Raw genomic sequence first — 56302 nt, forward strand, 5'->3', positions numbered from 1 at the left:
CTCCACAGGCGACTGCTCACCCACCAACTGCTCAGCCACGTCCGACTCATCGGCCGACAGCTCACTGGTCGAGCGCTGGGGGCGCGTCGGCGCGGCGGTCAGCCGCTGCGCAGGCGCCGACGCGGCGGTCAGCCGCTGCGCCGGCGCCGGCTCGACACGCGGCTGCCCACCGGTCGACTGCCCGACACCCGGCCGCCCACCGGGCAACTGCTCGGCAGGCCTCAGATGGACTGTCCGACCCGCCAGGTCCTCCGGCGCCTCCTCCAAGACCACGTGCGCGTTCGTGCCGCTGATTCCGAACGCGCTCACCCCGGCCCGTCGCACCCGGGCGTCGGCGCGCGGCCACGCCTGGGGACCGCTGTGCACGCGCAGCCCGCCGTCCGCCCAGCCGACGTGCTCGGTCGGCCTCTCGGCGTGCAGCGATGCCGGGAGCAGGTCGTGGCCGAGGGCGAGGACTGTCTTGATGACGCCGCCGATGCCCGCCGCGGCCTGGGTGTGGCCGATATTGGACTTGAGGGAGCCGATGCGGAGCGGCCGGTCGGCCGGGCGCCCCGGCCCGAAGACGGCGGCGAGCGCCCGCCCCTCGATCGGGTCGCCGAGCCGCGTACCGGTGCCGTGGGCCTCGACATAGTCAAGGTCGTCCGGCCGAAGTCCCGCGGCGTCGAGGGCAGCGCGCAGCACCCGTTCCTGTGCGGGGCCGTTCGGGGCGCTCAGGCCCTGGCTGCGGCCGTCCTGGTTGATCGCGGACCCCTTGAGGACCGCGAGGACCCGATCGCCGTCCCGCCGTGCGTCCGCGAGCCGCTTGAGCAGCACCAGCCCGCAGCCCTCGGCCCACACCACACCGTCCGCGTCGGCCGAGAAGGGGCTGCACCGCCCCGAGGGCGACAACCCGCGCAGCCTGCTGAACTCGACGTGTCCGCGCGGCGTCACCAGGAGCGTCGCGCCGCCCGCCAGCGCCAGGTCGCACTCCCCGCTCGCCAGCGCCCGCGCCGCCAGGTGCAGGGCGACGAGGGAGGAGGAGCAGGCGGTGTCGACGGTGACGGCCGGGCCCTGTAGGCCGAGGGTGTAGGCGATGCGCCCGGAGGCCACGCTGGAGGCCGAGCCGGTACCGACGTGCCCGTCGAGTTGGCCCAGCGCGGCCGACGCCAGGTATCCGCTGTCGTACAGGCCGATGTAGACGCCCGTGGAGCTCCCGTTCAGCGTCTCGGGGACGATGCCGGCCCGCTCGATCGTCTCCCAGGTGGTCTGGAGCAGCAGGCGCTGCTGGGGGTCCATGGCCGCGGCCTCGCGCGGTGAGATCCCGAAGAAGTGCGCGTCGAAGCGGTCGATGCCGTCCAGGAAGCCGCCGCGCAGGGTGTACGCCTTGCCGGTGGCCTCCGGGTCGGGGTCGTAGAGCCCCTGGGTGTCCCAACGGCCCGCGGGCACTTCGGTGATGGCGTCCTCGCCCGCGGCCAGCAGCCGCCACAGCGCCTCGGGGTCGTCCGCGTCGCCGGGGAAGCGGCAGGCCATGGAGATGATCGCGATGTCGTCGTCCGCCCGTACGGGTGCGTCCGCCGGCGCCGGGTCCGCCGCCATCGCCGCGGCGGGCCTTTCGTCGAAGACCGCCTCGGCGAGCGCCGCGATCGTGGGGTGGTCGAAGACGAGGGACGGCTCCAGGGACCGGCCGATCCGCTCGGAGAGGCCCGCGGCCAGAGCCACCAACTGGCGTGATCCTAGACCGAATTCGGCGATCGGGCGGTCCGGGTCGACGGTCAGCGGGTCGAGCCCGGCCGCCTCGGCGACGGCCGACGTCAGCCAGCCTCGCACGCCCGCGGCGGTCGTGACGGGCAACTCGGTGAACAGTTTCTCGGGCTCGTTCGCAGGCATCTGGGCAGGTGTCCTCGTGAACTCGGGGCTCAGGCGGTTTCTGCACGGCGGCCGAAATGACCGGTGCCACTGGCGCGACTGGAGTGTGCGGTGTACGGGTGTTACGGCCGTCGGAGGGCGCATTCGGATGCCGTACGACCGAGGAAACCGGCGCACGGCCTGGAAGGACCGTCGGGCCGCCGACGCGGGCTCGCGCCGACGGCCTGCGACGTCATCTCGTGGCGGGCCCGCCGACCGTCGAGAGGGTGCCCGTGAGATAGGCGTCCCGGCAGGCGCGGCGCTGGATCTTCCCGCTGGACGTCTTGGGGATGGTGCCGGGGTGGACCAGCACGACGTCGCGCATCGACAGACCGTGGGCCTCGCCGATCGCGCTGCGGATCAGGTCGATGATCTTCTCGGACTCGCCCGTCGCCTCCGAGGCGGTCTCGGCGACGACGACGGGCTGCTCGCCCTCCACTCCGGTGTCCACGGAGAACGCGGCGGTGCAGCCGGGCCGCAGCGCCCAGTGGGACATCTCGGCGGACAGCTCCAGGTCCTGCGGGTAGTGGTTGCGTCCGTCGATGACCATCAGGTCCTTGAGGCGGCCGGTGACGAACAGTTCGCCGTCGCGCAGGAATCCGAGGTCGCCGGTGCGCAGGAAGCGGCCCTCACGGTCTTTCAGCGTGGCCCGGAAGGTCTCGCGGGTGGCGAGGGCGTTGCGCCAGTAGCCCTTGGCGACGCTCGCCCCGCCGACCCAGATCTCCCCGACCTCACCCTCGGGCAGCTCCTCCTGCCGCTCGGGATCGGCGATCACCACCGTTGTGCCGGGGCCGGGCCGCCCGGAGCCGACCGTCGCCGCGTCCGCCGCGCCGGCGTGCGGCCCTGCCTCGGCGGCCTCGACCAGGGTGGGCGGGGCCTGGACCGAGCTGCCGGTGACCATCAGGGTGGCCTCGGCCAGGCCGTAGCACGGGTACAGGGCCTCGCGGCGGAAGCCGGCCGCCCCGAACGTCTCGGTGAACCGCCGCAGGGTGGCGGCCCGCACCGGTTCCGCGCCGTTGAAGGCGACCTTCCACGAGCTCAGGTCGAGGCCGTCGAGGAGGTCGGGTGTGGCGTGTTTCAGGCACAGTTCGTACGCGAAGTTGGGACCGCCGCTGGTGTGCGGGCGGTAGCGACTGATGGCGGTCAGCCAGCGCCGGGGCTGCTGCAGGAAGTGCAGCGGCGAGAAGAGCGTGGCGGTCACGCCGAGGTAGACCGTGTTCAGGACGGGGCCGATGAGGCCCATGTCGTGGTACACGGGCAGCCAGCTGACGAACAGTTCGTGGTCGTGCTCCGCGATGGTGTCCGGCGTGTGGCCCATCCGCTCCGTGATCACCCGTTCGTTGTCGAGCAGGTTCCCGTGGGTCACCATCACGCCGCGCGGGGCGGAGGTGGATCCGGAGGTGTACTGGAGGAAGGCGACCGAGTCGGCGGTGAGGTCGGGTTGGCGCCAGGAGTGGGCCGCGTCGTCGGGTATGTCCTCGGTCGCGACGCAGGTGATGTCGGCGAGTTCGGGCAGGTGTTCCGCCATGGCGCCCAGGGCGGCGATCACCTCACGGCCGCCCAGGATCACCTTCACGTCCGCGTCGGCGATCAGGCGCTTCATCCGGATCAGGGCGCGGTGGTTCTGCGACCTGCCCTGCGGAGGCACCCCCGGCACGGCTACGACGCCTGCCGAGAGGCAGCCCAGGTAGCCGCAGATGAACTCGAGGCCGGGCGGATACAGCAGCATGGCGCGGGAACCGGCCAGGCCGCGCTCCTGCAGCCAGGCGGCGACGGCCCGGGACCGGCCGGCCAGACGCCCGTACGAGATGTCCTGGATCCCTTCGTCACAGTCGCCTGTGACGAGATAGCGGTAGGCGGTCCGGTCGGGCTGTTGCGAGGCATGCACGGTCAGCAAATCGACCAGGGAACGAGCCATATGACGAGTCTCACCTGTTCGGGTAAATGGGCGAGGAACTGGAATGCGAAGGCCGCGTGACGCGTACGCGGTGAAGTCGCGGCCCGCCTGGCCCCCTTGCCAGACCGTCCGTCTCGACCAACCCGCCCAAGGAGCGGCAGCGATGTGTACGCCGGCTCCTCGTGACCCCCCATGCAGTTACTACCAACGAGTAGCACGATAGCAAGTCTTTTCGGTCCCGCCGGTGTAACCCCGGGTATTCCATGGGGAATTGGAGAAACTGACGCACCATCAACGCAAACCAGACGTACGTCCGCGCATGTCTGGACGGCATCCGTTCCACGGCTCGCCGGCACGGTGGCCGAAGGGTCAGCCGTACGAGCCGGTCCCGCTCCGCACCCACACCCGCACCGACCACCCGTTTCTACGGGATTCGGCCGCCAGGGCGTCGTAGAGCACGGGCCGGATCATGGCAGACGGAACTGACAATGCGGCCAACTCGGTGGACTCTCATGTCTGTTCATGTGATCCGGTGTCCACCTACCAGTGGCCCGGAGGCGGTCCACGCGCGGCCTCAGCTGGTGCGGAGCCGTCGGCCGGTGTTTCCGGGCGCGGATCCACGGTGTTCGCGCCGCGATCGCCTCAGGGTGTTCGAGAGGTGTCCACGCTGGAATCGGGCGCCTGCCCGGATGAGGGCGACAAGGTGCGCTGCGTTCACGGCCCGCCACCGCTGCTGGGCGGACTCGACGAGCCTGCGGACCCTCGCAAGGGCGGTGGCGCGGGAGCCGGCGCCGCAGGCGGGGCGTCCAAAGCGGCGCGGAGGTTCCGGAAGCCGCAGCGGACCCGGCCGGGCGAATCGGCCGGGTGCCGCGGGCCGCCCTCTTGGGCGGCGGTGCACCGGCTACGGCTTCCAGGCCTGCGCCAACGCCGCGCGGAGTCCCGCTCGGCCGGGTGTGGAGCAGGCGTCGGCCGCGCAGGCCGTGAGCCACTCGTCGAAATCGGCGTCGTAGCGGGTGGCGATGTCGGAGTCGTAGACGGCGTATCCGCCCGCGTAGTCGCCGACGCGGAAACGGGCGAGCATGCGCTGGATGTCCGCCGGGTGCTTCTCGAACATATAGCGGACCGCGAGGTAGCCCCACGGGTAGGTGCGGGTCACGTCGCTGTTGGCGTAGGTGTTCTGGAACAGCGTGCTCAGGCGGTAGGTGTGCCGGCCCGCCTCCGCGACCGCCTGCTCATCGGTGATCCCTCGGTAGCCGTAGGAGACGTATTCGGCCAGGCCCTCGATCCACCAGACGTCCGGCACCGACGTCTCCTGGGTGAAGTCGCCCTTCATGTCGTAGCGGGCGTCGAGGAAGTGCGTGTACTCGTGGTTGAGGTTCCAGATCCGGGCCGTGAAGCCGTCATCGGCGTTCTTCTGGTACATGAGCGCCAGCGGTTGGTTGGCGGGGTCGGACGGGTCTCCCGTCAGGGTGATGCCGCCGTTGTTCGTGCTGACCCCGAAGATCGCCCCGGCATAGGTCTGGTAGTCCGCGCGGCTGGCGAAGACGACGAGTTGGAGGGTCGACACGTACTGACCGGGTATGGGGCCGTCGTCCTTGACGAGGTTGTCGAAGTACGGGTCCTGGCCCAGCAGGTTGGCGCATACGGCGTCGAGCTCGGTGGACGTGAGCGCCTGGGCCCGGATGGTGTGGGTCGCGTCGCAGGTGTGGGTGATCGGCAGGGCCGCCCTGGTCAGCCGGCCGGTCAGATCGCAGACGTCGTAGTACGAGCAGTTGGGGCGGTCGTAGTAGTCGGCCTGCGTCGCCACCGCGATCCACAGTCCAGCCGTGGGACCGGTGATCTCCGACGCGTTCAACAGGTCCTTGGCCAGGGGCCGGACCGTCGTCTGCAACTCCGGGTGTTCGACGTAGCGGGCGAGGTTCATCCCGGCGTTGGAGTCCAGGAAGGCGCGGTCGGTCCCGAGCAGCTCCACGTGCTTGAGCGCGAAGGTGTGGAGGGTCCGCACGACGCCCGGGTCGGCGATGACCGCGTTGACGTAGTCCGTGTTCCAATTGCCGCGCCACAGCGGGGTGTAGACGTCGTTGACGGCCGCGACCATGCTGTCGATGCCGTCGTACGAGCTGTCGTATCCGTTGAGCACCCGCCGGTAGACATTCAGATAGCGGGCCTGCTGGTCGGCGCTGTCCGTGAGGATGACGACCTCTCCCAGCACGTCGCCGTTCGCCGCGGTGACATCCCTGGAGTGCCGGTTCGCGAAGAAGGCGTCCAGGCCGCGTGTGGTGGCCCCGGCCAAGGTCGCGCCGTAGGGGCCGACATCGGCCGGGTTGTTGGACTGCACGTAGTAGCCGGCACGCAGGAACAGGACGAGCTGCCACACCTGGGAGGAGTTGTCGCCTCGATAGCGTTGCGCCTCCCGCGTGAAGGCCTTCGCCATGGTGACCATCTGGGACTGGCGGAAGATGTCGCGGGCGTCGGTACCGGTGACAGCGAACAGCGTGTTGACGCAGGCCGTGGTCGAGGCTTCGACGAACGCGACGAGTGCGGGTCCGGTCCTGCCGGCGAAGTCGGCCGGACTGCAGGAGGTCGCCTTCGGTGTGGCTTGCCTGCCGGTTCCCGCGCTCGGACGGGCCGGGGAGGGCGTCGGCGCCAAGGGAGGCAGTTGGGGTGCGGTGAGCGGTCGGCCCTGCACGGCGGGACGGTCGGCGACACCGAGGGTCGAGCCGGTCGGCGGCGGGGGTGCCGTCGCCCTCCGGGACGCGGTCACCGGGGTGGTGCCGTCGTGCGCCGGGGGTGCCGCGAGCGCCGGCGTCGTCAGCAGGCCGGCGAAGGTGACGCAGACTGCGAGAGCACCGGCCGTGCGTCTCGGCAGCGCGAAGCGGTAGCGCATCTGGACTCCTCCACGGATGGATGCGCCTCGATACGGGTGTTGAGGCGTGTGTGGCACCTTCTCAACACCGACCCGCCCCAACAATGGCGTGTGACATAGCACATTGCACCGGAGAGCCATAACACGCGGAACCGCTCTACGACCCGGTCACGCTCCAGGTGCGCGCGGCCCACGTCCTCAAATGCGGTGACTGGCCGATGAGTTCGCGATACGCGGAGGTGGCGGAGTGGAACAGCGTCTCCGCCACCTCCCCGGCAACCGCGTCGCGCCGCCAGGCCAGCACGTAACGGCACCACAGCGGTGTACCGATCAGCGGCTTGATCACCACATCCGGGATCGGCCGCAGCGTCGCCTGTACGACGGACACACCGAGGCCGTCACCGATCATGCTCTGCAACTGCAGCTGGTCGCCCAGGAATTCATGCACGGCGACCGGCGAGAAACCGGCCGCTTCACAAGCGGTGTAGAAGACGCGCGGCCAGCCGGCTCCGTCGTCCGGTGTCAAAAACCACGCGTCCCCGGCCAGATCGGCGAGCGAGATCTGAGCGCGGTGTCCGAGGCGATGGCGGGACGGCAGTGCCACGAACGTGGGCTCGGTGACGATGCCGCGGTGCGTCACCGCGTCCGAGTGTTTCAGCTCCATACCGGGGTAGTCCGCGGCTACGGCCGCGTCCACCGCCCCCTGCTCCAGGAGTTCGACGATCCGCGAGGAGGCGTACACACTGCTCACCGCGAGCGGGACATCCGGCAGCCGGGCCCGGACCCGGGAGACCATGCCCGACAGCACCGGGGAGTTGGTCGCCGCCACGCGCAAGGTCCGACGGGTTGTCGTGGCTTCGGCGGCCGGACGGCACCCGATCGCGGCGGCACGGGCCAGGACATCCCGCGCCTGAGCGACGACCTCGATGCCGTACGTTGTCAGCCGCACCCCCGCCGCCCCTCGATCGAACAGCGACTCGCCGAAGTAACGCTCGATCCGCCGGAGTTGGGTGCTCATGGCCGGCTGCGAGTAACCCAGGTCCGACGCGGCCCGGCCCACGCTCCCCGCATCGGCGATCGCGCACAGTACGCGCAGGTGTCGAAGCTCCAACTCCATCCGTCCGCTCCCCCATCCGTCCACCCGGCCGGCGCCACGACGTCATCGCCACCGTGAGCCCCTGCCGAGCCGATGCCGTTCCGTGGTCGCGGCCGGCGGACAGGAAGCGTTCCATCGCGTCGTCGCAGACACAAGACACATGTCCGCCACCGTCCGGCGCGGCGCGCCCCCGCGGCCGCCGCAACGCCAAGGCCGAGTAAGCGGTGATCGCGGCCGTGACCGCGCCCGACGTCATGGTCACCGGCATCGCGCCGTGGCGGCCCTCTCCTCAGCCAATCGTCGTCTCGCGGTCCGAGTCCCCGGTACGCGGCCCTCGTCCGACCGGAGCGTTCGACCGGGACGGCACCAACGGCGCAGTCGTAGGCAGATGCGCGCCGAAGGTGCCGCAGCCCCAGCCGTGGCGACGATGCCGTCGCGTCGTCCCTGGATGCTTCAGTCGACAAGACCGACACGGAAGCTGTCACCGCGAGTTTCCGGCGACGGCCGGAGCGTTCCGTAGCAGCCGAGGCACCGATCATCGAATCGACGGCGCCCGCCGTGCGCCCCCGCCGATTGCCGGCAGATTGCACCTGCGGCCCGGCGAATGGCCTTGCCCCGCCCCGGCGCTCCTCCTAGCCTGATTTTGTGCCGCTAATAAACAAATCCCGAATACGCAACGCCGTGCCGGGCAACGGCAACGACCTCACCCACCTCCGCATCGCCCTCACCGTCTTCTTCGCCCTCGACGGCTTCGTCTTCGCCGGCTGGGTCGTCCGCATCCCCGCCATCAAAGACCAGACCCACGCCTCCGCCAGCGCCCTCGGCCTCGCCCTCCTCGGCGTCTCCGCCGGCGCCGTCCTCACCATGACGCTGACCGGACGGCTCTGCCGCCGCTACGGCAGCCACCAGGTCACCGTGGTCTGCGCCGTACTGCTCTGCCTCAGCGTCGCCCTGCCCCCACTCACTCACTCGGCACTCGCCCTCGGCGCCGTGCTGTTCGTGTTCGGCGCGTCGTACGGCGGGATCAACGTCGCGTTCAACAGCGCCGCCGTCGATCTGGTGGCCACGCTGCGCCGCCCCCTCATGCCCAGCTTCCACGCGGCCTTCAGCTTGGGCGGCATGATCGGCGCGGGGCTCGGCGGACTCGTCGCGGGATCCCTCTCGCCCACGCGCCATCTCCTCGGTCTGACGCTGATCGGCCTGCTCGTCACCGCCGTCGCGGGCCGCACGCTGCTGCGGCAGGATCCCCCCGGTGCGCCGCCGGATCGTCCGCGGGAGGACGTACGCGCCCCGCGGCGTCCGGACGCCCGCACCCGTCGACTGGTCGGCGTGTTCGGTCTGATCGCCCTCTGCACGGCGTACGGCGAGGGAGCCCTGGCCGACTGGGGCGCGCTGCACCTTGAACAGGACCTCAAGGCTCATCCGGGCATCGCGGCGGCGGGCTACTCGTGCTTCGCGCTCGCCATGACGATCGGCCGGGCCGGCGGGACGACCCTGCTGGAGCGGCTCGGGCGTACGCCGACGCTGGTGGTGGGCGGCAGCACGGCCGCCGCCGGCATGCTGCTCGGGTCACTCGCCCCGTCCGTGTGGGCCGCCCTGGTCGGCTTCGCCGTCACGGGGCTCGGACTCGCCAACATCTTCCCGGTCGCCGTCGAACGCGCCGGCGCCCTGGCCGGGCCCAGCGGCGTCGCGATCGCCTCCACACTCGGCTACGGCGGCATGCTGCTGGGGCCGCCCGCGATCGGCTTCATGGCGGACTGGTTCTCCCTGCCCACGGCCCTCACCAGCGTGGCTGCGCTGGCAGCGGTGGCCGCGCTGATCGCGCTCACGACCCGGCGCTCGGCAGCCGACTGACGGCCTGCGAGGGCGCTACAGGCTGGTGAGCAATTGGGGTGCCAGCTCCTTGATCAGGGTGTGGGTCCAGCGGATCTGTCGGAGCGTCCGCGGATGGCAGAACGTGGTCAGTTCGAGGAGGCGCTCGTCCCGGGTCGCCTGGGCGGCTTGGGCGGCTTGGGCGAGCATCTCCCAGCACAGCGAGTTGCGTGTGGCGGCCAGATGCAGATCACGCAGGTCGTGCAGGAGGAGCAGGCCCGGCTCCGGGCGGCGGCCGAGCGCTTCGGCGGCTTTCTCCCTCAGGGCGGCGAGGGCGCCCAGTGAGGGGTCGTCCGGGGGTCCGGAGAGGTCGAGGTCGTAGTGGCGGCCCAGCTCGGCGAGCCGGGTGCTGTGCTCGCGCGACCAGCGGGCAAGGTCGGTCGCGACATGGTGGATCTCATGGTCGGCGCGATGGCGCTCGGCGGCGGCCACCAGGTCCTGCTCCAGGCCGCGTTCACCGTCGTGCAGGGCGCGGAGGGTGAGGGCGATGCCGCTCATGTCCTGCTCCCGGCCCGCTCGCTCCCGGCGTGTTCGCAGCGCGGGGCGGCGTCGCGACGGGCAACGAGGGTGACACGGGCCGCGCCCGCCTTGAACAGGGGTTGTTTGGAGACAGGGTCCCAGTCGGTGACCGTGGACTCGTTGGCGGCCCGCCCGGCGCCGTCGTCCGGCGGACGATGACCGGCGGGCGTGTCCCAGTAGCCGTAGTGGAAGGGCAGGAAGACCATGCCGTCACGGACGGCGGTGGTCCGCAGCCTGGCGCGCACCGCTCCGCGAGGAGTGCTGACCTGCACCAGATCGCCGTCGGACAGACCCTGTGCGGCGGCCTCGGCGGGGGAGATCTCGGCCCACACGTCGGGTGCGGCGGCGTTCAGTTCGGGGGCGCGCCCGGTCTTCGTACGGGTGTGGAAGTGGTAGACGGTGCGGCCGGTGATCAACTGGAGGGGGAAGTCGGGTGAGGTGTCCTCATGGGGCGGCAGGTACTCCGCGGCCTTGATGACCGCCTTGCCGTCGGGATTGAGTGACCGGTACTCGACCGCCTCGACGGATGCTCCCGTGACCAGATCCTTGCCGTAGCTCTCGCACATGTCGGGGTCCGCGAAGGTGATGCCGTCGGTGTAGAGGCGGGCCGTGCCTTCGGGGGCCTCTTCGTTGCACGGCCACTGGATGCCGCTGCCCGACCGGAGCCGGTCGTAGCTCAGGCCGGTGTAGTCGCAGGGGCGCCCGGCGCTGCACCGCTGCCACGCCGCGAACGCCGTCTGCGGGTCGTGCCAGTCGATGAGCGGGCCGCCGTCCTTGTCGCGGAAGTCCATACGGGCGGCGTAGTCGAGGAAGATGTCGAGGTCCGCCCGGGCCTCGCCCGGTGGTTCGACGGCTTTCTCCGACAGGTGCACGGTGCGATCGGCGTTGGTCAGGGTGCCGGTCTTCTCCCCCCAGGTCGCCGCGGGCAGCACGACGTCCGCCAGCTGCGCGGTCTCGGTCCTGAACAGGTCCTGGACGACCACGAACAGCCGTTCCTGGGCGAGGACGGAGCGGATCCGGGACAGTTCCGGCAGGGAGACGGCCGGATTGGTGCCGGTGATCCACAGCATCCGGATCGAGCCCTGTTCGGCGTAGCGGAGCATCTGCATCGCGTGGGTGGGCGGCGCGTAGTGCGGAATGGTCCGCAAAGTCACGTTCCACACCTCGGCCAGGTCGGCGACGTGCTGGTCGTTCTGCCAGTTCCGGAAGCCGGGCAGGTCGCCGTCCGCGCCGCACTCCCGGGTGTTCTGGGCGCTGGGCTGCCCGTTCATCTGGAGCACACCGCGGCCCGGGCGGCCGAGCATGCCCCGGATCAGGTGCAGGTTGTTGACCTGGAGGGCGGCCGCGGTGGCCTGGTGGGACTGGTAGACGCCCTGGAGGACGGTGGACGTCAGCCGTTCGGCGCCGCCGAGGATCTCCGCCGCCCGTTCGATCTGCGCGGCCGGCACATCGCAGATCCGGGCGGCCCAGCGCGGGGTGCACGCTTCGACGCGCGCCGCCAGTTCGTCGAAGCCGACGGTGTGTGCCTCGATGTAGTCCCGGTCGATCCGGCCCGTACGGATGACCTCGTGCAGCAGCGCGTTGAGCAGCGCGACGTTCGTTCCCGCCCGTGGAGCGAGGTGAACCTCGGCGCGCCGGGCCACCGGCGTGAACCTCGGGTCCACGCAGACCAGCCGGGGCGGGTGGCCGCCCGCGAGACGGTCCAGGACCCGCATCCACAGCACCGTCTGCGTCTCGGCCATGTTGTGCCCGAACAGGGCCAAGACGTCGGCGTGGTCGATGTCGTCGTACGTTCCGGGCTGCCCGTCGCAGCCGAACGTCTCCTTCAGCGCCTCGGCGGCGGTGGCCGTGCACAGGCGGGTGTTGCCGTCGAGGTGGTGGGTGCCGATGCCCGCGCGGGCGAGCACGGCCAGCGTGTAGTACTCCTCCAGGAACAGCTGCCCGGTGGTGTAGAAGCCGATCGCACCCGGCCCTCGCCGGTCAAGAAGGTCGGTGGAGCGGGTGACGATCCGGTCCATCGCCGTGTCCCAGTCGCACTCCACGAGGCGTCCGCCGTCGCGCACGAGCGGCCGGGTCAGCCGGTCCGGGGAGCCGTTCGCCTGCCATCCGTACAGGTCCTTCGGGCCCAGCCGGCCGCGGTTCACCCGGTCGCTGGTCCGGCCGCGTACGCCCACGATCCGCCCTCCTCGTACGGCGATGTCCATCGCGTCGCCGTTGGAGTGCAGCAGCGAGGCGGACTGCACCCAGGACTCCACGTCGGCCTCGGTCAGCCCGGCCTCCAGGTGGCCGTCGGCGCGGGCCGGCCACGGGGTGCCGGAGTCGTAGGGGGTGCGCGTGCCCCATGGATTCTCGATGCGGTCCGGGTGAGTCCCCACGATCACACCTCCATCAGTAGAACCGAATTCTTCACGTGAGTACCCCTCCGTCGTCGTCGAAGGCGGGAGGTCATGAACCGAGCCCGTGCCGCGCGTCGCCCGGGGCGCCGGGCGAGGCCGGGTCGAGCGGCTCGTCGACGAGGCCGCCGATGAGGCCCACGTCCTGCGACGGGTCGAGCCCGATCTCGCCCGCGACCGCCGTCAGCGCGCGCAGGGCGGCCACGAGTGCCGTACGTTCCCCGTCGGGCAGCCGCTCCACAAGACCGCGGATCTCCCGGCGCCGGTGCGCGAGGACCCTGCCCACCAGTTCGTGTCCAGGGGATGTGAGACTCAGGACGACCTCGCGCCGGTTGGCGGGATTGGTCCTGCGGTCGACGAGGTGGAGGGCTTCGAGGCGCTCGACCATCCGCAGCGCCGTCGAAGGATTGACGTCGAGTGTGGCGGCCAGCGCGGCGAGCTTGACCGGGCCTTGCGTGTCCAGCACCACCAGCGCCCGTAGCTGCGGCAGCGTGAGGGCACTCGCGGTCGCGTCCAGGGCGCGCGCGGAGATCGCCACGAACAGCCGTGAGGCGGCCAGCACGGCGGCGGTCACCTCCTCGGCCTCACGGTCGAGCTCCTGGTGCGCTCTCTCCCTCCCGGAGGGGGCGTCGGACGGATCGGTGCCACGCTGTGGCATGGAGTCCCCCTTCCGTGTCACCGCCCTGTCGAGCGGGGGATGTGCTCTGCCCGGAGGGGGCTGTCCGCGCGTCGCGCGGGCCGTCGAGCTGGTGCCTCAGTTCGCTGCGCAGATCGGCCGGGAGGTGACCGGAAACCGCCCATTCGACGACGAGGTCGGCGACCTGGCGTTCCTTGATGCGGGTGCGGGCGGACATCGCGCGGAGCACGGCGCGGGCCCGCTCACGTGTCGTTCCGCCCACGACGGCGACGATGTCGGTCGCCTCGTCGAGGCGGGTGCGGGCGGCCCGCCGACGCGGACGCTGCCGGGGTCTGTCCTCGGGCGTCCTTCGCGGGTCTGAGGCGTATCTGGTCATGCACGTCCTCCTTACGAGGTCCCTGCGTGGCCGCGCCGGCGCAGCGCGGCCTTCGCCGTGGCGGCGACACCGACCGCGAGGGCGGAGGCGGCAGCCGCGGGGTGACGGGCGACGGCTGCTTCCCAGGAGCGGCCGTGCGCCGAGTCGTCGAAGATTCCGTGCGCGCCGTGGTCGCTGCCTTCCGGCTGATCGACGGGCTGGAACAGGTTGCTCCGGCCGGTCGGGGGCCTGCGGTCGGTCTGCTGGGAGTCAAAAGCCGTGCGGGCCAGATAGCGGTCGAGCAGGGCGGGCGCGAGGCGGTTGGCCCAGATGGTCGCCACAGTGGTGGCGCCGATGTAGTACTGCTTGCGGCGGGGGTGGTCGGCGGCGTGCAGGACGCCCCGGGCGGCGACCTCGGGCTGGTAGATCGGCGGGACGGGGCTGGGGTGCCGGGGCAGGCGGGAGAGCACCCAGGAGAACTGTGGTGTGTTGACGGCGGGCATCTGGGCGACGGTGACACGCACGTTGCTGCCGCGGTGGAGCAGTTCGGTACGCAGCGACGAGGTGAAGCCGTTGATGGCGTGTTTGGCTCCGCAGTACGCCGACTGCAGGGGGATGGCCCGCTCTCCCAGGGCGGAGCCCACCTGCACGATGGTGCCGCGGTCGCGGGGCAGCATCCGCTCGAGCGCGGCCCGGGTGCCGTTGACGAAGCCGAGGTAGGTCACGTCGGTCACCCGCTGATACTCCTCGGCTGTGATCTCGTCGAAGGGCGCGAAGACGCTGGTGAACGCGGAGTTGATCCATACGTCGATGGCGCCGAAGGCCTGCTCCGCGGCCTCGGCGGCCGCCTCGACCTGCCGCGCGTCGGCGGTGTCGGCGATCTGTACGAGGGCCCGGCCGCCGAGGAACTCGACCTCCTTCGCGGCGGCGTCGAGCCCCGCACGGCCGCGGGCGATGAGGACGACGTCGGCGCCGCGCCGGGCGTAGAGGCGGGCGGTGGCACGGCCGATGCCGGCACTGGCGCCGGTGATGACGACGGTCGGGGGCACGGTCAGCTCCATTCTCCGCGGCGCGAGCCGCGCGGGTCCGGGTCCTGGGTGAGGCGGGCGGCGGTCTCCAGCAGCAGGGCGTGAACGAACGCCTGGGGGAGGTTGCCGCGCAGTTGCCGCTGGGCGATGTCGAACTCCTCCGCGCACAGGCCCGACGCCCCGCAGGCACCGCGGTTGCGTTCGAACCAGCGGTGCGCGCCGACCAGTTGGCCCTGCTGGTGTTCGGCCAGTGCCATGACGAATCCGCAGAGCAGGAACGCGCCCTCGGCCTCCTCCAGAGGCCGGTCGTCATGGCGGAAGCGGTAGATGAAGTGGTCCTGGGTGAGGTGGTCCCGGCAGGCGGCGAGGGTGGCGCGAGTGCGGAGGTCGTCGGCGGGCAGTGCGCCACGTACGCCGGGCAGCAGCAGCGCGGCGTCGACCGCCGGGTCCTGAGGCGTGCGCTGCCAGTGTCCGTCCGCGTGCACACAGGTCGCCGAGGTGGCGGCGAGGACGGTGTCGGCGAGCCGGGTGCAGGCGTCGGCGAGCGGATGGCGTGGGGCCGCGGCGGCCACGGCGCGCAGCCCGGCGACGCAGATCAGTCGGCTGTGGGTCCACATGTGGGGGGCCAGCTCCCAGATGCCGGCGTCGGGTTCTCGCCAGCGCTCGGCGACGGCGCGCACCGCGATGTCGACGGCCTTCCAGGAGTCGGCGTCCAGCCGGTGCCGGCGTTCGGCCACGGCGAACAGCAGCAGGGCCTCGCCGAAGCAGTCGAGCTGGAACTGCTCCCCCACGCGATTGCCGACGCGGCTGAAGCCGCCGGGGTAGCCGGGCAGGTCCAGCTCCCGCTGGCCGGGGACGGCCGTGCCGTGCACGGTGTAGGCGGGGGCGAGGTGCGGGCCGTCGGATTGCAGCCGTTCGCCGACGAATCGCACGGCGGCGTCGAGGAGTTCCGGGTTGTCGGCGGCGGCAGCGGCCTGACCGGCGTAGCTCTGGTCGCGGATCCACACATAGCGGTAGTCGTAGTTGCGGCCCGCCTCGGCGCGTTCGGGCAGCCCTGTGGTGGCCGCCGCTACCATGCCGCCGCCGTGGGTGGTCAGGCCGCGCAGTACGGCGAAGGCGCGCCGGGCGTCTCCCTTGGCGATCGTCCGGTCCAGCGCGGGCACCGTCTGCCGCCACGCCTCCTCGGTCGCGGTCCACGCCTGTTCGGCGTTCGGGAGCGCGCGGGGCAGCGGGGAGGAGGAGCACTCCAGGACGAAGTCGTGGCACTCGCCCGGATTCAGGAGGAGGTCGGCGATCAGGCCCTGTTCGCGGGCGACGGCGGACGGCGCACCCTGCCAACGCAGACGGTGGGGGCCCGTGTTGAGGTGCCAGACGCCATCTTCACCGCGGTGTGCGGAGGCGACGGCGGCCCGGCCGTAGTCGCCGTGCGGATCGAGGACGGTCCGCACGTGGGCCGGTCCGTCGACGGCGCGCAGCTGCCGCAGCAGGACGAGGCGGCCCGGCTCGCCCGGAAAGGCGAGGGCCTCGCGGCACTCGATCACGCCCTCGGTGGTGACCCAGCGGCTGCGCCAGACGAGGGTGCCTTCCTCGTAGTAGCCGCCGAAGACGTACCGGGCCCGCGGGGTGACGGCGTAGACGCCCCGCCCGCCGATGAGGGAGGCGAAGACGGCGTCGTCGTGCCAGCTGGGTGCGCACAGCCAGCTGATGTCGCCGTCCGGTCCGATCAGGGCGCCGCGTTCCCCGTCGGCCAGCAGCGCGTAGTCGTGCAGCGCGTGCGGTGGAAAGGATGTGCTCATGGTGCTGTCTCCTGGCTCAGCCCACCCGGTACGGCAGCGCCCGTTCGGCGTTCAGAGTGAGTCCCAGACCGGGTGCGCCGTCGCGGCCCGGGTGGACGGTGCCGCCGCCGGGGTCGAGGGCGCCGTCGAAGAGGACGCGTTCGATGCGGACGTGGTCGTGGAACCACTCCAGGTGGCGCAGGTTGGGCACCGCGGCGGCGGCGTGGGCGTGGGCGTGCGGGGCGCAGTGCCCGGACAGGTCGATGCCGCGGCTCTGCGCGAGGGCGGCGGCGCGCAGCCAGACCGTGATGCCGCCGCACCGGGTGACGTCGGCCTGCAGGCAGTCCACCGCACCGGCGGCCAGCATGTGTTCGAAGTACGGCAGGGTGTAGCCGTACTCGCCGGCCGCCACGTCCGGGCTCACCTGTGCGCGGATCGCGGCCAGCGTGGTCAAGTGGTCGGAGGAGACCGGTTCCTCGAACCACGTCACGCCCTCGTCGGCGAGCGCGCCCGCGACCCGGCGGGCCTGTTTGGCGCTGTAGCCACCGTTGGCGTCCACGTACAGGTCGGCCGCGTCTCCGATACTGGCGCGGGCCAGGGCGACCCGTCGCCGGTCCCGCTCCTCGCACCGCCCCCACGACTCCCCGATCTTGATCTTGACGCGGGGGATGCCCTCCTCCTCGACCCAGCCGCGCAGTTGCCGGTCCTGCCGTTCGGCGTCGTACGTGGTGAAGCCGCCGCTGCCGTAGACCGGCACGTCGTCGCGGGCGGCGCCCAGCAGGCCGACCAGCGGCAGGCCGAGCAGGCGGGCCTTGGCGTCCCACAGGGCAATGTCGACGGCGGCGACGGCCTGCGCGGCGACGCCAGGCAGGCCCGCGTTGCGCACGGCGCGGTGCATGGCCTCGCTGATGCGCGGTATGTCGAGGACCGCGGAGCCGGTGACCACGTCGGCGAGCAGGTCGTCGACGATGCGTGCGGTGGCCGCGGGCGCGTAGGTGTAGCCGAGGCCGGTGATGTCGCCGCAGTCGACGGTGGCGAGGACGAGGGTGGTGCTGTCCCAGCTGAGGGTGCCGTCCGCCTCGGGCCCGTCGGTGGGCACGGTGTAGACGGCGCTGTCCACCCGCCGCACCACCGACGGGCCGGTCACCGCTCGTCCTCCGTGCCGGGCCGGTCCTGGCGGTGGCGGTGGCCGGGCAGGAACTCCTGGACCTTGGCCTTGAACCCCTGGCGGACCATGGCCGTGCGGTCGCTGTCGCCCTTGAGGACGGAGGCCGCCGCGGCCTCGATCTGGTCGAGGGTGGCGTGCGGCGGGATGGGCGGGACGGCCGGGTCGGTGCGGAAGTCCAGTACGCAGGGCCGGTCGGCGGCGAGGGCGGCCTCCCAGGCGCCCCGTACGTCCTGCGGCTTCTCGATCCGCCTCCCGTCCAGGCCGATGGAGCGGGCGAAGTCGGCGTAGGCGACGTCCGGGATGGACTGGGAGGGCAGGAACTGCGGGGCCCCGGCCATCGCCCGCATCTCCCAGGTGACCTGGTTGAGGTCCTGGTTGTTGAAGACGGCCACCACGAGGCGGGGATCGGCCCACTGCTGCCAGTACTTGGCGATCGTGATCAGCTCGGCCAGGCCGTTCATCTGCATCGCGCCGTCGCCGACGAGGGCGATGGCCGGCCGGTTGCCGTGCGCGAACTTCGCGCCGATGACGTACGGCACGCCGGGCCCCATGGTGGCGAGCGTGCCGGAGAGCGAGCCGCGCATGGCGCCGCGCAGCCGCAGATGGCGGGCGTACCAGTTGGCGGCTGAGCCGGAGTCCGCCGCGATGATCACGTTGTGCGGGAGCAGGTCGTCCAGGGCGTGGGCGACGTACTCCGGGTTGATGGGGTCGGCGTCGACGGCGGCGCGCCGTTGCATGACCTCCCACCAGCGGGCAGTGTCCTGCTCGATCTTCCTGCGCCAGTCGTGCTTCTCGACCGTCTCCAGGAGTGGCAGCAGCCGGCTCAGCGTCTCGCGGGCGTCGCCGACCAGGTTCACCTCGAACGGGTAGCGCAGTCCGACCATGTGCGGGTCGATGTCGATCTGCACGGCCCGCGCCTGCCCGAACTCCGGCAGGAACTGCGTGTAGGGGAAACTGGAGCCGATCACCAGCAGGGTGTCGCAGTCCCGCATCAGTTCGTACGACGGCCGGGTGCCCAGCAGTCCGATCGACCCGGTGACGTAGGGCAGGTCGTCGTCGAGGGCGTCCTTGCCCAGGAGCGCCTTGGCCACGCCCGCGCCCAGCCGGTCGGCGACCGCCATGACCTCCTGCCGGGCCCCACGGGCTCCCTGACCGATGAGGACGGCGACCTTCTCGCCCGCGTTCAGTACCTCGGCGGCGCGGGTGAGGTCCTCGTCGGAGGGCACCGGCGCGTAATGGGGCATGCCCAGGCTGGAGGGCACCATCTTGAAGGCGTGCTCGGGCGGGGAGTAGTCGAGTTCCTGCACGTCGGCGGGGATGATGACGGCCGTCACCGAGCGGCGGGCCATCGCGGTGCGCAGCGCCCGGTCGAGCACGTTGGGCAGTTGCTCGGGGACGGTGACCATCTCGCAGAAGTCGGAGGCGACGTCCTTGTAGAGGGTCAGGAGGTCGACCTCCTGCTGGTAGGAGCCGCCCATGGCGCTCCGGTTGGTCTGCCCGACGATCGCGACGACGGGCACGTGGTCGAGTTTGGCGTCGTACAGGCCGTTGAGCAGGTGGATGGCGCCGGGCCCCGAGGTGGCGGCGCACACGCCGACCTTGCCGGAGAACTTGGCGTAGCCGACGGCCTCGAAGGCGGCCATCTCCTCGTGGCGGGCCTGGATGAACTGAGGATGGTTGTCGGCGCGGCCCCAGGCCGCGAGCAGACCGTTGATGCCGTCGCCGGGGTAGGCGAAGACATACTCCACCTCCCATGCGCGCAGGCGCTCGAGGACGTGGTCGGAGACCTTCATCGACATGTTCTGGACCTTCCGGTGGGGCGGAGAAGGGAGGACTTCCGGTGCGCCCGCTAGGGGCGCGGGCGCAGGTGTCGCGCGGCGGCGCGGCCGGCCGCCGCCGCGGTCGTCGCCGTGAGGACGGCGACACCGGCGGTGGTCGCCCAGGAGGCAACGCGTGAGGGCGGGGAGGGACGTTCGGCCAGGCGTTCGGGCCGCTCGCTCGGCAGGTTGGTGTCGAGGGCGAGGGCGAGTGCCTCGGCCAGGTGCAGGGCCCTGCGGCCGGTGTCGCCCTGCTCGATCTGGGTGCGGCAGCTGAAGCCGTCCGCGAGCAGCAGCCGGTCGGGGGCGGCGGCGCGGACGGCGGGCAGCACGCCCAGTTCCGCGACGGCCATGGAGACCTCGTGGTGGCCGCGTTCGAAGCCGAAGTTGCCGGCCAGACCGCAGCAGCCCTCGTCGAGGACATCGGCGTCGATGTGGGCACGCCGCATCAGTTCGCGGTCGGCGTCGAACTTCATGATCGCGTGCTGGTGGCAGTGGGTCTGCACGGTCGCCTGGCGGGCGAGCCGGGGTGGCTGCCAGTGGTCGGGCGCGTGGTGGACGAGGTGTTCCGCGAAGGTGCGGACCTGCCCGGCCAGCCGCTGCACGTCCTGGTCGGCGGGCATCAGTTCGGGCGCGTCGGCGCGGAACACCGCGGTGCAGGAGGGCTCCAGGGCGATTATCGGAGTGCCCGCTTCGAGGTAGGGCCGCAGCACGTCGAGTGTGCGCCGCAGGACCTTTTCCGCGACGGTCAGCTGCCCGGTGGAGATCCACGTCAGGCCGCAGCACACCGGTTCGGTGGGTACGGCGACGCGGAAACCGGCGTCTTCGAGCACCCGCACCGCCGAGGCCGCGATCGAGGGGTGGAAGTAGGTGCTGAAGGTGTCGGGCCACAGCACCACGGTCCGCGGGTCGGAGGGATCCGGCTCGGCCGAGCCACGTGCCCCCCACCACTGCAGGAACGACTCCCGGGCGAACACCGGGGCCTGCCGGGCGCCGTCCACACCGGCCAGCCGCTTGCCCGCCCGGGCGAGACCGGGCGCCTGGAGCAGCCCGTTGACCAGGGACGGGGCGATACGGGACAGCCGGGCCCACACCGGGAGCCAGCCCATGGAGTAATGGGCGGCGGGACGCACCCGGCCCTCGTAGTGGTGGGCGAGGAACTCCGCCTTGTACGTGGCCATGTCGACGCCCGTCGGGCAGTCCGACTTGCAGCCCTTGCACGCCAGGCACAGGTCGAGCGCGTCCCGGACCTCGGTCGAGCGCCAGCCGTCGCTGACCGCGGAGTCCGCGTGACCGTCGAGCATCTCGAACAACAGCCGGGCGCGGCCTCGTGTGGAGTGCTCTTCCTCCTTGGTGGCCCGGTAGGAGGGGCACATCACTCCGCCGTGGTGGCTGCGGCAGTTGCCGATGCCGACACAGCGCAGCACCGCTTGGGCGAAGGAGTGATCGTCCTCCGGATAACCGAAGCGCGTCTCGTAGGTGGCCGGCCGCCAGGCGGGGCCCAGGCGCAGTTGCCCGTCGACCGGGTTCGGATCGACGACCTTGCCTGGGTTCATCCGGTTGCCGGGGTCGAACAGCGCCTTCAGCTCGCCGAAGGCGGTCACGAGCCGCTCCCCGAACATCCGGGTCAGCAGCTCGCCCCGGGACTGACCGTCCCCGTGCTCGCCCGACAGGGACCCGCCGTAGGAGGCCACGAGGTCGGCCGCGCGCTCCACGAAGCGCCGGAAGTCTGCCACGCCATCGGCGGTCTTCAGCCCGAAGGGAATCCGCGTATGAACACAGCCCTGCCCGAAATGCCCGTACAGCGAGGGGTGGTCGTAGCCGAACTCCTCGAACAGCTGCTTGAGGTCGCGCAGGTAGTCGCCGAGCCGGTCGGGCGGGACGGCGGAGTCCTCCCAGCCCTCCCAGGTCTCCCGGTCGTCCGGCGGGCGCGCGGTGACCCCGAGCCCGGCCTCGCGTGCCTTGAGCATCTTCTGCTCGCGTTCGGGGTCGTCGGAGAAGGTGACGGTGGCCTCCTTCTCGCTGCGGCCGACCGTACGCAGCAGCGCGTGCGCCTGCTCGTCGACATCGTCCTGGCTGTCGCCGCTGAACTGCGCCAGCAGCCAGCTGTCACCCTCGGGAAGGGCGTTGAGGGAGTCGAGATAGGCGTGCTCCTCACGCATCAGCTGCGCCATCCGCCCGTCGAGCGCCTCGAGTTGGCTGGGTGAGCAGTGCTCCAGCAGGTTCGGTACGTCGTCGGCGGCGCGGCAGATGTCGTCGTAGCCGAGTACCAGCAGCGACTGGTACGGCGGCACGGGCACCAGATCGAGTTCGGCCCGCAGTACGGTCACCAGAGTGCCCTCGCTGCCCACCAGGGCCTTGGCCACGTCGAAGCCGTTCTCCGGCAGCAGTGAGTCGAGGTTGTAGCCGGAGACCCGGCGGGGGATCTTGGGGTAGCCGCGGCGGATGTCCGCCAGGTACTCACTGGCGATGCGGTCGAGGCCGGAGTAGATCTCGGCCCGCCGTCCGCCCTCCTCGGCGATCCGGGCACGCTCGGCCCCGGACGTCGGCCCCACCCACATACGCAGACCGTCGTAGGTGAGCACCTCCAGCCGGCGCACGCTGTCGACGGTCTTGCCGTAGGCCTGCGCCGACGCCCCGCACGAGTTGTTGCCGATCATGCCGCCCAGCGCGCAGTGGCTGTGGGTGGACGGTTTCGGCCCGAACTGCAGGCCGTGGTCGGACAGCTGCCGGTTGAGCTCGTCGAGGACCAGTCCCGGTTCCACCACACAGGTGCGCGCGTCGGGACCCACCGAGACCAGGGCGTGGCAGTACTTGGTCCAGTCGATCACCACGGCGGTGTTCGTCGACTGGCCCGCGAGGCTGGTGCCCCCGCCGCGCGACAGGACGGGCGCGTCGAAACGGGCGCAGACCTCCACCGCGTGCGCCCCGGCCTCCACGCTGCGCGGGACGACGACGCCGATGGGCACCTGCCGGTAATTGGAGCCGTCCGTGGCGTACGCGCCCCTGCTGCCCGCGTCGAACCGGACCTCGGCGTCCACCGCCTCGCGCAGCGCCGCCTCGAGCTCGGAGGTGTCGCGGGGGGAAGTGTGAGTCATGAGGGGGAAACCGCCTTCCTGAACCGTGCGTGACGCGTTTCCAGGACTGAGCCGGTCAGTCCCTGAGGGGCCGGCCGAGGTCCACCCGCCCGAGGCGCGGGACGCGGGCTCCGTCACCGCCGCAGGACCGGCGTCGACGCCCCGACCAGGGCGTGGGGGCGCGGTGACCCTGAGTGCGGTAATCACACTGCCGGTGACCGTCCGGACAGACCGCGTGCCAGACCCCGTACGGCCCCTCCCAGGCATCTCCACAGCTCAGACGCGCAAACGAATACGCCTCATGAACCACTTCGTCGGCCATCCCTGGTCACTCCCTCAAGATCGGGAACTGAGCCCTCGCGAGGGCCACTGGCCACGAGTACCCGCTCTTGCAGTGTGCAATGGTGCTTTTTCGGGTCAGAGGGAGATGTCGGCTTGTCGGCACGGGGCGGGCGGCCTTGTCGGCACGCGGGTCTGCGGGCATGCGGGCTTGGTGGCGCGCGGGCGCGCCGACTTGGGGCCGCGCGGGCGTGTGGGCTTGGGGACTTGGACCCGCGCGGGCGCCGTACGCCCTCACGCCCCTCACGCCCCTCACGCCCCGCGCACCGCACGGCTTGCCCCAGACCGCACTTCATCCGGCACACTCTCCGCATGGAGATTGCGGAGTACCTGGAAACCTTGGGCAGGGAGGGCCAGTTGCTGGCCGCGGCTGCCACGGAGGCGGGAACGGACGCCAAGGTCGCGACCTGCCCCGGCTGGCAGATGCGGGACCTGGTCCGGCACACCGGCATGGTGCACCGGTGGGCCACCGCGTTCGTCGCCGAGGGACACACCTCGTACCACCCCGACGGCGGTCTTCCGGATCTGGACGGCGACGAACTCCTCGCCTGGTTCCGCGAGGGCCATCGCCGGCTCGTCGACACGCTGAGCGGCGCCTCGCCCGACGTACAGTGCTGGAGTTTTCTGCCGGCCCCCTCACCCCTCGCCTTCTGGGCACGGCGGCAGGCCCACGAGACGACCGTGCACCGGGTCGACGCCGAGTCGGCGCTCAGCGGGGAGCCGACCGCTGTCGCCACGCACTTCGCGGTGGATGGAATCGACGAGTTGCTGAGCGGGTTCCACGTCCGGGAGACGAGCCGGGTACGCACGGAGGAACCGCGCGTCCTGCGGGTGCGGGCCACCGATGAGCCGGACGCCGTGTGGACCGTACGACTGTCGGCGCGGCCACCGGTCAGCGACCGGGACCAGCGAGGAGACGCGGACTGTGAACTGGCGGGACCGGCCGCGGGGCTCTACCTGGCGCTGTGGAACCGTCTGCCGTTCCCGAGCGTGACGGGTGACGCCTCCGTCGCCGCGCTGTGGCGGGAGAAGTCCGGGGTCACCTGGAGCTGAACGAACCGGGTCCGGTCAGTCGCAGGGGGTGCCCGGACCGCCCGCCAGCATCCGGGTCAGCACCGCCCGCTGCAGCGGCAGCACCTCGTCGTGCAGGTCGCGGCCCTTCGGCGTGAGGCAGACACGCACGCCCCGCCGGTCCTCCGCGCACATCCCGCGCGTCACGAGACCGTCCTTCTCCAGGCGGCCGATCAGCCGGGACAAAGCGCTCTGGCTCAGGTGGACGCGCTCGGAGATCTCCTGGATCCGGAAGGAGGCGCCGCCGTCCGACGCGGCGGTCTCAGCGAGTACGTCGAGTACCTCGAAGTCGCTGGCGCCGAGGCCGTGCCGATGCAGTGCGCGGTCGAGTTCGCAGAGGGTGCGCGCATGCACCGCGAGGATGTCACGCCACTGGTTCACGAGCCCTTGCTCGGCCTTCTTCGCCGCCATGGGCGCACGGTAGCAAAAAATCGGGTTTGTTGCATCGGAATTAAATGCGTTTGCATTGGATGCATGCGCATGTAGTGTCTTCGGTATGACCTCTCCGCTCACCCACTCCGCGTCGCAGGGGCGCTGGACTCCTCGGCTGTGGGGCACCCTGCTGGTGCTGTGCGCCGCGATGTTCCTGGACGCGTTGGACGTGTCGATGGTCGGCGTCGCCCTGCCGTCCATCGGCTCCGAACTCGATCTCTCCACCTCGACGCTCCAATGGATCGTCAGCGGATACATCCTGGGCTACGGCGGACTGCTTCTCCTCGGCGGACGCACGGCCGACCTGCTGGGCCGCCGTCAGGTCTTCCTGGTGGCCCTGGGAGTCTTCGCCGTCGCCTCGCTGCTCGGCGGACTCGTCGACTCGGGCCCGCTGCTGATCGCCAGTCGTTTCATCAAGGGCCTGAGCGCGGCGTTCACCGCCCCGGCGGGCCTGTCGATCATCACCACGACCTTCGCCGAGGGCCCGCTGCGCAACCGCGCGCTCTCGATCTACACCACCTGCGCGGCCACCGGCTTCTCCATGGGCCTCGTCCTGTCCGGCCTGCTCACCGAGGCGAGCTGGCGCCTGACCATGCTGCTGCCCGCGCCCATCGCGGTCATCGCCCTGGTCGCCGGTCTGAAGCTGCTGCCGCGCAGCGAACGCGAGAAGGACCACAACGGCTACGACATTCCGGGTGCCATCATCGGTACGGCGTCGATGCTGCTGCTCGTCTTCACCGTCGTCCAGGCCCCCGAGGTCGGCTGGGCTTCCGCCCGTACGCTGCTCTCCTTCCTCGCCGTCGCCGTGCTGCTCACTGTCTTCGTGCGGGTCGAGCGGCGCTCGGCGGGGCCGCTGATCCGGCTCGGGGTGCTGCGGTCGGGCAACCAGATCAGGGCACAGCTCGGCGCCATGGCCTTCTTCGGCTCGTACGTCGGTTTCCAGTTCCTGGTCACGCTGTACATGCAGTCACTGCTCGGCTGGTCGGCGCTGCACACCGCGCTCGCCTTCCTGCCCGCCGGCGCGCTGGTGGCGCTGTCGTCCACGAAGGTGGGGGCGATCGTTGACCGCTTCGGCACCCCGCGGCTGATCGCGGCGGGCTTCGTGCTCATGGTGGTCGGTTACGCGCTGTTCCTGCGCATCAGCCTCGATCCCGGATACGCGACAGTCATCCTGCCGACGATGCTGCTGATCGGCGCGGCCTGTGCGCTGATCTTCCCCTCGCTCAACATCCAGGCCACCAACGGTGTGGACGACCATGAACAGGGCATGGTCTCCGGTCTGCTGAACACCTCGGTGCAGGTGGGAGGCGCACTCTTCCTGGCCGTCGTGACGGCGGTGGTGACCGCGAACTCCTCCGAGGGTTCCTCACCCCAGGCCGTCCTGGACAGCTACCGCCCCGGCCTGATCGTGGTGACCGGCATCGCCCTCGCCGGCCTACTGATCACCCTGCCCGCACTACGGACACGGCGCACGCAGCAGTCCATCGTCGTCGCCAAGTCCCTCCAGGAGGAGGCGAAAGCGGAGCCCGTGACGGTCCGCGACTAGGGGGAACGCCTCCCCCGTGCGCCCGGCGAGGCCCCTTGCCCCGCCGGGCGCACGCCTGTTTGACTCGACGGATGGAGAATCACGGGGGACACACGGAGCGCATCCGCGAGCGGCGGACTCAGGCCGAGCGGGACGCGGTCACCGTGGAGATCGGATACGCACTGTTCAGCGCAGCGTTCGTGGCGGCCCTCGGCTTCGGAGTGGTGGCCGGACCGGCACTGTTCCTCGACCTGTCGCGGGGCGCGCTGCGGACACTCGTCGCCTGCGGTGCCACTCTGGCCACTGTCCTCTTCTTCCTCCGGACGGCCACCGTACTGGTCCGCTTCCGGCAGGAGCCCGCCACTCAGCCCAGCCACCCAGGCCGCACCAACCCCGACTCGTAGGCCAGAACGACCAGTTGAGCTCGGTCGCGGGCCCCCAGTTTGACCATCGTGCGGCTGACGTGGGTCTTCGCCGTGAGGGGGCTGACGACCAGGCGGCGGGCGATCTCGTCGTTCGAGAGGCCGATGCCGACCAGGGCCATCACCTCCCGTTCCCGCTCGGTGAGTTCGGTGAGGGACCCGGCGGCCGCCGGCTCCTTGGAACGCGCCGCGAACTCGGAGATCAGCCGGCGGGTCACCCCCGGCGAGAGCAGGGCGTCGCCCCCGACCACCGCCCGTACGGCGCGCAGCAGTTCGTCGGGCTCGGTGTCCTTGACCAGGAAGCCGGAGGCTCCGGAGCGGATCGCCTCGAAGACATACTCGTCCAGCTCGAAGGTGGTGAGCATGACCACCTTGACGTCCTCGAGATCCGCGTCACCGGTGACGCGACGCGTCGCGGCGAGACCGTCGAGCACGGGCATCCGGATGTCCATCAGGACGACATCGGGGCGCAGTTCACGCACCTTGCGCAACGCCTCCTCGCCGTCGGCCGCCTCCCCGGCCACCTCGATGTCCGGCTGCGCGTCGAGCAGCGCCTTGAAGCCTGCCCGGACCAGTGACTGGTCGTCGGCGAGCACTACGCGGATCACCGGTCCTCCTCCTTGGCCCTCATCGGGAGTACGGCCAGCACGCGGAACCCTCCGTCGTCGCGCGGGCCCGCCTCGATCGTGCCACCCAGGGCCGCGGCCCGCTCCCGCATTCCGACGAGTCCGTTGCCGCTGCCGCCCGCGTCCGCGCCGGTCGCGGGCCCGTCGTCGTCGATCCACAGCCGTAGCGCGCCCTCCGCGTGAGCGAGCCGCACGCGCGCGTGCCGCGATCCCGAGTGCCGTACGACGTTGGTGAGCGCCTCCTGGACGATGCGGAAGGCCGCGAGGTCGGCGCCGGGCGGGAGCTTCGGGGCCCCGCCCTCCACCTCGACCGTCAGGCCCGCGCCCGCCGCCTGCTCGACGAGTTCGGAAAGCCGGTCGAGCCCGGGCGCCGGCGCGCGCGGCGCCTCCCCCGGCGCACGCAGGGTGTCGAGCACCTGGCGGACCTCGCCGAGCGCCTCTTTGCTGGCCGCCTTGATGGTGGTGAGCGCCGTGCGCGCCTGCTCGGGGTCGGAGTCGAGGAGCGCGAGGCCGACGCCTGCCTGGACGTTGATCACCGAGATGCTGTGCGCCAGCACGTCATGCAGTTCGCGGGCGATCCGCAGCCGCTCCTCGTCCGCGCGCCGCGCCGCGGCCTGTGCGCGCTCGGCACGGTCGCGCGCCCACTGTTCACGGCGTACGCGGACCAGTTCCGCAAGCGCCACGATCGCCACGATCCAGGTGGCGATGATGATCTCCTGCCCCCAGGAGGGGGCCTTGTCCCCCGAGGGCGGCAGCCATCGGTAGAGCCAGTGCGCCACCAGCACATGTCCGGCCCAGAGCATGCCGACCGCCATCCAGGCGGCTCTGCGGTGCCCGGCGACGACCGCGCTGAAGCAGCCCACGGCGACGGTGAGGAAGACGGGCCCGTACGGATATCCCGCACCCAGATAGACCGTGGCCGCCGCGGCCGTACCGAACGCGACGAGCACGGGTTGCCGCTGCCGCCACAGCAGCAGACCGGAGCCCACGAGCAGCAGCGAAAGGGCGAAGAAGTCGAGCGAAGCGCGGTCGCCCTGCTGGGACTGTGCCGCGAAATGGGAGCCGATGAACACGAAGACGGTCAGCAGCAGCGTCGAACGCCACGGCCAGTGGGCGCGAGGCTCCCCGCCGTCCCACCGGTTCGACCCGGGCGGCCCGTGTCGCCACCACGGGGGCGGACCGCCCCACGCCGGGGACCTAGGAGTGCGCTGCTCTTCCATGAGGTCACGCTAGACGGCACGCGGCGTGGACGGCGTCCGCCGAGCGAGGTGATCACCCGTACTCCCCGCGGAGTACCCGTCCATGATCCTGGGGGACGTGGCGTCGCCCGGCGGATCAGCGGCTTCCGGTACCCCGCCCTGTGCCTGCCGCGGCGGTGCTCTGGGGGAACACCAGCCCCACGCCGTGAGCGAGTTGACCCGCCGCGTGCCGGAAGAACGTCTCCCGGTCCTCCACGACCCGGTTGAACTGGCCGAACAGCTCGAAACCGATCAGGCCGTAGAGCTGCGCCCAAGCGGCCACGAGCGCCGCGGCCACCTCGGGAGGCAGGTCGGGAGCCAGATCGGCGGCCATCCGCTGCGCCTCGGCCTTGAGCTCGGCGGGCAGCGGCGGGCGGGCCACACCCTTGTCCTGGTACGCGTCCCGGACGATGCCGATCAGCAGCAGACCCACCCGGGAAGCGGCCGGGATGGTCGTCTCCGGCGCTGTGTACCCGGGAACGGGCGAACCGTAGATGAGCGCGTACTCGTACGGATGCTCCAGCGCCCAGCGGCGCACTGCCACGCACACGGCGATCCAGCGCTCCCGGGGACCGGCGTCGGCGACTTCGGCGTGCGCCGACTCCGCGCTCTCGCCAAGGGAGTCGTACGCGTCGATGATGAGTGCGGTCAGCAAGTCGTCGCGGCTGGGGAAGTAGCGGTACAGCGCGGAGGAGACCATGCGGAGTTCGCGGGCCACGGCCCGCAGGGAGAGCTTGGCGGCGCCCTCCGCCGCGAGCTGTCGGCGCGCCTCGTCCTTGATGGCCGCGGTGACCTCGATCCTGGCTCGGGCGCGTGCCCCTCGTGCGGTACTCATGCGGGGCAGTGTCCCACGGCATCGCCCCTAAACGAGAGCACCGCACTAAATCGAGAGCACCGTCCAGAAACGAGAGCACCGCTCTTGCTTTGGATCACCGATCTCAGGCAGACTGCTCCCAAGCGAGAGCACCGCTCACAACAGGAAGCAGTGCTCTCCCAATCAGGGGGTCACCTATGTCCACACACGTCCAAAAGCCTGGCTGGTTCACCGTCAACGTCTTCAACCGCGCCGTGGCCTGGATGACCCGCCGCGGCCTCAGCGTCTGGGGCTCCCGGGTCCTGGCCGTCCGCGGCCGCAAGAGCGGCGCGTGGCGCACGACCCCGGTCAATCTGCTCACCGTGGACGGCGAGCAGTACTTGGTCGCCCCCCGCGGTCACGTCCAGTGGACCCACAACATGCGGGCCTCGGGAGGCGGCGAGCTGCGCCTCGGCAAGAAGGTGGATACGTTCACCGCGACCGAGGTCCCCGACGACGACAAGGTCCGGCTGCTGCGTGCTTACCTCAAGCGCTGGAAGGCCGAGGTCGGGGTGTTCTTCGGCGGCGTCGGCCCCGACTCCCCGGACGAGGAGCTGCGGCGTATCGCCCCCGACCACCCGGTCTTCCGGATCAGCGTGAAGAGCTGACTCCCACGGCCCACCCGGGCTTCCGGATCAGCGTGAAGAGCTGACCCCCACGGCCCGCGGAGTCACCGGTCCAGCGCGGTCAGGGCGCGCCCTGCCATCGGGTGGGAGCGCACGAGCTCGCCGAGCGAGGTGGAGCCGCGCGTTATCCCCGCGAAGGCCTTCCAGGCGGGCCGGAAGCCCGTGATCGCCGCGTGGAACATGCCCGGCCGGCGCTCGAAGACAGTCAGCAGACGCTTGCCGACGCTCATCTCGACGCCGAGCCCCGCCTTGATCGCGAAGGCGTAGTTCACAGCCTGACGCCGGGCGTCCACCGCGTCGTGCGCCTCGGCGATCCGTACCGCCCACTCCCCCGCGAGCCGCCCCGAACGCAGCGCGAAGGAGATACCCTCGCGGGTCCAGGGTTCCAGCAGCCCGGCCGCGTCACCGCACACCAGCACCCGACCGCGCGACAGCGGCGAGTCATCGGCGCGGCAGCGCGTCAAGTGGCCGGAGGAAATGGCCGGTTCGAAGCCGGCGAGGCCGAGCCGGGCGACGAAGTCCTCCAGGTAGCGCTTGGTGGCGGCGCCTTCACCACGTGCGGAGATCACACCGACGGTGAGCGTGTCCCCCTTCGGGAACACCCACCCGTAACTGCCGGGCATGGGGCCCCAGTCGATCAGAACCCGCCCCTGCCAGTCCTCGGCCACCGTCTGAGGCACCGGGATCTCCACCTCCAGGCCGAGATCGACCTGTTCGAGCTTCACCCCGACATGCGCTCCTATCCGGCTGGCGCTGCCGTCGGCGCCGACGACCGCCCGCGCCAGCAGGCTCTCGCCGCCCTGCAACACCACGGCGACAGTGCGCCGGTCCGGTACGGCGGAGCCGTGCTGTTCGACGCGGGAGACCGTGACGCCCGTACGCAGCTCGGCGCCCGCCTTCTGGGCGTGCTCGACGAGCTGCTGGTCGAACTCGGGCCGATTGATCAGACCGAAGAGCATCTGCTTGGAGCGGCGGGTACGCGCGAAGCGGCCGTCGAGCGCGAACGTGACCGCGTGCACCCGGTCCTGGAGCGGCAGCTCGAAGCCGGGCGGCAGCGCGTCGCGCGAGGGGCCGATGATGCCGCCGCCGCATGTCTTGTAGCGGGGCAGCTCCGCCTTCTCCAGCAGCAGCACGCTGCGTCCCGCGACCGCTGCCGCATAGGCGGCCGAGGCGCCCGCGGGCCCCGCGCCGACCACGACGACGTCCCACACCCGCTGCCCGTCGTCCGCCGAAGAGTTCTCGCTGCTCACGATGGTCTACTGCTCCCAGTCCAGCCGTCTGCCGCACCCGTCCCACGCATCCTACGGCGGGCATCGCCGCGGACCGCTGTGGGAGGATCGGCAGCGTATGCGCCTCGCACACCAGTACGCGCGTACGCACCACACGATCATCCGTACACAGATGTACAACGTCGCACCCACAAGGAGCGTGCCCATGTCGTCGAATCCGGTCGCCGAGACCGTCGCCTCGCTCATGCCCCGGGCGAAGGCGGAGCTCACCGAGCTGGTGGCCTTCAAGTCGGTGGCGGACTTCGACCAATATCCCAAGAGCGAGAGCGAGGGCGCCGCGAACTGGATCGCCGACGCGCTGCGCGCCGAGGGCTTCCAGGACGTGGCACTGCTCGACACCCCTGACGGCACGCAGTCGGTGTACGGCTACCTGCCGGGGCCCGAGGGTGCGAAGACCGTCCTGCTGTACGCGCACTACGACGTGCAGCCGCCGCTGGACGAAGCGGCCTGGGTCACGCCGCCGTTCGAGCTGACGGAGCGCGACGGCCGCTGGTACGGGCGTGGCAGCGCCGACTGCAAGGGCGGCGTCATCATGCATCTGCTCGCCCTGCGCGCGCTGAAGACGAACGGCGGCGTTCCGGTGCACGTCAAGGTGATCGTCGAGGGTTCGGAGGAGCAGGGCACGGGCGGTCTGGAGCGGTACGCCGAGGAGCGCCCGGAGCTGCTGACCGCCGACACCGTCGTCATCGGCGACGCCGGAAACTTCCGGGCGGGCCTGCCGACGGTCACCGCCACCCTGCGCGGCATGACGCTCGTACGCGTCCAGGTGGACACCCTGGAAGGCAACCTGCACTCGGGGCAGTTCGGCGGAGCGGCACCCGACGCGCTGGCCGCGCTGATCCGCGTACTGGACTCACTGCGGGCCAAGGACGGTTCGACGACGGTCGACGGGCTGTCGGACGACGCCGCGTGGGACGGCCTGCAGTACGACGAGGAGTCGTTCCGCAAGGACGCCAAGGTGCTCGACGGTGTGGAGCTCATCGGCTCCGGCACGGTCGCCGACCGCGTCTGGGCGCGGCCGGCCGTCACCGTCCTCGGCATCGACTGCCCGCCGGTGGTCGGCGCGACCGCGTCCGTGCAGGCGGGCGCCCGCGCGCTGGTCAGCCTGCGGGTACCGCCGGGCGTGGACGCGGCCGAGGCGACCAAGCTGCTGGAAGCCCACCTGGAGGCGCACACGCCCTGGGGCGCGCGGGTGAGCACCGAGCAGATCGGCCAGGGCCAGCCCTTCCGTGCCGACACCTCCAGCCCGGCGTACGCGGCGATGACCGAGGCCATGTCGATCGCCTACGCGGGCCGGGAGATGCAGTACGCGGGCTTGGGCGGCTCCATCCCGCTGTGCAACACCCTCGCCTCGCTGTACCCGCGGGCGGAGATCCTCCTCATCGGCCTCAGCGAGCCGGAGGCGCAGATCCACGCGGTGAACGAAGGCGTCTCGCCGGACGAGTTGGAGCGGCTGTCGGTCGCGGAGGCGCTGTTCCTGCGGAACTACGCGGCGAGCTGAGCGCTCTTCCTCCCCCCGGCAGAGGGCCCTCGCCAGACGGCGCGGGCCCTCTGTGCGTTCGGTCCACGGATGGATCGCGAACTGGCGGAACTCCTCACCGCCGCGGACGCCGGTCGGCCGAGGAATCGGGGGGAGATCGGGGCTGATGGACCGTGACGGGGGGGGTGCCGCCGGCCCTTGGTCAGCTGAGCGCCCTTCATATCGGCAGCGCCTCCCTCTTCGAACTCCACACGCCGGGCAACGTCGCGACGTCAGCCGACCGGGATGCCCGCCTCGAGGTAGAGGGCCGCCCCGCGCTCGCGCGCCCGTAGCGCCCAGCGCAGCCGTTCGTAGCGCACGGGCGGCAGGAGGTCGGCCGCCTCCCGTTCGGTGACGAAGCGCCAGCCGCGCAGTTCGGGGCCGGGCAACAGCAGGCTCCGGGCGGCTGCCGTGTCGAGACGGCCACCGTCGAACAGCAGCCGCAGCCCGCCGTAGCCGGGCGGGGCGGGCGACTCCCAGTCGACGACGAGGAGAGAGGGCACGTCCTCGAGCGTGATGCCGGTCTCCTCGAGGACCTCGCGCACACCGGCGCGCGCGGGCGCCTCACCGCGCTCGACGACCCCGCCGGGGAATTCCCAGCCGGCCTTGTACGTGGGGTCGACGAGGAGTACCCGGTCCTGGTCGTCGAAGAGCAGCACTCCCGCGGCGACGGTCTCGGCGGTCGGTTCGGGGGTCTGCACGATGTCGGACACCGGCGCGTCCCCGGTGCGTACGGCCTCGGCGATGCGCAGGGCGGTGTGGTACGGGGTGAGCGCGCTGGTGTCCACGGGGTGGGCGTCGGCGGTGAGCCAGGAGGCGAGCGCGGCGCGGTAGGGCTCGATGTGGTCGTAGGACCACTGGCGCACGCGCATCTCACCGTCGGACAGGTCCGGGGGCACCTCGCGCCGGGCTATTCGCTCACGCAGGATCGTTTCCGCCGGGGCGAGAAGCACATGCCGTACGGGGATCCGGCGCGCGGCGAGGCCGCCGAAGATCTCGTCGCGGTACTCCTGACGGAGCAGGGTCATCGGGACCACGAGGACTCCGCCGAGCTCGCCGAGCAGGGCGGCCGCGGTGTCGACCACGAGACGTCGCCAGATCGGCAGGTCCTGGAAGTCGCCGACCTCGGCGAGGCGTTTGGGCGGCAGCAGGTGCGTGAGTGCGCCGCCGATGACCTCGGGGTCGAAGAGCGTGCTGTTCGGGATCAGCTCGATCAGTTCCCGTGCGGTGGTGGTCTTCCCCGCACCGAACGCACCGTTGACCCAGACGATCACGATTCCCCCTCTTCTGTTGGCCCCCTGTGGCTTGCCCGCTCCACCCTGCCACGGAAACCAGGCGCTGATGAGGGCGCCGACAGCACGGCGCCGGTGCCCCGTCCCGGGGGCACCGGCGCCGTGGAGGGGAACTCCTCAGGTGTTCTGCCCCAGCCCGCTGTCGTCCACGGCGAGGCCGTCGCTGCCGGCGGTGTGATCGAGGGTGCTGACGGTGTCGTTGACGTTCAGATCACCGAGGACGTCGCTGTCGGCGGCGTGGGACGGGGTGATCGCCGCGACGACGAACCCGGTGGCGAGGGAGGCGATGGCAAGCATGCTGCGCTTCTTCATGCCCGGTTCAACTGACGGGACCAGGCCGGGGTCACGCACGGACTCGCGACGGCTGCGCCGCCGTGTCTCACGGTGGCGTGGCAACCGGTGGCGTGGCAACGGCGGGCCCCGCCGTGTGCGCAGGTGCGGCGGCCGTGATCGCGGATGCCACGTCGTCGTCCCCGTGCCCCAGCTCCACTGCACGATTCCAGCGCCGTAGCAGCGCCTCGGTGAGAGGCACGCTGAGATCCTGGCCGTCCGCGGCCTCCAGGGCGAGCGCGGCGTCCTTGCGGGCGTGGCGCAGTGGGAAGCCGGGGGTGAAATCACCCTTGACCATCGCGTGCGCCTTGTCCACCGCGTACGGCGACTTGAGCGCCGTGGAGTCGATGGTGTCGGCGACCAGGCCGGGATCCAGTCCCAGCACCGTGGACAGTTCGACGGTCTCGGCCATTCCTTCCACCAGCACCGCGAGCCAGTTGTTCAGGACCAGCTTGAGCCGACTGCCGTCGCCCGGCCGGTCGAGCCACACGGTGTGGCGGCCGACGGCATCGAACACCGGCCGCACCCGGTCACGCAGGGCCGGGACCCCGGCGGCGAGGACGAGCAGCTCCCCGCGTTCGGCGGGCAGCGAGCTGCCGGACACCGGCGCGTCCACGTAACCGACATGTCCCTCGGCGAGGTTCGCCAGGCACAGTGCCCAGGGCACGCCGACCGTGCTCATCTGGATCCACACCGCGTCCGCCGGGAGCACGGACAGGGCGCCCTGCTCGCCCGTCATCACCGCCGCCACGGCCGAGCCGTCGACCAGCATGGTCAGCACCATGTCGGCACCCGCCGCCGCTTCCGCCGGCGAGGCCGCGACGTGCGCGCCCTCCGCGGCCAGCGGCTCGGTCTTCTGAACGGTGCGATTCCACACCCGTACGTCGAATCCGGCGCGGAGCAGGTTACGGGCGATCGGCGTGCCCATGATGCCGGTGCCGAGCACGGCGATCTTCATTGCGTCGTTGTTCATCACACGGTCTCCGGGGACGGGCCGGCGACCGGAGTGGCCGCGGCCATGATGGCGTCGATGTCCTTCAGGTCGGCCTTGCCGAGCGTGAGATCGGCCGCCGCGAGGCTCTCGTCGACGTGGTCGGCGCGCCGGGTGCCGACGATGGCCACGTGCACGCCGGGTTGGGCCAGTGTCCACGCGATGGCCAGCTGGCTGACCGTCATCTCCAGGTCGGCGGCGAGCTGCTGCAGCTCCCGTACGACGAGCAGGTTGCGGCGGTAGGTCGCACCGCGGAACACGCTGCTCTTGCCGCGCCAGTCGTCGTCGGGGAAGACGGTATTTTCGTCGAGCGCCCCGGTCAGCAGACCGTGCGCGAGCGGGCCGTAGACCAGCACACCGATGTCGTGACTCCGGGTGTAGGGCAGGACCGTGTCCTCGATCTCGCGGCGGAAGAGGTGGTACGGCGGTTGCAGCGTCTCCACCGGCAAGGTTCGGGAGAACTCGGCCATCTGCTCGGCGCTGTAGTTGGACACGCCCACGTGCCGGATCTTGCCGGCCTCGACCAGCTTCCGCAGCGTGCCCGCGGTCTCGGCGACCGGCACCTTCGGGTCCGGCCAGTGCACCTGGTAGAGGTCGATGTGGTCGACGCCGAGCGCGGTCAGGCTGGCGTCCACACCCTCACGCAGTGCCTTCGGGCTCGCGTCACGGGTGACGCCGGTGTCGGTCCTGCGCAGGCCGCCCTTGGTGGCGATCACCAACTCGTCCCGGTTGCCGCGCAGTTCGTCCCGTAGGGCGTCGCCCAGCAGCCGCTCCGACGCGCCGAAGCCGTAGGCCTGGGCGGTGTCGAAGAAGGTGACGCCGAGTTCGCGCGCCCGGCGGATCGCGGCCTTCGCCTCGTCTTCGGCGAAGCCGCCCCAGTCTCCGCCCAGCTGCCAGGTACCGAAGGCGATGCGGGACACCTTCAGATTGGTCATTCCCAGTGTGGTCGTTCGCATGGCGACCCTCCGATCGAAACTGGACGTTTCGTTTATCAATTGGCCCAACGAACAGGATGTGTCCGTAATTCCGGATTGATCGTCTTATCTATTATTTATGCCGATCTGGGGCGGAAGGGCCTGCGCCCGGCTCAGCGAGGCGGGGCCTGAGTCAGCGGGCCAGGCCGCTCAGCGCGGCCCGGACGATGTCGTCCGCCGCCGTCTCGTCCAGCGGAGCGTGCCCGGCGACGAGCCGGTACATCGCGGGGCCGAAGAACAGGTCGATGGCCACCTCGGGGTCGACATCCCCCCGCAGCTCGCCGCGCTCGACGCCACGGTCCCAGATGGCCCGCACCAAGGCCCGCCGGGAAGCGACCAGCCGCTCTCGCAGTTCCACGGCCACTTCGGGGTCGTTCTGCGCCTCCGCCACGAGCTGGGCGAAGATCCGGCCGTCGGGGCTCTCGTAGAAACGCATCATGCCGCGCACCGCGAGCCGGAAGTCCTCCGGGGCCGAGCCGGTGTCCGGGTCGGGCGACTCGGCGTACATCTGCGAAAGGAAGGCCTCGACCGCGACGGCGTACTTGTTCGGCCACCACTTGTAGATCGTCGCCTTGCTCACCCCGCTCAGGGCGGCGATCCGGTCGGTCGTCGTCGTGCGCAGACCGCCCTGCCTCAGCAGCTCGGTGCACGCACTCAGCACGGCGCGGCGCGCCTGCGCGCTGCGCGGTCGACCGGCTCTCGGGGGCTGACCCGGCATCGTTTCTCCTCCCCGAGGCTTCCCGCACCATCCAACACCGCGCCGATCTGCAGGCGCGGGTTTCCACGGCCGATCTGCGGCGGGTTGGGGCCGCCTGAGGGCCGTGTGGAACGCGTCAGGCGGTGGCCGCGCGGCGGCGCGTGAGCACCGCGACGGCGGCGAGCAGGGCGAGCACGACCCCCGTGAACCAGGTCGTCGCGGTGGTCACCGTGGTGTAGCGGCTGCCGACTCCAAGACCGACGGGCAGCAGCGCCAGGCCGAGGTAGGACACCAGGAACAGGCCCGCCAGGGCCTCGCCGCGCCGCGCGGGAGCGGCCATGGCGGCGACGGACCCGACGGCGGACTTGAACAGCACCCCGGCGCCGACGCCGGCGGCGATCCCGGCGAGGAGGAACACGGCGAGGTTGGCGGTGTGCATGCCGACGGTCAGGGCGACCACGCCGGCGGCCTGTGCGAGCAGTCCGATGTTCCGGCGCGCCCGGGCGCCGAGACGGCTGCTGAGCGTCTGGGCCGCCGCGGCGGCGCCGAACACGGCGAACACGATCAGTCCGGCCAGCGCTCGGGACGGGTGATGCAGGGTGCCGCCCACGAACCCGGGAACCAAGGAGGTGAACAGCCCGAAGACCGCGAAGGACGCGAAGCCCGCGGCTGCCGCGGCGAGGTATCCGGCGCGGTCGCCGTGGTCGGCGCTGACGCGCTGCGGCCGGTACGAAGGCCGGACAGCCGGCTTTTCGACCGTCTCCGGGACAAGGACGAGAACGGCGATGCTCAGCAACAGGAGGACCGCGAAGACCACGTACGGCAGACGCAGCGGCGCGCCGACGTACTGGGCGAGGACACCGGCGACGAGCGGCCCGAGTCCGAGGCCACCGATGTTCGCCGCCGTCGACACGATCTCGAACCGCTGGGCCGAGGCGCCGGGCCGGTGCGCGCTGTGCAGCTCGTGGAGATACGCGGTGGCGGTAGCGGTGAGCATGCCGACGCCGAGACCGGTGACCAGCCGGGCGACGAGGAGAACCGGTAGCGACGGCGCGGCCAGGAACAGCGCGGCGGCGACCAGTTCGAGCGCCAGCGCCGCGGTCAGCACCTTCCTGCGGCCGATCCAGTCCGAGACATGCCCGGCGAACAGCAGACTGAGGAGCACTCCGACGGCGTAGACGCCGAACACCACCGTGACCGTGAACGTGGAGAACCCGTCACGCGCCTGATACAGCGGGTAGAGCGGGGTCGGGACGGTGGAGAAGGCCATGGCCGTGCCGAACACCGCGGCAATGGTCCAGAACCCGCCCGAGTGCCGGCGGGCGGGCCGCGGACCGGCCGGCGCCCGGGCCTCTTCGACGGCTGTGCGAAGCGTGCGCGTGGTCGATGACGTCGACATGTGAGCACTCCCGTTCCGTGACGGTGGGTCCAGCGGCCTGGTCGCCGCCTGCTGGTTCCAACCTGCGCCCGGGGCAGTCACTTCCCCCTCCGGAGAGATGAAGTGAAATAACCGTCATCTTGATCAGAGATGACCGGTCTGCCTCATCCCTTCGTCGAGCCCAGGGTCAGCGTGATGCGCCAGAACTCGGTCCAGACGCCCGGCCGTCGACGATCGCGGCCTCCAGGATCTCCCGCGGCAGCGTGCGCATGAAGTTGGCCGGCACGAAGAGGCAGAAGCCCAGCTGGAAGCCGATGTTGACGACGATGACGGCCCAGTAGGAGTCGTACATCGTGAGGGAGTCGGACATCCACCACGGCAGCGGGATCCTGTGTTGAACAGGACATAGAGCGGGGTGACGATGACCTGCTGGGGCAGCAGGTTGCCCGCCGTGAAGAACATCAGCAGTACGAGGCCGCCGCGCAGCTTCAGGCGGGAGACCGCGAAGGCGACGAAGGAGCTGGGAATGGGCGTCGAACGTCGGACATCTGTGGCGTACGACCGGGGACATCGGCGACAGGTGACCAACGAGATCCCGGCCCAGCCGATCACGGCCGACGTGACCGGCGCGCAGGTGGTGCGACTCGTGGTCACCGACGGCGGCGACGGGATCGACTCGGACCACGCGGACTGGGCGGACGCCAAGCTCAGCTGCTGATCCTCCGGGTTTCAGCCGCCCGGCCTCAGGAGGCCAAGGTGAGCTGCTGACCTTTGAGGCCTCAGCCGCTCTTCGAAGCCGCCTCGGGAGGCCGAGCTCAGATGCTGGTTGTTCGAGGTCTCAGCCGCCCGGAACGGTCGCCTCATACACCGGCCGCGGTCGCGTTCGCCCTCCGGGTGAGCGCGGCCGCCGCCGCTCCGACCAGACCGGCGTCCGTGCCCATCAGCGCGGGCGCCACGGTCAGCCGCCGTACGAAGGACAGCGTCGCGTAGTCGGCCAGCGCCCGGCGCAGCGGCGTGAACAGCACGTCGCCCGCCTTGGCCACTCCCCCGCCGATGACGGCGATGTCGATCTCGACGAGGGTCGCGGTGGCCGCGATGCCCGCTGCGAGGGCCTGCGCGGCCCGTTCGAAGGAGGCCACGGCCACCGGATCGCCCGCGCGGGCGGCCTCGGCCACCGCGGCGGCCGAGGTGTCCCCGTCGGGACCCGGCTGCCAGCCGCCCTCCAGCGCGCGGCGCGCGATGTTCGGCCCGCTGGCGATGCGCTCGACGCAGCCCCGGGAGCCGCACGGGCAGGGATCGCCGTCCAGGTCCACGCTGATGTGTCCGATGTGGCCGGCGTTGCCGGTGGGGCCGGGGTGCAGCTGACCGTTCAGGACGAGCCCGCCGCCCACGCCCGTCGACACCACCATGCACAGCGCGTTGTGGTGGCCGCGCGCCGCGCCCTGCCAGTGCTCCGCCGCCGTGATGGCCACGCCGTCGCCGATCAGCTCGACGGGCAGCCCCGCCGCGGCCCTGCCGACCCCCTCGACCAGCGGGTAGCCGCGCCAGCCCGGCACGTTCACCGGGCTCACCGTGCCCGCGGAGGCGTCCACCGGGCCCGCGCTGCCGATGCCGACGGCCCGCGCCCTGCTCCACAGCTGGGAGACGGTCAGCTCGCCGATCACGTCCTCGACGGCACGCATGACGGTGTCGCCGTCCTCCTGCGCGGGCGTCGCGCGCTGGGCACGCAGGAGGATCCGGCCGTGGCCGTCCACCAGCGCTCCGGCGATCTTGGTGCCGCCGATGTCGAGCGCGGCCACGAGGTCGGTGTGCATCTGAGTCAGGTCTCCCGGTGAACCTTGAGAAAAGGGGCAGGCCGGTCTCGCGGTGGGGGCGCAGGCCGTAGATTGCGGTGGACAGTGTCTCCCGCATCTGACAACGTTGTCCAGGCTCTATGCTCGACGCCACATCCTCATACCACCCCATGGACCGTCGCATCCCCGTGGACGACAGGACAGGACAGCGCATCGTGCCCGAGACCGCCCGCCGCTCCGAGAACCGCTACGGCAACCGGCCGACCATGAAAGACGTGGCGGCGCGTGCCGGAGTAGGACTGAAAACGGTCTCGCGTGTAGTCAACGGCGAGCCGGGGGTCACCCCGGACACCGAGCGGCGCGTCCAGGAGGCCATCGACGCACTGGGCTTCCGCCGCAACGACAGCGCGCGGGTGCTGCGCAAGGGCCGCACGGCCAGCATCGGCCTCGTCCTGGAGGACCTCGCGGACCCCTTCTACGGCCCGCTGAGCCGCTCGGTCGAGGAGGTGGCCCGCGCCCATGGCGCCCTGCTGATCAACGGCTCCAGCGCCGAGGATCCGGACCGCGAGCAGGAGCTGGTCCTCGCCCTGTGCGCGCGCCGAGTGGACGGGCTGGTGGTCATCCCGGCGGGGGACGACCACCGCTATCTGGAGCCCGAGATAAAGGCGGGCGTCGCCACGGTGTTCGTGGACCGCCCGGCCGGAAGGATCGACGCCGACGTCGTACTGTCGGACAGCTTCGGCGGCGCCCGCGACGGTGTCGCCCACCTCATCGCCCACGGCCACCGCCGGATCGGCTTCATCGGCGACATGCCGCGCATCCACACCGCCGCCGAGCGGCTGCGCGGCTACCGCGCCGCCATGGAGGACGCGGGCATACCGGTCGAGGACGCGTGGATGTCCCTCGGTGTCACCGACCCGACGCGGGTGCGGAAGGCGGCCGAGGACATGCTCTCCGGCCCCTCCCCCGTCACCGCGGTCTTCGCCGGCAACAACCGCGTCACCGTCACGGTCGTCCGGGTGATCGCCGAGCGCGGCCGACCGGTCGCCCTCGTCGGCTTCGACGACATCGAACTCGCCGACCTCCTCCAGCCCGGCGTCACCGTCGTCGCCCAGGACGCCGCCGCCCTCGGCCGCACCGCCGCCGAACGCCTCTTCCGCCAGCTCGACGGCACCCTCATCACCCCGGAACGCATCGAACTGCCCACGCGGCTGATCACCCGCGGCTCGGGAGAACTGCCGCCGGCGGGCTGAGCACACCGGTGCCGGGCCCTCCCCGTGCGAGCGCCCTCTCCTGTACCCACGCAATCCCGTCTCGCACAGGCTTCGTGGTGAACGTACGCCTGCGCGGTCGGCTCGATGAGTGGGCCGGGCGGATCGGCGTGCGGCGGGACGGACCGCTTTCGGCGGACGCGACCACGCGGCGGAGCCGCACATGCGGCAGCCTCGCCCGGTGTCGTAGCCCCGCGCCGCCTTCCGCGCTCCCTAGCTGCCCGAGATCGTCAGATCTCCCCGCCGCGGCGCCGCAAATCCCTCGAGGTCGGCGCGGGTGAGACCGGTCAGCCGGGCGACCTCGGCGATGTCGAGGGCACCGCAGTCCAGGCCGCGCAGCAGGTAGCCGCTGAGGGCCTTGGCGGTGGCGGGTTCGTCCATGACGTCGCCGCCGACGTGGCCCGCGTACCGGGCGAGGCGGGCCGCGGCCTGCTCGTAGCCCTCGCGGTAGAAGGCGAAGACGGCCGCGTAGCGGGTCGGGATGTGGCCGGGGTGCATGTCCCAGCCCTGGTAGTAGGCGCGGGCCAGGGCGCGGCGGGTCAGGCCGTAGTGCAGCCGCCAGGCGTCGTGGACCTTCTCGGTGGGACCGACCGGCAGGACGTTCGTGGAGCCGTCCGAGACGCGTACGCCGGTGCCGGCCGCCGCGACCTGCATGATCGCCTTGGCGTGGTCGGCGGCCGGGTGGTCGCTGGCCTGGTAGGCGGCGGAGACACCGAGACAGGCGCTGTAGTCGAAGGTGCCGTAGTGAAGGCCGGTGGCGCGGCCCTCGGCGGCCTGGATCATACGGGCGACGGTCGCGGTGCCGTCGGTGGCGAGGATGGACTGGCTGGTCTCGATCTGGATCTCGAAGCCGATCCGACCGGGCTCGATGCCGCGCGCCTTCTCGAACTCCTCCAGGAGCCGCACCATCGCGGTGACCTGCTCCGCGTACGTCACCTTCGGCAGCGTCAGCACGAGCCCCTCGGGCAGACCGCCGGCCTCCATCAGGCCGGTGAGGAAGATGTCGAGGGTGCGGATGCCGCGGTCGCGGACCGGAGACTCCATGCACTTCATGCGGATGCCCATGTACGGGGCCGCCGTGCCGTTCTCGTACGCCTCGGCGATCAGCCGGGCCGCGCGGGCCGCCGCCTCGTCCTCCTCGGCGTCGGGGCGCGGGCCGTAGCCGTCCTCGAAGTCGACGCGCAGGTCCTCGATGGGCTCCCGCTCCAGCTTGGCCCGTACGCGGTCGTAGACGGGCCCGGCGAGGTCGTCGGTGAGGCCGAGGACGGCGGCGAAGGAGGCGGCGTCCGGGGCGTGCTCGTCCAGGGCGGCGAGGGCCCGGTCGCCCCAGGAGCGGACGGTGTCGGCGGCGAACGCGTCACCGGGGACGTACACGGTGTGGACGGGCTGCCGGGTGCCGGGGTCTCCGGGGTAGCGGCGCTCCAACTCGGCGTCGACCGGGGCGAGGGAGTCGCTGATCTCCTCGCTGACGGCGCCCGCGAGGCTCGTCGCCACCTTCTCCTGCTGACCCTGACCCATTCCCACACCCTCCTGTTTTCCGCTACACGGAATCAACAATCCGTATAGTGAAGTTAATAGGCGGCCTCGACCTGCGTCAATGGTCCCCCGAAACCGGCCGGGGCCGCGCGGTGATGATCACCACGCGGCCCCGGCGGACAGACGAGTCGACGGATCAGCCCTTGCGGGACTTGATCTCCTCGGTGAGCTGCGGGACGACCTCGAAGAGGTCGCCGACCACGCCGTAGTCGACCAGGTCGAAGATCGGGGCCTCGGCGTCCTTGTTGATCGCCACGATCGTCTTCGAGGTCTGCATACCGGCGCGGTGCTGGATCGCACCGGAGATACCGGAGGCGATGTACAGCTGCGGGGAGACGGACTTGCCCGTCTGGCCGACCTGGTTGGTGTGCGGGTACCAGCCGGCGTCGACGGCGGCGCGCGAGGCGCCCACGGCCGCACCGAGGGAGTCGGCGAGCGACTCGATGATCGAGAAGTTCTCGGCGCCGTTGACACCACGGCCGCCGGAGACCACGATCGCGGCCTCGGTCAGCTCGGGGCGGCCGGTCGACTCGCGCGGGGTACGAGCGGTGACCTTGGTGCCGGTGGCCTTCTCGGAGAAGGAGACCGCGAGGGCCTCGACGGCGCCGGCGGCCGGGGCGGCCTCCACGGGAGCCGAGTTGGGCTTGACCGTGATGACCGGAGTGCCCTTGGCGACACGGGACTTGGTGGTGAAGGACGCGGCGAACGCGGACTGCGTGGCCACCGGACCCTCATCGCCGGCCTCCAGGTCGACGGCGTCGGTGATGATGCCGGAGCCGATACGCAGCGCCAGGCGGGCGGCGATCTCCTTGGCCTCGGCGGAGGACGGCAGCAGCACGGCGGCCGGCGAGACGGCCTCGTACGCGGCCTGCAGCGCGTCCACCTTCGGTACGACCAGGTAGTCGGCGTACTCGGCGGCGTCGTGCGTGAGGACCTTGACCGCGCCGTGCTCGGCGAGCGCGGCGGCGGTGTTCTCGGCACCCGAGCCGAGGGCGACGGCGACGGGCTCACCGATGCGGCGGGCCAGCGTCAGCAGTTCAAGGGTGGGCTTGCGGACGGCACCGTCCACGTGGTCGACGTAGACGAGAACTTCAGCCATGGGATTGCTCTCCTGCGGATTGCGAAGTCTGAGGGGCGGTAAGGGGTTTGGGCCTTGGACGCTGCGTCAGTCCGGGGAACCCCCGGACGCCCAGCAGCTAGATGAACTTCTGGCCCGCGAGGAACTCAGCGAGCTGCTTGCCGCCCTCGCCCTCGTCCTTGACGATCGTGCCGGCGGTGCGCGCCGGGCGCTCGGCCGCGGAGTCCACGACGGTGTGGGCGCCGCCGAGGCCGACCTCGTCCGCCTCGATCTCCAGGTCTTCCAGGTCCCAGGACTGAACCGGCTTCTTCTTGGCGGCCATGATGCCCTTGAAGGAGGGGTAACGCGCCTCACCCGACTGGTCGGTGACCGACACGACGGCCGGGAGGGACGCCTCCAGCTGCTCGGAGGCGGAGTCGCCGTCGCGGCGGCCCTTGACGACGCCGTCATCGACAGAGACTTCGGAGAGCAGCGTGACCTGCGGGACACCCAGGCGCTCGGCCAGCAGGGCGGGGACCACGCCCATGGTGCCGTCGGTGGAGGCCATGCCGGAGATGACCAGGTCGTAGCCGGCCTTCTCGATCGCCTTCGCCAGCACCAGCGAGGTGCCGATGGCGTCGGTGCCGTGGAGGTCGTCGTCCTCGACGTGGATGGCCTTGTCCGCGCCCATGGACAGCGCCTTGCGCAGCGCGTCCTTGGCGTCCTCGGGGCCCACGGTCAGCACGGTGATCTCGGCGTCGTCCGCATCCTCGGCGATCTGCAGCGCCTGCTCGACGGCGTATTCGTCGAGCTCGGACAGCAGGCCGTCCACGTCGTCACGGTCGACGGTCAGGTCATCGGCGAAGTGCCGGTCGCCAGTGGCGTCGGGCACGTACTTCACAGTGACAACGATCCTCAAGCTCACGCCGGCTCTCCTACTGCATCGTCATTTCTGGGCTGCCTGCTTTCAGGCAGCATAGGCGCCTGAAGCGGCCGTTTCCGGTCGGGGCGGCCCGCGCTCCGAACGAAATATTACTCGTCAGTACACCCATTGCGTGCCCACTAAGCAAGCGCTTTGAACTGTGACCTTGGCAACGCTGTGTAACCGCCGAGTAGGACCGACGAGTAACTTCAGTCGCGCAGGCCGTTGAAGCGCCCCTGGTGATACAGGAGCGGACGGCCCGCGCCGGAGGGGTCGCCGAGAAGGACCTCGGCCAGGACGATCCGGTGATCCCCGGCGGGCACCCGCGCGACGACACGGCACACGAGCCAGGCGAGGACGTCGTCGAGGACGGGCACGTCTTCGGGCCCCGTACGCCAACGGGTGGGCGCGCCGAAGCGGTCGGCGCCGCTCCTGGCGAAGGTGGCGGCCAGCTCCTGCTGGTGTTCGCCGAGTATGTGCACGCCGATGTGATCCGACTCGGATATCGCCGGCCAGCTGGAGGCGCCGAGGCCGACGCCGAAGGAGACGACCGGCGGCTCGGCGGAGACCGATGTGAGCGAGGTGGCGGTGAAGCCGACGGGGCCCCCAGCGCCGGGGGCCGTGATCACGGCGACACCGGCGGCGTGCCGCCGGAAGACGGAGCGCAGCAGGTCGGGAGAGGCGAGCTGAGGGGTGCCGAGGTCGGGCGTGGCCGTCATGGAATTGTCCTTCTGCGAGAGGTGACGAGCGGATGATCCGTGGCTGCTCAACAGCCGGGACACCGCGCGCTCGCGGTACGGGCCAGGTCCACGTGGACGCGCTCGAAGAGAAGGAGTTCCGGGGGCATACGGTCAGGCTGACGATAGGTGGTGCGTGCAGTCAAGTGTGTACCGGCATCTGGGAGATGCCTCACCACGATCGCCACGTCAGACGGCCTCTCCCAGCGCCGCGATGACATCCGCCTTGCGCGGCTGCCCCGTTGCCCTCCGCACGATCCGACCGTCCGCGTCGAGCACGAGGACGGTCGGGGTCTTGAGGATGTCGAGTTCGCGTACGAGGTCGAGGTGGTCCTCGGCGTCGATCTCCACGTGTGACACGCCCGGGACCATGTCGGCCACCTCGGTGAGTACCCGCCGAGTCGCCCGGCAGGGCGCGCAGAAGGCGCTGGAGAACTGGACGAGCGTGGCCCGTGCGCCGAGCCCCTCCCCCAACTCGGCCGCGCCGAGCCGCTTTCCACCGTCGCGCCCGCGCACTCTCACCCTCCCGCTCCGCCGCCGATGCAGCACTCCGTACGCGCTCGCCACCGCGAGCACCGCCGCACACACCACAACTCCGGTCATTCACTGCACAACCATTTACGAGACCGCAAAGATTCCCCGCTCCCCGGATCACCTTCCGTACGGAATGCTTGATTCATGGACATCGATGTGAGGGGACCGCGGTTCGGTGCGGCCGTGACGACCGTCGTACTGGCGGCCGTGCTGATCACCGGCAGCGTGTGGGTACTGGCGTGGCAGACGCTGGCGTTCGCGCTGGGCGCGTCGGGCGGCGTGGCGCGCTCTCCGTACGGCTGGCTGTTCAGGAAGGCCGTACGGCCGCGTCTGGGGCCGCCCACGGAGTTCGAGGCGCCGCAGCCGCCGCAGTTCGCGCAGGCGGTCGGGCTCGTGTTCGCGGTGGTGGGACTGATCGGCTACACGGCGGGTCCGCAGTGGCTGGGGCTCGCGGCGACCGGCTGCGCGCTCGCGGCCGCGTTCCTCAACGCCGCCTTCGGATACTGCCTGGGCTGCGAGATGTACCTGATCGTGCGTCGGGTGGCGGTACGCGCGGAGTAAAAGCGGCTTAAAAGTACGAGGTGGATCAAGTGATGGACGTGACAAGGATCTCGCGCCTCTCGGGCACCAGGACTGGCTACTCGTCCGTTCTTGGGGCACGATCTGCGCAATGCCGTAAACCTACGGCTGCGTAACTTTCCCGCCGGGAGCCCCCTTTCCCCGGCAGAGAGAAGGGTCCACCCCGTCCATGGCAGAGCTTGTCTACCGTCCCGTCGTCGGTCTCGCCCAAACGTTGTTCAAGGCCTGGGACCTCAAGATCGACTGCAAGGGATCGGAGAACATTCCGCGCTCGGGCGGCGCCGTGCTGGTGAGCAATCACATCAGCTACCTGGACTTCATCTTCGACGGCATGGCCGCTCTGCCGCAGAAGCGCCTCGTGCGTTTCATGGCGAAGGAGTCGGTCTTCCGGCACAAGATCTCCGGTCCGCTCATGCGCGGCATGAAGCACATCCCGGTGGACCGTAAGCAGGGCGAGAAGGCGTATCAGCACGCGCTGGATTCGCTGCGCTCCGGCGAGATCATCGGCGTCTTCCCCGAGGCGACCATTTCGCAGTCCTTCACTCTGAAGAGCTTCAAGTCGGGTGCCGCGCGCATGGCCCAGGAGGCCGGCGTCCCGCTGATCCCGATGGCGCTGTGGGGCACCCAGCGGCTGTGGACCAAGGGCCACCCGCGCAACTTCAAGCGCAGCCACACCCCGATCACCATTCGGGTGGGCGAGCCGGTGGAAGCACCCCAGGACCAGTACGCGGGCGCCATCACGCGGCGGCTGCGCGAGCGTGTCCAGGAGCTCCTGGAGGCCGCACAGCGCGCCTATCCCGTCCGCCCCAAGGGTCCGGACGACACCTGGTGGATGCCGGCCCACCTCGGCGGCACGGCTCCGACCCCCGAGCAGGTGCGCGCGGCCGAGGCGCGCTGAGCCTTCGTCTGCGACGCGACGGTGGCGCGCAGAATCGTCACGCCCGGCGCGACGGCGGCGCGCGCAATCGTCACCCCAGGCGCGAGCGTGGCGCTCTGAGTCGCCGCACCGGCGCCACCGCAGCCCGCTGAACCGTCACTCCGGCGCGTGCACGGTGATCCGCGCCCCGGGGCTGAACTTCTCGAGCAGCTCAGCGAGTTCGGCGCCGGCGGTCTCCACGTCGGCGACCGGCATCGGCGCCAGGCTCTCAAGGAGGAAGATCGCCGACACGGACGCTTCCGTGAGCCGTGTGCGCGGCCCTTGGCGCCAGTTCCAGCGACGGCAGGTCACACCCGCGTCGTCGCGCCACACCACCTCGCCCGCGTCAGGGTGCTCGACGACCTCCGCGCCGCCCGCGACGGTCACGAACTCCTCGTGGCCCGTGGCGCGCACGAGCCGCATAGCGCCCTGGACGCGGTCGGCATCCTCACCGCCGACCGGGATCAGGTGGGCGACGCTGATCGCGTTGTAGACGTCGACCAGGGCGTTGATCCGGGGCAGTCCCGTATCGGAGAGGGCGCGCTTGGCCAGCGCCTCGGCCGAGTTGCGGGTGCGCGACGGCTTGGAACCGAACGTCGTGTACACCTCCCGCCAGGCCGCCATGTGCGGGTCCTCCTGCGGAGCGCGACCGTCCAGTCGTACGGCCAGACGGCGGGCCGCGTCGTCGAGCAGCACCGAAGTCCCCTCGGTGCTGGGCCCGTTGACGAGCCCATACGCCTCGATGGCGACGTGGGTGAAACCGGGTGCGAGGGCACGCACCTCGTCGGACACGGTGAGCGTGAGAGTCATCGTCTGCCTCGCCTCAGAGTGCGGTGGGAAGCGTCTTCCACAGGGACGGCCGGTCGGGGGCGGCCTTGAGAACGCCCAGCACGGCCGGGTGAGGTTCAGCATACAACACCGGGTAGTCCAACTCATTGGACTGAAGGTCGGGCGTGAAGGCCAGCCGCTCACCGTCGAGGGAGAACTGGGCATCGACGCCCGGCTTGTTGCCCCGGGGGTCCTGCCGGTGCCAGGCGCCGTTGAACCGTACGGCGACGAGCCCGTGCACCTCGTCGAACTTCTGATAGCACAACGCCGTCGGGATGTCCTCCGCCCGCAGCAGCGCCGCCAGGGCATGGGCCTTGGCGTAGCAGATGCCGGTGCGCTGCTCCAGGACGTCGGAGGCCCGCCAGGTGACCCGCAGATCACCGGAGTCCTGCGAGTGCGGAATGGTGTCGCGCACGAATTCGAACGCCGACCGTGCATAGGCATACGAGTCGGCGGCGCTCCTGGCGAGACGCGCGGCCGTCTCCCGTACGACCGGGTGATGATGGTCGACGACCTCGTCGGCGGCCAGGTAAGCGGACAGATCAGCGGTGTTCTGGATCAGCTCCATGGCCGTAGAGCATAGGAATGCGATCACCCGAGAGTCAATGATTTTTCAGGTGACCGCATATCTATGCATGACCCGGTGAGGGCCGAAGCAGGTGCCCTACTGGTGGGCCATCTCCTCCTTGAGCGCCGCCACGAACCCGTCGACGTCGTCCTCGGTCGTGTCGAAGGAGCACATCCAGCGGACGTCGCCCGCGGCCTCGTCCCAGAAGTAGAAGCGGAAGCGCTTCTGCAGGCGCTCGCTCACGTCGTGCGGCAGGCGCGCGAAGACCGCGTTGGCCTGCACCGGGTGGAGGATCTCCACACCGTGCACCGCGCGCACGCCCTCGGCGAGGCGTTGCGCCATCTCGTTGGAGTGACGGGCGTTGCGCAGCCACAGGTCCTTGGCGAGCAGCGCCTCCAGCTGCACGGAGACGAAGCGCATCTTGGAGGCGAGTTGCATGGACAGCTTGCGCAGATGCTTCATGTGGCTGACGGCGTCCTGGTTGAGGACGACGACGGCCTCGCCGAACAGCGCGCCGTTCTTGGTGCCGCCCAGCGACAGGATGTCCACCCCGACCGCGTTGGTGAACGTCCGCATCGGGACGTCCAGGGAGGCGGCCGCATTGGATATCCGGGACCCGTCCAGATGGACCTTCATGCCGTGCGCGTGGGCGTGCTCACAGATCGCGCGGATCTCGTCGGGCGTGTAGAGGGTGCCCAGCTCGGTGCTCTGGGTGATCGAGACGACCTGCGGCATCGCGCGGTGCTCGTCGTCCCAGCCGTACGCCTGCCGGTCGATCAGCTCGGGTCTGAGCTTGCCGTCTGGCGTGGGCACCGTGAGCAGCTTGAGGCCGCCCATGCGCTCGGGGGCGCCGCCCTCGTCGACGTTGATGTGCGCGCTCTCCGCGCAGATCACCGCGCCCCAGCGGTCGGTGACCGCCTGGAGCGCGACGACGTTCGCGCCCGTGCCGTTGAAGACCGGGAAGGCCTCCGCGGTCGCACCGAAGTGGCTGCGGATGATCCGCTGCAGACTCTCGGTGTAGTCGTCCTCGCCGTACGCGACCTGGTGCCCGCCGTTGGCCAGGGCTATGGCGGCGAGCACCTCGGGGTGGGCCCCCGCGTAGTTGTCGCTGGCGAAGCCGCGCACGGCCGGGTCGTGGTGACGCCGGGCATCGGTCTTCGGAGGGTTCACGGCTTCTCGGTCAGCCACAGACGGTTTCCGTTCACTTCACCGGCGGGCCGGTCCCAGACGTCGGCGATGGACTCGGCCAGATCCTTGACGTCCGTGAAGCCCGCGAACTTCGCGTTCGGGCGCTCGGCGCGCATGGCGTCGTGCACCAGTGCCTTGACCACCAGGATGACAGCCGCGGAAGTCGGCCCCTGCGCACCCCCGGCCTTGCGGAAGTAGTCGGCCATGGCCAGCGTCCACGCCTCGGCGGCGGCCTTGCCCGCGGCGTAGGCGGCGTTGCTCGCGCTGGGCTTGCTCGCGCCCTCGGCGCTGATCAGGACGTACCGGCCGCGGTCGCTGCGCTGCAACGCCTCGTGGAAGGCGAGGGAGGTGTGCTGCACGGTGCGGATGAGCAGCAACTCCAGGAAGTCCCAGTCGTCGAGGCTCGTCTTGGTGAAGGTCTCGCTGCCGCGCCAGCCGCCGACGAGGTGGACCAGGCCGTCGACGCGACCGAAGTCCTTCTCGATACGGGCGGCCCAGTCGCGGGTCGACTGCAGGTCGAGCAGGTCGACCGTGTCCCCGACGACGGTGGCGCCGCCGTGCCCGTAGCGGGCCGCGTCCACGGCCTCCGCGAGCCGCTCGGGGTCGTTGTCCGAGCCGACGACGGTCGCGCCCGCGTCGGCGAGCCTGGCAAGCGTCGCGCGTCCGGCGGGTCCACCCGCGCCCGCCACCGCGATCACCGCACCGCTGAGAGACCCGTTCCTCATCTTCTTCGCCTCCTGAGCGTCCATGGTCCGGGCGCTCACGCGGCGACCCGCTCGGCGTTCGCCGCGGTGATGCCCTTGGTGGAGGCGATCACGTTCTTCAGCTTCTTGGAGAGCGCCTCATAGAACATGCTCAGCGGAAACTCGTCCGGGAGCACGTCGTCCACGAGCTTACGCGGGGGCTGGGTCAGGTCGAGGGCGTCCGGACCCTTGGCCCAGCGGGAGCCGGGATGCGGGGCGAGGTAGGTGGAGACCAGCTCGTACGCCTTGAACCAGTGGACGAGCTTGGGGCGGTCGATGCCGGCCCGGTAGAGGTCCTCGATCTCGGCGCACAGCTGGTTGGTGACCTGCGGGGCGCGCTGCCAGTCGATGTGCAGCTTGTTGTCGGTCCAGCGGACGACATCGTGCTTGTGCAGGTAGGCGAAGAGCAGCTGGCCGCCGAGGCCGTCGTAGTTGCGGACGCGCTCGCCGGTCACCGGGAAGCGGAACATCCGGTCGAAGAGCACCGCGTACTGCACGTCACGGCCTTGCGGGAATCCGTCGTCCGCCAGCTTCACGGCCTCCTTGAAGGCGGTGAGGTCGCAGCGCAGCTCCTCGAGGCCGTACATCCAGAACGGCTGGCGCTGCTTGATCATGAACGGGTCGAAGGGCAGGTCGCCGTGGCTGTGGGTGCGGTCGTGGACCATGTCCCACAGCACGAATGCCTGCTCGCAGCGCTCCTGGTCGTGGACCATGGCCGCGATGTCCTCAGGCAGCTGGAGGTCCAGGATGTCCACGGCGGCGTCGGTGACGGCACGGAAGCGGGCGGCCTCGCGGTCGCAGAAGATGCCGCCCCAGCTGAAGCGCTCGGGCGCCTCGCGCACCGCGATGGTCTCCGGGAAGAGAACGGCCGAATTGGTGTCGTAGCCCGCGGTGAAGTCCTCGAACGTGATGCCGCAGAACAGCGGGTTGTCGTAGCGGGTGCGCTCCAGTTCGGCCAGCCACTCGGGCCACACCATGCGCAGGACGACTGCTTCGAAGTTGCGGTTCGGGTTGCCGTTCTGCGTGTACATCGGGAAGACGACCAGGTGCTGGAGGCCGTCCTCGCGGTCCGCCGCGGGCTGGAAGGCCAGCAGCGAGTCGAGGAAGTCGGGCACCTGGAAGCCGTCGTCGGCCCAGCGCCGCAGATCCTTCACGAGCGCCTCGTGGTACGCGGCGTCGTGCGGCAGCAGCGGGGCGAGCCGCTCGATCGCGTCTATGGCACGGCGTACGGCCAGCTCGGCGTCGGAGGCGTCGGGCGCGCCCTCCGCCTCGAAGTCGATGGAGCCGTCCTTGGACTGCCAGGGCCGGATCTCCTCCACGGCATCCTTGAGCACGGGCCATGCCGGGTGCTCCACCACCCTGCCCACGGGAGGAACCCGCCCCTCCGTACCCGCTTGCACAAGAATTTCCGTCATGTCCCATCCTCTACAGGAGAACCTCGCGTATGGACACCGTATGTAAGTGAGGTTCCCTCCCGCAAGGGGAGACTCTGGAGATTATCCTGCGCCACCCCCACCTTCACCGCTCTTTTTCCTGCCGGACACCGTGGAGGCGATTACTTCCGCTACGCGCCGCTGGGCGTCACGGGCGTCCTCAAGAAGCTCGGGGAAGCCGAAGAATCCGTGGAACATGCCCGGGTAGTCACTCTCGGTGACCCGTCCACCGGACGTCCGCAGCTTCGCGGCATACGCCCGCCCCTCCTCGCGGAGCGGATCGAAACCCGCCGTGACGATGTGGGCGGGCGGCAGGTGGTGCAGATCGGCCAGGAGAGGCGAGGCGTTCGGGTGCGCCCGGTCGTCGGCGGGACCGAAGTACTGCTCGACGAACCAACGGCCGTGGGAGGGCGTGAGGAAATACCCCGGGCCGTTCCAGTCGGGCGATGCCTCGCGCGGGCGCGCGTCGGTCGCGGGATAGACGAGCACCTGGAGCGCGAGCGCCGGGCCGCCCCGGTCGCGGGCGGTCAGCGCGGCGACGGCCGCGAGGTTCCCGCCGGCGCTGTCGCCCGCGACCACCAACGCACCGGAGTCCTGGCCCAGTTCACCGACGTGCCGCGCGGCCCAGCACAGCGCCGCGTACGCGTCGTCGACGGCCGCGGGGAAGCGGGCCTCGGGCGCGAGCCGGTAGTCGACCGACACGACGACCGCGCCGGCGTCCCGGCACAGGGCGCGCGCGATGGGGTCGTGCGTGTCCAGGCCGCCGATGGTCCATCCGCCGCCGTGGAAGAAGACGACGGTGGGGCGGGGGGTGGGCGGCTGCGGGAGATCCGGCCGCGGCCGATAGATCCGTACCGGAATCTCCGGCGCCCCCTGCGGACCCGGTATCGCGCGGTCCTCGACCCGGTCCACGGCAGGCGGCTCGAAGGGCCAGGCGGGTGCGGCGGCCAGGATGCGGCGGGCCTCGGCCGCGTCGGTGACGGCGCCTCCCAGATCCGGGAAGTGGGCCCTGATGGCCCCGATGAGGGCGAGGACGTCGGGCGCGGGCTCGTGGGGCATCGCGGGACCTCTCCGGAGCGGACGGATGAAAGCCCTTGTCGGGCAGGGACATGACTAGCCATCAGTCCTCGAAGTGGCAAGGGCGGCGGCCCGGTCAACCGTCATGGGACTCGCCCACCGGGGAGTGACCCGTCCCGGCGGTTCGAGGCAGCTCTCCCCTGCCGGACACCCCCATTGCCCCGCGTACGAACGGGTACATCGCACACCGGGGCCATTAGGCTGCGGCCTGCCGCGTGGACGCCCCCGTCGGAGACCACGCGCGAGCCGAGCCGCCGTCGACGGAAGCGAGTCGAATCTTGAACTTCCTCACCATCGGTCATCGCGGAGTGATGGGTATCGAACCCGAGAACACGCTCCGTTCCTTCATCGCCGCCCAGCACGCGGGCCTCGACCTGATCGAACTCGATCTGCATCTGAGCAAGGACGGCGCCCTCGTCGTCATGCACGACGCCGAAGTGGACCGTACGACCGACGGCTCGGGGCCGATCGCCGAGAAGACCCTCGCCGAGCTGCGGGCGCTGGACGCGGGGCGCGGTGAGCGCGTCCCCGTGTTCGACGAGGTGCTGGACGCCGTGCGGACGCCGCTGCAGGCGGAGATCAAGGATGTGGCGGCGGCCAGGGCGCTGGCCGAGGTCATGCACCGGCGGGATCTGGTGGGCCGGGTCGAGGTGTCGTCGTTCCACGACGAGGCGCTCGCCGAGATCGCCCGGCTGGTGCCGGGCGTCCGCACCGCGCTCATCGCGAGCCGCTTTGGCATCGATGTCGTGGACCGCGCCACGGAGGTCGGCGCCGCGACCGTGTGCCTCAACATCCGCAGGCTGACTCTGGAGATCGTCGAGCACGCCCGCAAGGCCGACCTGCGGATCATCGGCTGGGTGGTGAACACCCAGGACCAGCTGCGGCTGGTGCGCGCCCTGGAGCTGGACGGCGCGACCACCGACTACCCCGAGATCAAGCGCACCGGACGCTTCACGGCGTAGCGAACGGCGCAGGTCCCTCCACCGGGGAACACCTATGCCAGCGGCTTGACCAGCAGCTCGAACTGCAGGTCGTCACGCTGCGGAATACCGAAGCGCTCGTCGCCGTACGGGAAGGGCGTCATCTTTCCCGTACGGCGGTAGCCGCGCCGCTCGTACCAGGCGATGAGGTCGTCGCGTACGGAGATCACGGTCATGTGCATCTCCGTGACGCCCCACGTCTCACGGGCCGTCCGCTCCGCCTCCGCGATGATCACCTTGCCGAGGCCCTCGCCCTGCAGCGCGGGGCTGACCGCGAACATGCCGAAGTAGGCGTGGTCACCGCGGTGTTCGAGCTGGCAGCAGGCGGCGACCGTGCCGTCCCGCTCGACGGTCAGAAGGCGGCTGTCGGGCGCCTTGATGACCGCCAGCACGCCCTCGGGGTCGGTCCGCTGCCCTTGGAGGATGTCCGCCTCCGTGGTCCAGCCGGACCGGCTCGAGTCGCCCCGGTACGCGGACTCGATCAGCGCGACCAGGACGTCCACGTCGCCGTCGGCGGCGTCGCGAAAGGTCAGTCCGGTGGAGGCGGCGGTGTCCATGGAGCGTTTCTCCGTTCAGTGGCGCGGCTGCGGCACCGAAGAGCCTAACCCTCCCCTAGGCTGCGGATGCATGGTGCATGTACTGAGCAGCCGGACCCTCCTGCGCCCCACCGACCCGGAGCGTTCCCGTGTCTTCTACGGCGAGCAGCTGGGCCTCGCCGTCTACCGCGAGTTCGGTACGGGCCCCGAGCGCGGGACCGTCTACTTCCTCGGCGGCGGCTTCCTGGAGGTCGCGGGGCGGTCGGCGACCCCGCCCTCCCCCGCGCTCAAGCTGTGGCTCCAGGTACCGGACGCGACGGCGGCCCACGAGGAGCTGACGGCCGCCGGGGTCCAGGTGGTGCGCCCGCCGGTGCGGGAGCCGTGGGGGCTGATCGAGATGTGGATCGCGGATCCGGACGGCACCGAGATCGTGATCGTCGAGGTCCCCGGAGATCATCCCCTGCGCTACCGGCCCTGAGGTGTCCCTCACCCCGTCACCTTCTCGCCCGGATGGCTCGTGCTGCGACCCGGGATTAGCGTTCTGAGGGGACTCGCAGCGGAAGGAACGCCATGAAGCTCGACAGGCCGGTGACCGGCGGACCCTGCTGGACGGAGCTGGCGACCAGTGATCTGGAGGCGGCCAAGCGCTTCTACGCCGATCTGTTCGGCTGGCGCCCGGAGACGGATCCGCGCCAGGAGGCGGGCGGCTACACGATCGCGCACCTCGGGGACGCCGCGGTCGCGGCGATCTCCCCGCTGTACCAGGACTCGCAGCCCGTCGCCTGGAACGTGTCGTTCGCCGTCGCCGACGCGGACGCCGCCGTACGGGCGGTGCAGGATGCCGGCGGCACGGTCGTCCTCGGCCCGATGGACGTGTTCGACGTGGGCCGTTTCGCGGTCGCCTTCGACCCCGATGGCGCGGCCTTCCAGCTGTGGCAGGCGCGGGCCTTTCCCGGGGCGGGCCTGTTCAACGCTCCGGGCGCGCTGGGCTGGGTGGAGCTGCTGACCCGGGCGCCGGACCGGGTCACGGAGTTCTACACCCGGGTGTTCGGCTGGACCGTCAACGCCTCGGAGGAGTACACCCAGTGGGGCATCGACGGCGCCGACTTCGGCGGCATGCTGACGATGGACGAGAAGTTCCCGCACGAGGTCCCCTCGCACTGGCTGCCGTACTTCGCCGTCGAGGACGTGGACGCCACGGCGAACGCCGCCGTCGGCGCGGGCGGCAGCATGCTCATGGAACCCACCTCGGTACCGGACGGCCCACGCATCGCGGTGCTGCGGGACCCGCAGGGAGCGGTGTTCGGGATCCATGTGGCGGGCGAGGAGGGCTGACGGGGTACGCCGGCTCCCGTAGTTCCCTCGCTTCATCGGCGTGAGCTGGTGGATGCCGTGCCGTGTGCCCGGATCGGCGAATCCGTGCGGGCAGCCGGAGGGGACGTACATCAGGCTGCCCGCCGCCCCGGAGGACCTTCTGCCCGCTGCCGGACTTCCAGGTCTGCCAGTCGCCGGGCGTCCGGACGCGCGGCTCGGAGGCCGGCATGCCGAGTCGCCGTCGAGGAGGAGGAACAACTCCTCGGCTTCGTCGTGGACGTGAGATGTCAGGCCACTGGTGTCA

General features: G+C 71.0%; 50 protein-coding genes and 3 pseudogenes (2 of these 53 only partly in view). 14 read left to right on the forward strand and 39 right to left on the reverse strand.

Annotation, left to right across the window (positions count from 1 at the left end):
- The 5 genes and pseudogenes from AB0D27_RS00200 to AB0D27_RS00220 all read right to left on the reverse strand — a co-directional run.
- On the reverse strand, nt 1–1866 hold the 5' end (the start) of the coding sequence (locus AB0D27_RS00200; protein ID WP_362500673.1) for an SDR family NAD(P)-dependent oxidoreductase. Its footprint begins 13011 nt before the window's first position; 1866 of the gene's 14877 nt are visible here — the first part of the coding sequence; its start codon is at nt 1864–1866; its stop codon lies beyond the left edge, outside the window.
- A 211-nt stretch (nt 1867–2077) separates the two neighbouring features.
- Nucleotides 2078–3802 carry a fatty acyl-AMP ligase gene (locus tag AB0D27_RS00205; RefSeq protein WP_362500674.1) on the reverse strand — a complete coding sequence of 575 codons (1725 nt, stop codon included), beginning with the start codon at nt 3800–3802 and terminating at the stop codon, nt 2078–2080.
- A 553-nt stretch (nt 3803–4355) separates the two neighbouring features.
- A pseudogene (locus AB0D27_RS00210) lies at nt 4356–4574 on the reverse strand (hypothetical protein); the annotation flags it as partial.
- 108 nt (nt 4575–4682) lie between these two features.
- On the reverse strand, nt 4683–6668 hold the full coding sequence (locus tag AB0D27_RS00215; RefSeq protein ID WP_362500676.1) for a collagenase: 1986 nt from the start codon (nt 6666–6668) through the stop codon (nt 4683–4685).
- Between the two features lie 136 nt (nt 6669–6804).
- Nucleotides 6805–7764, reverse strand: a complete 960-nt coding sequence (locus tag AB0D27_RS00220) for a LysR family transcriptional regulator (RefSeq protein ID WP_362500678.1) — start codon at nt 7762–7764, stop codon at nt 6805–6807.
- Between the two features lie 660 nt (nt 7765–8424).
- Between AB0D27_RS00220 and AB0D27_RS00225 the strand changes: the two genes are divergently transcribed.
- The gene (locus tag AB0D27_RS00225) at nt 8425–9597 is read left to right on the forward strand and encodes an MFS transporter (RefSeq protein ID WP_362500911.1); all 1173 of its coding nucleotides are present in this window, start codon (nt 8425–8427) and stop codon (nt 9595–9597) included.
- A 15-nt stretch (nt 9598–9612) separates the two neighbouring features.
- On the opposite strand, the gene AB0D27_RS00230 is transcribed toward AB0D27_RS00225, so the two are convergent.
- The 3 genes from AB0D27_RS00230 to AB0D27_RS00240 all read right to left on the reverse strand — a co-directional run bounded on the left by AB0D27_RS00230 (nt 9613) and on the right by AB0D27_RS00240 (nt 13185).
- A complete protein-coding gene (locus AB0D27_RS00230; RefSeq protein ID WP_362500680.1) occupies nt 9613–10113 on the reverse strand; it encodes a hypothetical protein in 501 nt (166 codons plus the stop codon).
- Nucleotides 10110–12509: a nitrate reductase gene (locus AB0D27_RS00235; RefSeq protein WP_362500682.1), complete on the reverse strand. Its 2400-nt coding sequence runs from the start codon at nt 12507–12509 to the stop codon at nt 10110–10112. Before AB0D27_RS00235 ends, AB0D27_RS00230 begins: the two co-directional genes overlap by 4 nt.
- A gap of 70 nt (nt 12510–12579) precedes the next feature.
- Complete coding sequence (locus AB0D27_RS00240; RefSeq protein WP_362500683.1) at nt 12580–13185, reverse strand: MarR family winged helix-turn-helix transcriptional regulator; 606 nt, start codon at nt 13183–13185, stop codon at nt 12580–12582.
- A 91-nt stretch (nt 13186–13276) separates the two neighbouring features.
- Between AB0D27_RS00240 and AB0D27_RS00245 the strand changes: the two genes are divergently transcribed.
- Nucleotides 13277–13525: a hypothetical protein gene (locus tag AB0D27_RS00245; protein WP_362500684.1), complete on the forward strand. Its 249-nt coding sequence runs from the start codon at nt 13277–13279 to the stop codon at nt 13523–13525.
- A gap of 26 nt (nt 13526–13551) precedes the next feature.
- On the opposite strand, the gene AB0D27_RS00250 is transcribed toward AB0D27_RS00245, so the two are convergent.
- Genes AB0D27_RS00250 through AB0D27_RS00270 form a run of 5 tightly spaced genes read right to left on the reverse strand, consistent with a single transcriptional unit; the run spans nt 13552 to nt 22405 of the window.
- Nucleotides 13552–14568: an SDR family oxidoreductase gene (locus AB0D27_RS00250; protein WP_362500685.1), complete on the reverse strand. Its 1017-nt coding sequence runs from the start codon at nt 14566–14568 to the stop codon at nt 13552–13554.
- Nucleotides 14569–14570: 2 nt separating this feature from the next.
- Nucleotides 14571–16343, reverse strand: a complete 1773-nt coding sequence (locus tag AB0D27_RS00255) for a glycoside hydrolase family 15 protein (protein ID WP_362500686.1) — start codon at nt 16341–16343, stop codon at nt 14571–14573.
- A 16-nt stretch (nt 16344–16359) separates the two neighbouring features.
- On the reverse strand, nt 16360–17469 hold the full coding sequence (locus tag AB0D27_RS00260; RefSeq protein WP_362500687.1) for an enolase C-terminal domain-like protein: 1110 nt from the start codon (nt 17467–17469) through the stop codon (nt 16360–16362).
- A complete protein-coding gene (locus tag AB0D27_RS00265) occupies nt 17466–19289 on the reverse strand; it encodes a thiamine pyrophosphate-requiring protein (RefSeq protein WP_362500688.1) in 1824 nt (607 codons plus the stop codon). The genes AB0D27_RS00260 and AB0D27_RS00265 overlap by 4 nt, the downstream gene beginning before the upstream one ends.
- 50 nt (nt 19290–19339) lie before the next feature.
- The gene (locus AB0D27_RS00270) at nt 19340–22405 is read right to left on the reverse strand and encodes an FAD-linked oxidase C-terminal domain-containing protein (protein ID WP_362500689.1); all 3066 of its coding nucleotides are present in this window, start codon (nt 22403–22405) and stop codon (nt 19340–19342) included.
- A 630-nt stretch (nt 22406–23035) separates the two neighbouring features.
- On the opposite strand from AB0D27_RS00270, the gene AB0D27_RS00275 reads away from it, so the two are divergent.
- A complete protein-coding gene (locus AB0D27_RS00275) occupies nt 23036–23776 on the forward strand; it encodes a maleylpyruvate isomerase family mycothiol-dependent enzyme (protein ID WP_362500690.1) in 741 nt (246 codons plus the stop codon).
- Between the two features lie 15 nt (nt 23777–23791).
- Here AB0D27_RS00275 and AB0D27_RS00280 read toward each other — a convergent pair whose 3' ends face one another.
- Nucleotides 23792–24205, reverse strand: coding sequence for a MarR family transcriptional regulator (locus tag AB0D27_RS00280; RefSeq protein ID WP_362500691.1), 414 nt, complete (start codon nt 24203–24205; stop codon nt 23792–23794).
- A gap of 85 nt (nt 24206–24290) precedes the next feature.
- Between AB0D27_RS00280 and AB0D27_RS00285 the strand changes: the two genes are divergently transcribed.
- Together AB0D27_RS00285 and AB0D27_RS00290 are read left to right on the forward strand one after the other, a co-directional pair.
- On the forward strand, nt 24291–25772 hold the full coding sequence (locus tag AB0D27_RS00285) for an MFS transporter (protein ID WP_362500692.1): 1482 nt from the start codon (nt 24291–24293) through the stop codon (nt 25770–25772).
- Between the two features lie 71 nt (nt 25773–25843).
- On the forward strand, nt 25844–26155 hold the full coding sequence (locus AB0D27_RS00290) for a DUF6332 family protein (RefSeq protein ID WP_362500693.1): 312 nt from the start codon (nt 25844–25846) through the stop codon (nt 26153–26155).
- Here AB0D27_RS00290 and AB0D27_RS00295 read toward each other — a convergent pair.
- From AB0D27_RS00295 to AB0D27_RS00305, 3 genes are all read right to left on the reverse strand, one after another.
- The gene (locus tag AB0D27_RS00295) at nt 26116–26781 is read right to left on the reverse strand and encodes a response regulator transcription factor (RefSeq protein ID WP_362500694.1); all 666 of its coding nucleotides are present in this window, start codon (nt 26779–26781) and stop codon (nt 26116–26118) included. The genes AB0D27_RS00290 and AB0D27_RS00295 overlap by 40 nt on opposite strands.
- Complete coding sequence (locus AB0D27_RS00300; RefSeq protein ID WP_362500695.1) at nt 26778–28019, reverse strand: sensor histidine kinase; 1242 nt, start codon at nt 28017–28019, stop codon at nt 26778–26780. Before AB0D27_RS00300 ends, AB0D27_RS00295 begins: the two co-directional genes overlap by 4 nt.
- Before the next feature lie 115 nt (nt 28020–28134).
- A complete protein-coding gene (locus AB0D27_RS00305; RefSeq protein ID WP_362500696.1) occupies nt 28135–28872 on the reverse strand; it encodes a TetR/AcrR family transcriptional regulator in 738 nt (245 codons plus the stop codon).
- A gap of 176 nt (nt 28873–29048) precedes the next feature.
- Between AB0D27_RS00305 and AB0D27_RS00310 the strand changes: the two genes are divergently transcribed.
- Nucleotides 29049–29498 (forward strand): nitroreductase family deazaflavin-dependent oxidoreductase, encoded by a 450-nt coding sequence (locus AB0D27_RS00310; protein ID WP_362500697.1) that lies wholly within the window; start codon nt 29049–29051, stop codon nt 29496–29498.
- Nucleotides 29499–29560: 62 nt separating this feature from the next.
- Here the strand turns inward: AB0D27_RS00310 and AB0D27_RS00315 are convergent, their stop codons facing one another.
- Nucleotides 29561–30766, reverse strand: a complete 1206-nt coding sequence (locus AB0D27_RS00315) for a geranylgeranyl reductase family protein (protein WP_362500698.1) — start codon at nt 30764–30766, stop codon at nt 29561–29563.
- Nucleotides 30767–30950: 184 nt separating this feature from the next.
- On the opposite strand from AB0D27_RS00315, the gene AB0D27_RS00320 reads away from it, so the two are divergent.
- The gene (locus tag AB0D27_RS00320) at nt 30951–32306 is read left to right on the forward strand and encodes a dipeptidase (RefSeq protein ID WP_362500699.1); all 1356 of its coding nucleotides are present in this window, start codon (nt 30951–30953) and stop codon (nt 32304–32306) included.
- Nucleotides 32307–32557: 251 nt separating this feature from the next.
- On the opposite strand, the gene AB0D27_RS00325 is transcribed toward AB0D27_RS00320, so the two are convergent.
- From AB0D27_RS00325 to AB0D27_RS00355, 7 genes and pseudogenes are all read right to left on the reverse strand, one after another.
- The gene (locus tag AB0D27_RS00325) at nt 32558–33601 is read right to left on the reverse strand and encodes an NUDIX domain-containing protein (protein ID WP_362500912.1); all 1044 of its coding nucleotides are present in this window, start codon (nt 33599–33601) and stop codon (nt 32558–32560) included.
- A gap of 132 nt (nt 33602–33733) precedes the next feature.
- Nucleotides 33734–33928: a hypothetical protein gene (locus AB0D27_RS00330; protein WP_362500700.1), complete on the reverse strand. Its 195-nt coding sequence runs from the start codon at nt 33926–33928 to the stop codon at nt 33734–33736.
- Nucleotides 33929–33995: 67 nt separating this feature from the next.
- Nucleotides 33996–34919 carry an NAD(P)-dependent oxidoreductase gene (locus AB0D27_RS00335; protein ID WP_362500701.1) on the reverse strand — a complete coding sequence of 308 codons (924 nt, stop codon included), beginning with the start codon at nt 34917–34919 and terminating at the stop codon, nt 33996–33998.
- Nucleotides 34919–35893, reverse strand: a complete 975-nt coding sequence (locus AB0D27_RS00340; protein ID WP_362500702.1) for an aldo/keto reductase — start codon at nt 35891–35893, stop codon at nt 34919–34921. The genes AB0D27_RS00335 and AB0D27_RS00340 overlap by 1 nt, the downstream gene beginning before the upstream one ends.
- 151 nt (nt 35894–36044) lie before the next feature.
- Complete coding sequence (locus AB0D27_RS00345) at nt 36045–36629, reverse strand: TetR/AcrR family transcriptional regulator (protein WP_362500703.1); 585 nt, start codon at nt 36627–36629, stop codon at nt 36045–36047.
- 115 nt (nt 36630–36744) lie between these two features.
- Nucleotides 36745–38007, reverse strand: coding sequence for an MFS transporter (locus AB0D27_RS00350; protein WP_362500704.1), 1263 nt, complete (start codon nt 38005–38007; stop codon nt 36745–36747).
- Nucleotides 38008–38174: 167 nt separating this feature from the next.
- A pseudogene (locus AB0D27_RS00355) lies at nt 38175–38508 on the reverse strand (ABC transporter permease subunit); the annotation flags it as partial.
- A 58-nt stretch (nt 38509–38566) separates the two neighbouring features.
- Between AB0D27_RS00355 and AB0D27_RS00360 the strand changes: the two are divergent.
- Nucleotides 38567–38704, forward strand: a pseudogene (locus AB0D27_RS00360) (NPCBM/NEW2 domain-containing protein); the annotation flags it as partial.
- A 142-nt stretch (nt 38705–38846) separates the two neighbouring features.
- Here the strand turns inward: AB0D27_RS00360 and AB0D27_RS00365 are convergent.
- Complete coding sequence (locus AB0D27_RS00365; protein ID WP_362500705.1) at nt 38847–39800, reverse strand: ROK family protein; 954 nt, start codon at nt 39798–39800, stop codon at nt 38847–38849.
- Between the two features lie 149 nt (nt 39801–39949).
- Between AB0D27_RS00365 and AB0D27_RS00370 the strand changes: the two genes are divergently transcribed.
- Nucleotides 39950–41032 carry a LacI family DNA-binding transcriptional regulator gene (locus AB0D27_RS00370; protein ID WP_362500706.1) on the forward strand — a complete coding sequence of 361 codons (1083 nt, stop codon included), beginning with the start codon at nt 39950–39952 and terminating at the stop codon, nt 41030–41032.
- Nucleotides 41033–41263: 231 nt separating this feature from the next.
- On the opposite strand, the gene AB0D27_RS00375 is transcribed toward AB0D27_RS00370, so the two are convergent.
- The 5 genes from AB0D27_RS00375 to AB0D27_RS00395 all read right to left on the reverse strand — a co-directional run bounded on the left by AB0D27_RS00375 (nt 41264) and on the right by AB0D27_RS00395 (nt 45905).
- Complete coding sequence (locus AB0D27_RS00375; RefSeq protein WP_362500707.1) at nt 41264–42568, reverse strand: aldolase/citrate lyase family protein; 1305 nt, start codon at nt 42566–42568, stop codon at nt 41264–41266.
- A 154-nt stretch (nt 42569–42722) separates the two neighbouring features.
- Nucleotides 42723–43685, reverse strand: coding sequence for an electron transfer flavoprotein subunit alpha/FixB family protein (locus tag AB0D27_RS00380; protein WP_362500708.1), 963 nt, complete (start codon nt 43683–43685; stop codon nt 42723–42725).
- A gap of 97 nt (nt 43686–43782) precedes the next feature.
- Nucleotides 43783–44568, reverse strand: coding sequence for an electron transfer flavoprotein subunit beta/FixA family protein (locus AB0D27_RS00385; RefSeq protein WP_362500709.1), 786 nt, complete (start codon nt 44566–44568; stop codon nt 43783–43785).
- Nucleotides 44569–44774: 206 nt separating this feature from the next.
- Nucleotides 44775–45284, reverse strand: a complete 510-nt coding sequence (locus AB0D27_RS00390) for a flavin reductase family protein (RefSeq protein WP_362500710.1) — start codon at nt 45282–45284, stop codon at nt 44775–44777.
- A 207-nt stretch (nt 45285–45491) separates the two neighbouring features.
- Nucleotides 45492–45905 carry a thioredoxin family protein gene (locus tag AB0D27_RS00395; RefSeq protein ID WP_362500711.1) on the reverse strand — a complete coding sequence of 138 codons (414 nt, stop codon included), beginning with the start codon at nt 45903–45905 and terminating at the stop codon, nt 45492–45494.
- 75 nt (nt 45906–45980) lie between these two features.
- Here AB0D27_RS00395 and AB0D27_RS00400 point away from each other — a divergent pair, with 75 nt between their 5' ends.
- Complete coding sequence (locus tag AB0D27_RS00400; RefSeq protein ID WP_362500712.1) at nt 45981–46397, forward strand: DUF4395 domain-containing protein; 417 nt, start codon at nt 45981–45983, stop codon at nt 46395–46397.
- A 187-nt stretch (nt 46398–46584) separates the two neighbouring features.
- On the forward strand, nt 46585–47313 hold the full coding sequence (locus AB0D27_RS00405; protein ID WP_362500713.1) for a lysophospholipid acyltransferase family protein: 729 nt from the start codon (nt 46585–46587) through the stop codon (nt 47311–47313).
- Between the two features lie 135 nt (nt 47314–47448).
- On the opposite strand, the gene AB0D27_RS00410 is transcribed toward AB0D27_RS00405, so the two are convergent.
- From AB0D27_RS00410 to AB0D27_RS00435, 6 genes are all read right to left on the reverse strand, one after another.
- On the reverse strand, nt 47449–48141 hold the full coding sequence (locus AB0D27_RS00410) for a phenylalanine--tRNA ligase beta subunit-related protein (protein WP_362500714.1): 693 nt from the start codon (nt 48139–48141) through the stop codon (nt 47449–47451).
- A gap of 13 nt (nt 48142–48154) precedes the next feature.
- Nucleotides 48155–48727, reverse strand: a complete 573-nt coding sequence (locus tag AB0D27_RS00415) for a transglutaminase family protein (RefSeq protein ID WP_362500715.1) — start codon at nt 48725–48727, stop codon at nt 48155–48157.
- Between the two features lie 96 nt (nt 48728–48823).
- The gene (locus tag AB0D27_RS00420; RefSeq protein ID WP_362500716.1) at nt 48824–49897 is read right to left on the reverse strand and encodes a low specificity L-threonine aldolase; all 1074 of its coding nucleotides are present in this window, start codon (nt 49895–49897) and stop codon (nt 48824–48826) included.
- On the reverse strand, nt 49894–50640 hold the full coding sequence (locus AB0D27_RS00425) for an SDR family oxidoreductase (protein ID WP_362500717.1): 747 nt from the start codon (nt 50638–50640) through the stop codon (nt 49894–49896). Before AB0D27_RS00425 ends, AB0D27_RS00420 begins: the two co-directional genes overlap by 4 nt.
- A 35-nt stretch (nt 50641–50675) precedes the next feature.
- Nucleotides 50676–52073 (reverse strand): DUF6421 family protein, encoded by a 1398-nt coding sequence (locus tag AB0D27_RS00430; protein ID WP_362500718.1) that lies wholly within the window; start codon nt 52071–52073, stop codon nt 50676–50678.
- Nucleotides 52074–52154: 81 nt separating this feature from the next.
- Nucleotides 52155–53150: an alpha/beta hydrolase gene (locus AB0D27_RS00435; protein WP_362500719.1), complete on the reverse strand. Its 996-nt coding sequence runs from the start codon at nt 53148–53150 to the stop codon at nt 52155–52157.
- A 296-nt stretch (nt 53151–53446) separates the two neighbouring features.
- Here AB0D27_RS00435 and AB0D27_RS00440 point away from each other — a divergent pair, with 296 nt between their 5' ends.
- The gene (locus tag AB0D27_RS00440) at nt 53447–54130 is read left to right on the forward strand and encodes a glycerophosphodiester phosphodiesterase family protein (RefSeq protein WP_362500720.1); all 684 of its coding nucleotides are present in this window, start codon (nt 53447–53449) and stop codon (nt 54128–54130) included.
- Nucleotides 54131–54162: 32 nt separating this feature from the next.
- Here AB0D27_RS00440 and AB0D27_RS00445 read toward each other — a convergent pair whose 3' ends face one another.
- Nucleotides 54163–54705 (reverse strand): GNAT family N-acetyltransferase, encoded by a 543-nt coding sequence (locus AB0D27_RS00445; protein ID WP_362500721.1) that lies wholly within the window; start codon nt 54703–54705, stop codon nt 54163–54165.
- 70 nt (nt 54706–54775) lie between these two features.
- Here AB0D27_RS00445 and AB0D27_RS00450 point away from each other — a divergent pair, with 70 nt between their 5' ends.
- Nucleotides 54776–55162 carry a VOC family protein gene (locus AB0D27_RS00450; protein WP_362500722.1) on the forward strand — a complete coding sequence of 129 codons (387 nt, stop codon included), beginning with the start codon at nt 54776–54778 and terminating at the stop codon, nt 55160–55162.
- A gap of 92 nt (nt 55163–55254) precedes the next feature.
- Entirely contained in the window at nt 55255–56019 is a 765-nt protein-coding gene (locus AB0D27_RS00455) for a VOC family protein (RefSeq protein WP_362500723.1), read from the forward strand.
- Between the two features lie 266 nt (nt 56020–56285).
- Here the strand turns inward: AB0D27_RS00455 and AB0D27_RS00460 are convergent, their stop codons facing one another.
- Nucleotides 56286–56302 carry the final stretch of a cellulosome protein gene (locus AB0D27_RS00460; RefSeq protein WP_362500724.1) on the reverse strand. Its footprint extends 2530 nt past the window's final position, so only the last 17 of its 2547 coding nucleotides appear in the window; its start codon lies beyond the right edge, outside the window; its stop codon occupies nt 56286–56288.

Origin of the sequence: Streptomyces sp. NPDC048415, assembly GCF_040651675.1 — a bacterium.
Taxonomy (GTDB): Bacteria; Actinomycetota; Actinomycetes; order Streptomycetales; family Streptomycetaceae; genus Streptomyces.

Coding starts and splice junctions, on each gene's coding strand:
- AB0D27_RS00205 (WP_362500674.1), bottom strand. CDS start 3,802: ATGGCTCGTTCCCTGGTCGATTTGCTGACCGTGCATGCCTCGCAACAG.
- AB0D27_RS00215 (WP_362500676.1), bottom strand. CDS start 6,668: ATGCGCTACCGCTTCGCGCTGCCGAGACGCACGGCCGGTGCTCTCGCA.
- AB0D27_RS00220 (WP_362500678.1), bottom strand. CDS start 7,764: ATGGAGTTGGAGCTTCGACACCTGCGCGTACTGTGCGCGATCGCCGAT.
- AB0D27_RS00230 (WP_362500680.1), bottom strand. CDS start 10,113: ATGAGCGGCATCGCCCTCACCCTCCGCGCCCTGCACGACGGTGAACGC.
- AB0D27_RS00240 (WP_362500683.1), bottom strand. CDS start 13,185: ATGCCACAGCGTGGCACCGATCCGTCCGACGCCCCCTCCGGGAGGGAG.
- AB0D27_RS00255 (WP_362500686.1), bottom strand. CDS start 16,343: ATGAGCACATCCTTTCCACCGCACGCGCTGCACGACTACGCGCTGCTG.
- AB0D27_RS00265 (WP_362500688.1), bottom strand. CDS start 19,289: ATGTCGATGAAGGTCTCCGACCACGTCCTCGAGCGCCTGCGCGCATGG.
- AB0D27_RS00270 (WP_362500689.1), bottom strand. CDS start 22,405: ATGACTCACACTTCCCCCCGCGACACCTCCGAGCTCGAGGCGGCGCTG.
- AB0D27_RS00275 (WP_362500690.1), top strand. CDS start 23,036: ATGGAGATTGCGGAGTACCTGGAAACCTTGGGCAGGGAGGGCCAGTTG.
- AB0D27_RS00280 (WP_362500691.1), bottom strand. CDS start 24,205: ATGGCGGCGAAGAAGGCCGAGCAAGGGCTCGTGAACCAGTGGCGTGAC.
- AB0D27_RS00285 (WP_362500692.1), top strand. CDS start 24,291: ATGACCTCTCCGCTCACCCACTCCGCGTCGCAGGGGCGCTGGACTCCT.
- AB0D27_RS00290 (WP_362500693.1), top strand. CDS start 25,844: ATGGAGAATCACGGGGGACACACGGAGCGCATCCGCGAGCGGCGGACT.
- AB0D27_RS00300 (WP_362500695.1), bottom strand. CDS start 28,019: ATGGAAGAGCAGCGCACTCCTAGGTCCCCGGCGTGGGGCGGTCCGCCC.
- AB0D27_RS00305 (WP_362500696.1), bottom strand. CDS start 28,872: ATGAGTACCGCACGAGGGGCACGCGCCCGAGCCAGGATCGAGGTCACC.
- AB0D27_RS00310 (WP_362500697.1), top strand. CDS start 29,049: ATGTCCACACACGTCCAAAAGCCTGGCTGGTTCACCGTCAACGTCTTC.
- AB0D27_RS00320 (WP_362500699.1), top strand. CDS start 30,951: ATGTCGTCGAATCCGGTCGCCGAGACCGTCGCCTCGCTCATGCCCCGG.
- AB0D27_RS00330 (WP_362500700.1), bottom strand. CDS start 33,928: ATGAAGAAGCGCAGCATGCTTGCCATCGCCTCCCTCGCCACCGGGTTC.
- AB0D27_RS00335 (WP_362500701.1), bottom strand. CDS start 34,919: ATGAACAACGACGCAATGAAGATCGCCGTGCTCGGCACCGGCATCATG.
- AB0D27_RS00340 (WP_362500702.1), bottom strand. CDS start 35,893: ATGCGAACGACCACACTGGGAATGACCAATCTGAAGGTGTCCCGCATC.
- AB0D27_RS00345 (WP_362500703.1), bottom strand. CDS start 36,629: ATGCCGGGTCAGCCCCCGAGAGCCGGTCGACCGCGCAGCGCGCAGGCG.
- AB0D27_RS00350 (WP_362500704.1), bottom strand. CDS start 38,007: ATGTCGACGTCATCGACCACGCGCACGCTTCGCACAGCCGTCGAAGAG.
- AB0D27_RS00365 (WP_362500705.1), bottom strand. CDS start 39,800: ATGCACACCGACCTCGTGGCCGCGCTCGACATCGGCGGCACCAAGATC.
- AB0D27_RS00370 (WP_362500706.1), top strand. CDS start 39,950: ATGGACCGTCGCATCCCCGTGGACGACAGGACAGGACAGCGCATCGTG.
- AB0D27_RS00375 (WP_362500707.1), bottom strand. CDS start 42,568: ATGGGTCAGGGTCAGCAGGAGAAGGTGGCGACGAGCCTCGCGGGCGCC.
- AB0D27_RS00380 (WP_362500708.1), bottom strand. CDS start 43,685: ATGGCTGAAGTTCTCGTCTACGTCGACCACGTGGACGGTGCCGTCCGC.
- AB0D27_RS00390 (WP_362500710.1), bottom strand. CDS start 45,284: ATGACGGCCACGCCCGACCTCGGCACCCCTCAGCTCGCCTCTCCCGAC.
- AB0D27_RS00395 (WP_362500711.1), bottom strand. CDS start 45,905: ATGACCGGAGTTGTGGTGTGTGCGGCGGTGCTCGCGGTGGCGAGCGCG.
- AB0D27_RS00400 (WP_362500712.1), top strand. CDS start 45,981: ATGGACATCGATGTGAGGGGACCGCGGTTCGGTGCGGCCGTGACGACC.
- AB0D27_RS00405 (WP_362500713.1), top strand. CDS start 46,585: ATGGCAGAGCTTGTCTACCGTCCCGTCGTCGGTCTCGCCCAAACGTTG.
- AB0D27_RS00410 (WP_362500714.1), bottom strand. CDS start 48,141: ATGACTCTCACGCTCACCGTGTCCGACGAGGTGCGTGCCCTCGCACCC.
- AB0D27_RS00415 (WP_362500715.1), bottom strand. CDS start 48,727: ATGGAGCTGATCCAGAACACCGCTGATCTGTCCGCTTACCTGGCCGCC.
- AB0D27_RS00425 (WP_362500717.1), bottom strand. CDS start 50,640: ATGAGGAACGGGTCTCTCAGCGGTGCGGTGATCGCGGTGGCGGGCGCG.
- AB0D27_RS00430 (WP_362500718.1), bottom strand. CDS start 52,073: ATGACGGAAATTCTTGTGCAAGCGGGTACGGAGGGGCGGGTTCCTCCC.
- AB0D27_RS00435 (WP_362500719.1), bottom strand. CDS start 53,150: ATGCCCCACGAGCCCGCGCCCGACGTCCTCGCCCTCATCGGGGCCATC.
- AB0D27_RS00445 (WP_362500721.1), bottom strand. CDS start 54,705: ATGGACACCGCCGCCTCCACCGGACTGACCTTTCGCGACGCCGCCGAC.
- AB0D27_RS00450 (WP_362500722.1), top strand. CDS start 54,776: ATGGTGCATGTACTGAGCAGCCGGACCCTCCTGCGCCCCACCGACCCG.
- AB0D27_RS00455 (WP_362500723.1), top strand. CDS start 55,255: ATGAAGCTCGACAGGCCGGTGACCGGCGGACCCTGCTGGACGGAGCTG.